49 protein-coding genes and 1 tRNA gene (1 of these 50 only partly in view) are annotated in these 57,010 nt (G+C 63.4%); 21 read left to right on the top strand and 29 right to left on the bottom strand.

What is annotated here, in order from left to right; translation table 11 throughout:
- Positions 1-285 precede the first annotated feature (285 nt).
- From NKG60_RS13200 to hisS, 6 genes are all read right to left on the bottom strand, one after another.
- Positions 286-1,389 (bottom strand): calcium:cation antiporter, encoded by a 1,104-nt coding sequence (locus NKG60_RS13200; protein ID WP_352671644.1) that lies wholly within the window; start codon positions 1,387-1,389, stop codon positions 286-288.
- Between the two features lie 214 nt (positions 1,390-1,603).
- On the bottom strand, positions 1,604-1,786 hold the full coding sequence (locus NKG60_RS13195) for a cysteine rich repeat-containing protein (RefSeq protein ID WP_352671646.1): 183 nt from the start codon (positions 1,784-1,786) through the stop codon (positions 1,604-1,606).
- Positions 1,787-1,891: 105 nt separating this feature from the next.
- Entirely contained in the window at positions 1,892-3,658 is a 1,767-nt protein-coding gene (locus NKG60_RS13190) for an AMP-binding protein (protein ID WP_352671648.1), read from the bottom strand.
- A gap of 497 nt (positions 3,659-4,155) precedes the next feature.
- Complete coding sequence (hisG, locus tag NKG60_RS13185) at positions 4,156-4,857, bottom strand: ATP phosphoribosyltransferase (RefSeq protein ID WP_352671650.1); 702 nt, start codon at positions 4,855-4,857, stop codon at positions 4,156-4,158.
- Entirely contained in the window at positions 4,854-5,975 is a 1,122-nt protein-coding gene (locus NKG60_RS13180) for an ATP phosphoribosyltransferase regulatory subunit (protein ID WP_352671652.1), read from the bottom strand. The genes hisG and NKG60_RS13180 overlap by 4 nt, the downstream gene beginning before the upstream one ends.
- A 178-nt stretch (positions 5,976-6,153) precedes the next feature.
- Entirely contained in the window at positions 6,154-7,716 is a 1,563-nt protein-coding gene (hisS, locus tag NKG60_RS13175) for a histidine--tRNA ligase (protein WP_352868536.1), read from the bottom strand.
- A gap of 209 nt (positions 7,717-7,925) precedes the next feature.
- Between hisS and NKG60_RS13170 the strand changes: the two genes are divergently transcribed.
- On the top strand, positions 7,926-8,180 hold the full coding sequence (locus tag NKG60_RS13170; protein ID WP_352663965.1) for a hypothetical protein: 255 nt from the start codon (positions 7,926-7,928) through the stop codon (positions 8,178-8,180).
- Between the two features lie 4 nt (positions 8,181-8,184).
- Here the strand turns inward: NKG60_RS13170 and NKG60_RS13165 are convergent, their stop codons facing one another.
- The gene (locus NKG60_RS13165) at positions 8,185-8,820 is read right to left on the bottom strand and encodes a DNA-3-methyladenine glycosylase I (protein WP_352663967.1); all 636 of its coding nucleotides are present in this window, start codon (positions 8,818-8,820) and stop codon (positions 8,185-8,187) included.
- Between the two features lie 222 nt (positions 8,821-9,042).
- Here NKG60_RS13165 and NKG60_RS13160 point away from each other — a divergent pair, with 222 nt between their 5' ends.
- Complete coding sequence (locus NKG60_RS13160) at positions 9,043-9,777, top strand: L,D-transpeptidase (RefSeq protein WP_352663969.1); 735 nt, start codon at positions 9,043-9,045, stop codon at positions 9,775-9,777.
- A gap of 281 nt (positions 9,778-10,058) precedes the next feature.
- The gene (locus tag NKG60_RS13155) at positions 10,059-10,979 is read left to right on the top strand and encodes a bifunctional 5,10-methylenetetrahydrofolate dehydrogenase/5,10-methenyltetrahydrofolate cyclohydrolase (protein ID WP_292664484.1); all 921 of its coding nucleotides are present in this window, start codon (positions 10,059-10,061) and stop codon (positions 10,977-10,979) included.
- Between the two features lie 11 nt (positions 10,980-10,990).
- Here NKG60_RS13155 and glcF read toward each other — a convergent pair whose 3' ends face one another.
- The 5 genes from glcF to NKG60_RS13130 form a co-directional block, all read right to left on the bottom strand.
- Positions 10,991-12,322 (bottom strand): glycolate oxidase subunit GlcF, encoded by a 1,332-nt coding sequence (glcF, locus tag NKG60_RS13150; RefSeq protein WP_352663971.1) that lies wholly within the window; start codon positions 12,320-12,322, stop codon positions 10,991-10,993.
- A 68-nt stretch (positions 12,323-12,390) separates the two neighbouring features.
- Entirely contained in the window at positions 12,391-12,774 is a 384-nt protein-coding gene (locus NKG60_RS13145; protein WP_352663973.1) for a DUF4870 family protein, read from the bottom strand.
- The gene (locus NKG60_RS13140) at positions 12,771-14,027 is read right to left on the bottom strand and encodes an FAD-binding protein (protein WP_352663975.1); all 1,257 of its coding nucleotides are present in this window, start codon (positions 14,025-14,027) and stop codon (positions 12,771-12,773) included. The genes NKG60_RS13145 and NKG60_RS13140 overlap by 4 nt, the downstream gene beginning before the upstream one ends.
- Before the next feature lie 218 nt (positions 14,028-14,245).
- Positions 14,246-15,742, bottom strand: coding sequence for an FAD-linked oxidase C-terminal domain-containing protein (locus tag NKG60_RS13135; RefSeq protein WP_352663977.1), 1,497 nt, complete (start codon positions 15,740-15,742; stop codon positions 14,246-14,248).
- Positions 15,743-15,880: 138 nt separating this feature from the next.
- On the bottom strand, positions 15,881-17,215 hold the full coding sequence (locus tag NKG60_RS13130) for a DUF3422 family protein (protein ID WP_352663979.1): 1,335 nt from the start codon (positions 17,213-17,215) through the stop codon (positions 15,881-15,883).
- A gap of 310 nt (positions 17,216-17,525) precedes the next feature.
- Here NKG60_RS13130 and NKG60_RS13125 point away from each other — a divergent pair, with 310 nt between their 5' ends.
- From NKG60_RS13125 to NKG60_RS13115, 3 genes are read left to right on the top strand one after another with little or no spacing between them, the layout of a single operon-like run.
- A complete protein-coding gene (locus NKG60_RS13125; protein WP_352663981.1) occupies positions 17,526-18,329 on the top strand; it encodes a FadR/GntR family transcriptional regulator in 804 nt (267 codons plus the stop codon).
- Positions 18,330-18,383: 54 nt separating this feature from the next.
- Positions 18,384-19,520, top strand: a complete 1,137-nt coding sequence (locus NKG60_RS13120) for an alpha-hydroxy acid oxidase (protein WP_352663983.1) — start codon at positions 18,384-18,386, stop codon at positions 19,518-19,520.
- A gap of 38 nt (positions 19,521-19,558) precedes the next feature.
- On the top strand, positions 19,559-20,329 hold the full coding sequence (locus NKG60_RS13115; RefSeq protein WP_352664347.1) for a metallophosphoesterase family protein: 771 nt from the start codon (positions 19,559-19,561) through the stop codon (positions 20,327-20,329).
- 24 nt (positions 20,330-20,353) lie between these two features.
- On the opposite strand, the gene NKG60_RS13110 is transcribed toward NKG60_RS13115, so the two are convergent.
- A complete protein-coding gene (locus NKG60_RS13110) occupies positions 20,354-21,361 on the bottom strand; it encodes a LacI family DNA-binding transcriptional regulator (protein WP_352663985.1) in 1,008 nt (335 codons plus the stop codon).
- Positions 21,362-21,562: 201 nt separating this feature from the next.
- On the opposite strand from NKG60_RS13110, the gene NKG60_RS13105 reads away from it, so the two are divergent.
- The 5 genes from NKG60_RS13105 to NKG60_RS13085 all read left to right on the top strand — a co-directional run bounded on the left by NKG60_RS13105 (position 21,563) and on the right by NKG60_RS13085 (position 28,443).
- Positions 21,563-22,828, top strand: coding sequence for an ABC transporter substrate-binding protein (locus tag NKG60_RS13105; RefSeq protein ID WP_352663987.1), 1,266 nt, complete (start codon positions 21,563-21,565; stop codon positions 22,826-22,828).
- Positions 22,829-22,945: 117 nt separating this feature from the next.
- On the top strand, positions 22,946-23,845 hold the full coding sequence (locus NKG60_RS13100; protein ID WP_352663989.1) for a carbohydrate ABC transporter permease: 900 nt from the start codon (positions 22,946-22,948) through the stop codon (positions 23,843-23,845).
- Positions 23,842-24,699, top strand: a complete 858-nt coding sequence (locus NKG60_RS13095) for a carbohydrate ABC transporter permease (protein WP_352663991.1) — start codon at positions 23,842-23,844, stop codon at positions 24,697-24,699. Before NKG60_RS13100 ends, NKG60_RS13095 begins: the two co-directional genes overlap by 4 nt.
- Before the next feature lie 28 nt (positions 24,700-24,727).
- A complete protein-coding gene (locus NKG60_RS13090) occupies positions 24,728-27,340 on the top strand; it encodes a GH116 family glycosyl-hydrolase (RefSeq protein ID WP_352663993.1) in 2,613 nt (870 codons plus the stop codon).
- Positions 27,340-28,443: an ABC transporter ATP-binding protein gene (locus tag NKG60_RS13085; RefSeq protein WP_502903373.1), complete on the top strand. Its 1,104-nt coding sequence runs from the start codon at positions 27,340-27,342 to the stop codon at positions 28,441-28,443. Before NKG60_RS13090 ends, NKG60_RS13085 begins: the two co-directional genes overlap by 1 nt.
- 143 nt (positions 28,444-28,586) lie before the next feature.
- Here the strand turns inward: NKG60_RS13085 and NKG60_RS13080 are convergent, their stop codons facing one another.
- Both NKG60_RS13080 and NKG60_RS13075 read right to left on the bottom strand, forming a co-directional pair.
- Positions 28,587-28,727, bottom strand: coding sequence for a hypothetical protein (locus tag NKG60_RS13080; protein WP_292664785.1), 141 nt, complete (start codon positions 28,725-28,727; stop codon positions 28,587-28,589).
- 287 nt (positions 28,728-29,014) lie between these two features.
- Positions 29,015-29,713 (bottom strand): type 1 glutamine amidotransferase, encoded by a 699-nt coding sequence (locus tag NKG60_RS13075; RefSeq protein ID WP_352663997.1) that lies wholly within the window; start codon positions 29,711-29,713, stop codon positions 29,015-29,017.
- 74 nt (positions 29,714-29,787) lie between these two features.
- Here NKG60_RS13075 and NKG60_RS13070 point away from each other — a divergent pair, with 74 nt between their 5' ends.
- The 4 genes from NKG60_RS13070 to NKG60_RS13055 all read left to right on the top strand — a co-directional run bounded on the left by NKG60_RS13070 (position 29,788) and on the right by NKG60_RS13055 (position 33,934).
- On the top strand, positions 29,788-30,450 hold the full coding sequence (locus tag NKG60_RS13070) for a hypothetical protein (protein WP_352663999.1): 663 nt from the start codon (positions 29,788-29,790) through the stop codon (positions 30,448-30,450).
- 32 nt (positions 30,451-30,482) lie between these two features.
- Positions 30,483-31,217: a 16S rRNA (uracil(1498)-N(3))-methyltransferase gene (locus NKG60_RS13065; RefSeq protein ID WP_352664349.1), complete on the top strand. Its 735-nt coding sequence runs from the start codon at positions 30,483-30,485 to the stop codon at positions 31,215-31,217.
- 185 nt (positions 31,218-31,402) lie between these two features.
- Positions 31,403-32,776, top strand: coding sequence for a glutamate--cysteine ligase (locus NKG60_RS13060; RefSeq protein WP_352664001.1), 1,374 nt, complete (start codon positions 31,403-31,405; stop codon positions 32,774-32,776).
- A 102-nt stretch (positions 32,777-32,878) separates the two neighbouring features.
- Complete coding sequence (locus NKG60_RS13055) at positions 32,879-33,934, top strand: DUF937 domain-containing protein (protein ID WP_352664003.1); 1,056 nt, start codon at positions 32,879-32,881, stop codon at positions 33,932-33,934.
- Positions 33,935-34,125: 191 nt separating this feature from the next.
- Here NKG60_RS13055 and NKG60_RS13050 read toward each other — a convergent pair whose 3' ends face one another.
- Positions 34,126-34,416: a DUF1127 domain-containing protein gene (locus NKG60_RS13050; RefSeq protein WP_254819306.1), complete on the bottom strand. Its 291-nt coding sequence runs from the start codon at positions 34,414-34,416 to the stop codon at positions 34,126-34,128.
- 178 nt (positions 34,417-34,594) lie between these two features.
- On the opposite strand from NKG60_RS13050, the gene NKG60_RS13045 reads away from it, so the two are divergent.
- The 3 genes from NKG60_RS13045 to NKG60_RS13035 all read left to right on the top strand — a co-directional run bounded on the left by NKG60_RS13045 (position 34,595) and on the right by NKG60_RS13035 (position 38,324).
- A complete protein-coding gene (locus NKG60_RS13045; RefSeq protein WP_023716458.1) occupies positions 34,595-35,551 on the top strand; it encodes a LysR substrate-binding domain-containing protein in 957 nt (318 codons plus the stop codon).
- Between the two features lie 72 nt (positions 35,552-35,623).
- A complete protein-coding gene (gene xseA / locus NKG60_RS13040; RefSeq protein WP_352664005.1) occupies positions 35,624-37,189 on the top strand; it encodes an exodeoxyribonuclease VII large subunit in 1,566 nt (521 codons plus the stop codon).
- A 7-nt stretch (positions 37,190-37,196) separates the two neighbouring features.
- A complete protein-coding gene (locus NKG60_RS13035; protein ID WP_352974982.1) occupies positions 37,197-38,324 on the top strand; it encodes a DmpA family aminopeptidase in 1,128 nt (375 codons plus the stop codon).
- 50 nt (positions 38,325-38,374) lie between these two features.
- Here the strand turns inward: NKG60_RS13035 and NKG60_RS13030 are convergent, their stop codons facing one another.
- The 4 genes from NKG60_RS13030 to NKG60_RS13015 form a co-directional block, all read right to left on the bottom strand.
- Positions 38,375-38,629, bottom strand: coding sequence for a hypothetical protein (locus NKG60_RS13030; protein ID WP_352465001.1), 255 nt, complete (start codon positions 38,627-38,629; stop codon positions 38,375-38,377).
- A 508-nt stretch (positions 38,630-39,137) separates the two neighbouring features.
- Positions 39,138-39,482 (bottom strand): Atu4866 domain-containing protein, encoded by a 345-nt coding sequence (locus NKG60_RS13025; protein ID WP_352664009.1) that lies wholly within the window; start codon positions 39,480-39,482, stop codon positions 39,138-39,140.
- Positions 39,482-40,204 carry an SDR family oxidoreductase gene (locus tag NKG60_RS13020; RefSeq protein WP_352664011.1) on the bottom strand — a complete coding sequence of 241 codons (723 nt, stop codon included), beginning with the start codon at positions 40,202-40,204 and terminating at the stop codon, positions 39,482-39,484. The genes NKG60_RS13025 and NKG60_RS13020 overlap by 1 nt, the downstream gene beginning before the upstream one ends.
- A gap of 96 nt (positions 40,205-40,300) precedes the next feature.
- A complete protein-coding gene (locus NKG60_RS13015) occupies positions 40,301-41,053 on the bottom strand; it encodes an SDR family NAD(P)-dependent oxidoreductase (protein WP_352664013.1) in 753 nt (250 codons plus the stop codon).
- 137 nt (positions 41,054-41,190) lie between these two features.
- Here NKG60_RS13015 and NKG60_RS13010 point away from each other — a divergent pair, with 137 nt between their 5' ends.
- A complete protein-coding gene (locus NKG60_RS13010) occupies positions 41,191-42,114 on the top strand; it encodes a LysR family transcriptional regulator (protein ID WP_352664015.1) in 924 nt (307 codons plus the stop codon).
- A gap of 45 nt (positions 42,115-42,159) precedes the next feature.
- Here the strand turns inward: NKG60_RS13010 and NKG60_RS13005 are convergent.
- Positions 42,160-42,236 (bottom strand) — tRNA-His (locus tag NKG60_RS13005).
- A 345-nt stretch (positions 42,237-42,581) separates the two neighbouring features.
- Entirely contained in the window at positions 42,582-43,037 is a 456-nt protein-coding gene (locus tag NKG60_RS13000) for a phasin (protein WP_352664017.1), read from the bottom strand.
- 252 nt (positions 43,038-43,289) lie between these two features.
- Here NKG60_RS13000 and NKG60_RS12995 point away from each other — a divergent pair, with 252 nt between their 5' ends.
- Positions 43,290-47,033 carry a PAS domain S-box protein gene (locus NKG60_RS12995; RefSeq protein ID WP_352868514.1) on the top strand — a complete coding sequence of 1,248 codons (3,744 nt, stop codon included), beginning with the start codon at positions 43,290-43,292 and terminating at the stop codon, positions 47,031-47,033.
- A gap of 282 nt (positions 47,034-47,315) precedes the next feature.
- On the opposite strand, the gene NKG60_RS12990 is transcribed toward NKG60_RS12995, so the two are convergent.
- The gene (locus tag NKG60_RS12990; RefSeq protein ID WP_352664021.1) at positions 47,316-49,274 is read right to left on the bottom strand and encodes an acetoacetate--CoA ligase; all 1,959 of its coding nucleotides are present in this window, start codon (positions 49,272-49,274) and stop codon (positions 47,316-47,318) included.
- A gap of 182 nt (positions 49,275-49,456) precedes the next feature.
- On the opposite strand from NKG60_RS12990, the gene NKG60_RS12985 reads away from it, so the two are divergent.
- A complete protein-coding gene (locus NKG60_RS12985; RefSeq protein WP_352664023.1) occupies positions 49,457-51,307 on the top strand; it encodes an AsmA family protein in 1,851 nt (616 codons plus the stop codon).
- A gap of 7 nt (positions 51,308-51,314) precedes the next feature.
- Here the strand turns inward: NKG60_RS12985 and NKG60_RS12980 are convergent, their stop codons facing one another.
- The 6 genes from NKG60_RS12980 to NKG60_RS12955 all read right to left on the bottom strand — a co-directional run.
- The gene (locus NKG60_RS12980; RefSeq protein WP_352464986.1) at positions 51,315-52,133 is read right to left on the bottom strand and encodes an ABC transporter permease; all 819 of its coding nucleotides are present in this window, start codon (positions 52,131-52,133) and stop codon (positions 51,315-51,317) included.
- Positions 52,130-53,098, bottom strand: a complete 969-nt coding sequence (locus NKG60_RS12975; RefSeq protein ID WP_352664025.1) for an ABC transporter permease subunit — start codon at positions 53,096-53,098, stop codon at positions 52,130-52,132. Before NKG60_RS12975 ends, NKG60_RS12980 begins: the two co-directional genes overlap by 4 nt.
- Before the next feature lie 9 nt (positions 53,099-53,107).
- On the bottom strand, positions 53,108-54,247 hold the full coding sequence (locus tag NKG60_RS12970) for an ABC transporter ATP-binding protein (protein WP_352664027.1): 1,140 nt from the start codon (positions 54,245-54,247) through the stop codon (positions 53,108-53,110).
- Between the two features lie 73 nt (positions 54,248-54,320).
- On the bottom strand, positions 54,321-55,418 hold the full coding sequence (locus NKG60_RS12965; protein WP_352664029.1) for a polyamine ABC transporter substrate-binding protein: 1,098 nt from the start codon (positions 55,416-55,418) through the stop codon (positions 54,321-54,323).
- Between the two features lie 352 nt (positions 55,419-55,770).
- A complete protein-coding gene (locus tag NKG60_RS12960) occupies positions 55,771-56,718 on the bottom strand; it encodes a DMT family transporter (RefSeq protein WP_352664031.1) in 948 nt (315 codons plus the stop codon).
- A gap of 165 nt (positions 56,719-56,883) precedes the next feature.
- On the bottom strand, positions 56,884-57,010 hold the end of the coding sequence (locus NKG60_RS12955; RefSeq protein ID WP_352664033.1) for a DUF2167 domain-containing protein. It continues 776 nt past the right edge of the window; only the last 127 of its 903 coding nucleotides appear in the window; its start codon lies off the right edge, out of view — the gene reads right to left on this strand; it ends in the stop codon at positions 56,884-56,886.

Below are 57,010 nucleotides of genomic sequence, written 5' to 3'. Positions count from 1 at the left end.
CCCCAAGATTTGAGGAGAACCTGTCGAAGAGTGGTCTGCTACGTGCAGGGAGGTCAGAGTATTCCGGCCTTGATCGACATCAGGGGCTGGCTGCGTGTTGCAAATCATGAACGCGGCCGGTGTCAAGCGTCCGCTCATGGCGCAAACGCCCGGCGCAACACAAACTCCCGCGACCTGCCGTTTTCAGCAACTTGATGCGCAAGCGGATGGCTGCTCGTTCGAGATCCCGACCGATAGCGGCTTTGCTGACCAGTCTGCATCCGATCGCCGGCTTCCCCACCTCCCTCACGGCACAAATATCAAAAACACATACGTGCAAAACACCACCAGATGCACCAGCCCGGTCAGGAACGTCGTTCTTTCCGTGCTGAAGCTCACATTGCAGATGAAGAGCGCCAGGACCAAAAGCACCGTGTCGGTCGCCGGCAGCCCCAGTGTCAGTCCTCTTCCGGTCAGCAGGCTGGCGGCGGCTATGCCTGGTATTGTCAGGCCGATCGTGGCGCAGGCCGAACCCATGGCGACGTTCAGGCCGCGCTGCAGTTCGTTGTTGAGCGCGGCACGAACCGCCGAGATCGCCTCCGGCATCAAGACCAAGCCCGCGATCATTGCGCCGACAATGGCGTCCGCCTGGGCCACCTGGTAGGCGACGAGAGCGTCTTCGACACTTGCCGCGACCTGCTCGGCCAGCATGACGATGCCGATCAGCCCGATCAGCAGGAGCAGAGCGCCGGCGGCGAGGCTTTCGTGGGCGTCGGCTCGCACCGCGGCGCCGTGTGCTTGTGCGTCGATGAAATCGTCGCGGTGGCGGACAGTCTGCGCGAACAGAAAACCCGCATAAAGCAGCACCGAAAGCACGCTGACGAAGCCGAGTTGCGCCGCCGAGAACGTGCCGGGATCGGTGGTTCGCGTGTAGGTCGGCAGAATGAGCGTCATGACGCTGAGCGCGACCAGAACCGCCAGGTAGGCGCTGGTCCCTTGGCGGACGATCGCCTGCTTGCGATGGCGCCAGCCGCCAAACGTCAGACACATGCCGACGACGCCGGTGGAGGTGATCATCACCGTCGAGAACACGGATTCGCGCGCAAGCGTCGGGTTGTTGGCGCCGTGCAGCATGATCGAAACGATGATCGACACTTCGATTGCCGTCACGGCGATGGTCAGCACCAACGTGCCGTACGGCTCGCCTACCCGCCTGGCCACCGCCTCGGCGTGGTCGAGCACGACGAAAATGGTGATGAACATGATCGCGCTCGACAGCGCGCCGATGAATATCCTGGTGCCCAGCGACCCTTCGTCCACCGATACCCCGCTGGCCCTGACCGCGACCGCCATCGCCAGGGCGGCCAGCGGCATGCCGTAGGAAACCGCCGATCTTGCCAAACCACTCATTGTCATTCTTCTGCGTTCCCGCGGTTGCAGCCGTTGTTGCGCACTGCAACCATTCCCGCCCAGAGCAATCGCATATCATGGGTCATGACGTGCCCCCGTCGCTGCGTACCCTACCCCCTAACCCTCCCCACGCCCCTTGTGGGGAGGTGGGGTCCGCTTCGACAAGAATCCTCCTGCCCAGGGACACCTCCTGTCCCGGCACAAAGCTCACGCGTTAGCCGGGCGTGTTGGCCTTGACGACCTTCTTGCATTCGGGCGTCAGCTCGCTCATGTGATCGGCCAGGCATTTGACGACGCGGCCACCGCCCGGCAACACGCCCTTGCACAACTTCTGGTAATCTGCCTGGCAGGCCTCACGCTCGGCCGCCGTCTGCGCCAGCGCCGTGGTGGCTGCCATCTGAGTTGCCAGGAAAAGCACGCTTAACCCAATCCGCATGGAACACCCCCCTCAAACATGTTGCCCAAACAACGCCTCCGTCACGCTATACGAACGGAAGCCTTTTCACGCCGTCTTCTGCGTCACTAATCCCAGTTCATCGATCATCGCCTGGCGCATCAGGTATTTCTGCGGCTTGCCGGTCACCGTCATCGGCAATTCGGTGCGGAAGCGGATGTAGCGCGGGATCTTGAAATGGGCGATCTGGCCGGCGCAGAAGGCCTTGATCTCCTGCTCCGTGGTGATCTGGCCGGGCTTCAGCACGATCCAGGCGCACAGTTCTTCGCCATATTTCGGGTCGGGAATGCCGAACACCTGCACCTCCTTGACCTTGGGGTGGCGATAGAGGAACTCCTCGACCTCGCGCGGATAGACGTTCTCGCCGCCGCGGATGACCATGTCCTTGACCCGGCCGACGATGTTGCAATAGCCCTCGGCATCGATGGTGGCGAGGTCGCCAGTGTGCATCCAGCCGTCGGCGTCGATCGCCTCGCGGGTCTTTGCCTCGTCGTCCCAATAGCCCTTCATCACGGAATAGCCGCGCGTGCAGAGCTCGCCCGGCGCACCGACCGCGACGGTGGCGCCTTCGGCGTCGATCGCCTTGACCTCGACATGAGGATGGACGCGGCCGACGGTCGAGACGCGCTTTTCCAGGGGATCGTCGACGCTGCTCTGGAACGACACCGGGCTGGTCTCGGTCATGCCATAGGCGATGGTCACCTCGGCCATATGCATCACCGACACTACCTTTTTCATCACCTCGATCGGGCATGGCGAGCCGGCCATGATGCCGGTGCGCAGGCTGGTGAGATCGAAGGAGGCGAACTCCGGATGGTCGAGCAGGCCGACGAACATTGTCGGCACGCCGTAGAGCGCGGTGCAGCGTTCCGTTGCCACCGCCTTCAGCGTGGCGCCGGCATCGAACCCCTCGCTCGGGAAAACCATGGTCGCGCCCTTGGTGACGCAGCCCATCGTGCCCATCGACATGCCGAAGCAATGGTAGAGCGGCACCGGGATGCACAGCAGGTCGTCGACGGTGAGCCGGATTGCCGCGGTGACGAAATTGCCGTTGTTGACGATGTTGTTGTGGGTCAGCGTCGCGCCCTTCGGCGCGCCGGTCGTGCCTGAGGTAAACTGGATGTTGATGGCATCGTCCGGTTTCAACCCGTCGGAGATGCGGTCGAGCCTGTCATGCTCGTCGCGCCCAGCCATCGCCAGCACGTCGGCGAAGTTGAACATGCCCGGCGAACTCTCCTCGTCCATGCGAATGACGATCTTCAGCGACGGCAGTCTGTTGGCATCGAGCTTGCCCGGGGTGGCCTTGGCGATCTCCGGCGCCAGCGTCTCGATCATGCCGAGATAGTCGGAACTCCTGAATTTGGCGGCGGTGACCAGCGCCTTGCAGCCGACCCTGTTCAAGGCATATTCCAGCTCGACCAACCGGTAGGCCGGGTTAATGTTGACCAGGATCAGGCCGATGCGGGCGGTGGCGAATTGCGTCACCAGCCATTCCCAGCGGTTCGGCGACCAGATGCCGACGCGGTCGCCTTTCTCGAGGCCGAGCACCAGGAAGCCGGCGGCCAGCGCATCGACGGTGTCCGACAGTTCCTCCCAGGTGAAGCGCTTGTCCTGCTCGACGAAGACGGCGGCATCGAGCGTGCCGTATTTGCCGACCGTATCGGCAAACAGCGCCGGGATGGTCAGGTTGAGCAAAGGCACGCTGCGGTCGCCCGAGACATGCGCCGTGCCGTCGACAGGCGCAATGAACGAACCGCCCTCGCGATTGCCGCGCAGGCTGGTGGCATTCTTCAACTCGTCGAGATTGATCGGCATCGCCGTGTCCTCCGCAGACGGGCCGAGCCTATCAGCCCGGCGGGGTGGTGGAAATCCCGTCGATGGTAGGGCTGGGTGGGAACTCGCCCTGCCGGGCCGAAAACAAAAAACCCGCCTCGGCGGGCGGGTCTTCGGGGCCAATTGGCACCATAGCGAGATTAGTAGCACAGCTGCCGGCACAAAGCAAGAACAAAATTGCTGTGTCTTCGGGAAATCGCTTCAGGTCGGTGCCGCGGCTTGACCGCTGGATCCAGCGTTGGTGGTTGGCGAAAGCCGAGGCGATATCCGATCTCCCCCCTTGCGGGGGAGATGCCCGGCAGGGCAGAGGGGGGTGCGAAGGATCGCCAAGTTCGACTTCAGCCACCCCCAACCGAGAACGGATGAGGCTCCGATTGGCTGACAGGTCGGCGGGACAGCACCCCCCTCTGGCCTGCCGGCCATCTCCCCCACAAGGGGGGAGATTGGCAGCTTCGCCGACGGCGCCTGCTCCGCAATCGTCAGCCTGCGTTCACCAGCGCCATCCTGGCCGCAATATCGCGCAACACCGCCTCGTCGGCCGCCGCCCGCATCTTCCGCGACGCCACGAGGCAGGCCTGCGAGCGCAGGATCAGGCCATCGGCCAGCACCTTGAGATGGTTGGCGCGCAGCGTCGCGCCTGACGTGGTGATGTCGACGACGATGTCGGCCAATCCGGCTGCCGGCGCGCCTTCGGTGGCGCCGAGGCTTTCGACGATGCGGTAGACCTGGATGCCGTGCTTTTGCGAAAAGAACTGCTGGGTCAGGCGCCAGTATTTGGTGGCGATCCTGAGCCGCCGGCCATGGCGCTGACGGAAATCGGCAGCGACGTCGTCGAGGTCGGCCATCGTATCGACATCGAGCCAGATGTCGGGCACGGCGACGACGACATCGGCATTGCCGAAACCGAGGCGGGCGATGATTTCGGCGCGCGTTTCGCAATCGGCAAGGTTTTCGCGCAGCAGATCCTCACCGGTGATGCCGAGATCGACCGAACCCTGGCCGATTTCGCCGGCGATTTCGGAGGCCGACAGGAAGGCTATCTCGACGCTCTCCATGCCATCGATACGGGCGCGGTATTTGCGCTCGTCGCCGGGCAGGCTGACGGCAAGCCCGGCCTTGGCCAGCACCTCCAGCGCCTGCTCCTTGAGCCGGCCTTTCGACGGGATCGCCAGCGTGATCATGGTGCCGTCTCCCGCAGCGCCTCGATGCGGTCGAGCCAGACGGAAAAGCCGACGCCGGGGATCGGCGTTTTGGCGCCGAGCAGCGTCAGCAGCCGGTCGTAGCGGCCACCACCGGCGAGCGGCCGGTCGCCGCCTTGCGCCGCGATCTCGAAGACGAGGCCGGTATAATAATCGAGCGGGCGGCCGAAGGCGGCATCGTAGCTGATTTCAGACATCGGCAGGCCGAGGCTTTCGATGGCCGCCGCGCGGGCCGAAAAATTCTCCAGCGCAGCCCCCAGCGAAAGCCCGGCATCGGCGGCGAAAGTTTCGAGCGCCCCGGCGGCGCTGTCGAGCGGCACGTCGATCGCCAGAAAACTCTTCAACGCCGCGAATGCCTCGCTCGACAAGCGTACGCTGCGCAATTCGGCCTTCTCGATCAGCCGCCGCGCGATTTCGGACGGCGAACGCCCGGCCGTTGCCGACAGGCCGGCCTCTTCCATGCCGACGGCGATATGCGCCGAAAGAGCTTCCAGATCGCCGTCGAGGACAAGGCCGGCGACCGCGCCGGCGAGCTGGCTGTTGCGCGGCGGATTGGCGAGGTCGGCAAGGGCTGCCTCAAGCATCGGCGCCGAGCCGAAGGCGCGGGCCAGCCGCATGCGCCAGCCGCGCGGCAGGCCAAGCGCTGCCAGCACCGCCTCGAAGATGGTCTGGTCGCCAAGCGTCACCGCCAGCTCCCGGCCGGGCAGCACCAGCGAAAGCAGCGCATACGCATCGGCCAGCGAGCGCGCGTCGGCGGCGGCCGTGTCGCGGTCGCCGAGGTCCTCGATGCCGGCCTGGAAGAACTCGTTGCCGCCCTCGCGGCGCTGGCGAAACACCTCGCCGAGATAGGAATAGCGGCGCGGCGTGCCGGCCTGGCTGGCAATATGGTCGAGGCAGACCGGAATGGTGAATTCCGGCCGCAGACAAAGCGTCTGCCCGGTCTCGCTTTCGGTGAGAAAAATCCGCCGGCGCAAATCCTCGCCGGCCATGTCGAGGAACGGATCGGCCGGCTGCAGAACCGCGACCTCGACCGCATGGGTGTTGCGCGCGGCGAAGAGCGTCGCGATGTCTGATGCGATGGCGGGATAGCGGGAGGTCATGGGGATGTGGGGCGCGAGGCACCCCCCTCTGGCCTGCCGGCCATCTCCCCCGCAAGGGGGGAGATTAGTCTCGTCGCCGCCGTCGCCAAATTATCAAAATAGCAAAGGAGGCGCCGACGGCGAAGCTGCCAATCTCCCCCCTTGCGGGGGAGATGGCCGGCAGGCCAGAGGGGGGTGCTCACGCGCCACCTTTCGCCCGGTCGGCCGCCTGCGCCGCCAGTATCTTCTTCACCTCGGCGACCAGCTCACTCTCCGCCACCGTCATCTGCGCCGGCCGTGCGGCGCGCCATTCGGCGTTGTCGGCGATCTCGGCCGACATTTTCGCGCCCTCGATCAGATCCTTGATCTGCACCTCGCCCTTGGCGCGCTCGTCGCCGCCCTGGATGACGGCGATCGGGCTGCCGCGGCGGTCGGCATATTTCAGCTGCGCCTTCATGCCGGCGCCGCCGAGATACATTTCCGAGCGGATGCCGGCGGCGCGCAGCTCGGCCACCATCTTCTGGTAGCGGCCGAGGCTTTCCGTATCCTTGTCCATGGTCAGCACGACGACCGGCGCGATCACGTCCGAAGTATCGAGCTTGCCGAGGTTCTTCAGCGCCGTCATCAGCCGCGAGACGCCGATGGAAAAGCCGGTCGCCGGCACCGGCTCGCCACGGAAGCGCGAGACCAGACCGTCGTAGCGACCGCCGCCGCCAACCGAGCCGAAGCGCACGATCTGGCCGTCCTCGTTGGGGATCTCGGCCAGCAGCTCGGCCTCGTAGACCGGGCCGGTGTAATATTCGAGGCCGCGGACGACGGAGGGGTCGATGCGGATGCGATCCTCACCGTAGCCGCTTTGCGCGACCATGGTTCTTATCTGCTCCAACTCTGCAAGGCCCTCAACAAACGAGGCGTTCGTGATGCCCAGATGTTCGAGTTTCCTTTCCTCGATAAGATTGCTGAGACCGGGGTTGATGGATCCCAGTGTCTGGACAATTTCTTCGGGATCGTGCTGCGCCATGACTGTGAAATAGCTGATCACGACGTCGATCTGCGTATTGTCCAGCCCAGCACCCTTGGTGAAATCACCGCTCTCGTCCTTGCGCCCCGCGCCCAAAAGCAGGCGCACGCCCGCGACGCCAAGCTTGTCCAGCTTGTCGATCGCCCGCAGCACGGTCAGCCGGCGGCCGATATTCTCGTCGCCGCCAAGGCCGATCGCCTCCAGCACGCCATCGAGTACTTTGCGGTTGTTGACGCGGACGACGTAATCGCCGCGCTTGATGCCGAGCGCCTCCATCACGTCGGCCATCATCATCGCCATCTCGGCATCGGCTGCGACACCCGGCGTGCCGACCGTGTCGGCGTCGAACTGCATGAACTGGCGGAAGCGGCCAGGACCGGGCTTCTCGTTGCGGAACACCCAGCCGGAGCGATAGCTGCGATAGGGCTTCGGCAGGCGCTCGAAATTCTCGGCGACAAAGCGCGCCATCGGCGCGGTCAAATCGTAGCGCAGCGACAGCCACTGGTCGTCATCGTCCTGGAACGAGAACACGCCCTCGTTCGGCCGGTCCTGGTCGGGCAAAAATTTGCCGAGCGCATCGGTGTATTCGATCAACGGCTGGTCGACCGGCTCGAAGCCGTAAAGCTCGAAGACCGAGCGGATCGTGGCCATCATCTTCTCGACGGCGCGCAGATCGTCGGCGCCGCGGTCGACAAAGCCGCGCGGCAGCCGCGCTTTCATCTTTTCGGATTTGTCGGCCATGGGATGGGTACTTTGCCAAGCAATTGGTGACTTATTTCGGGTCGGCGTGTCCTACCGATGCAGGCCGGAGAAGGCAAGGGTTTGCGCTTCTCCCTGCTCCCCCTGCGCGAGAAGGCAAGAAAAAGAAGCTGAAACAATTGCGCCATGCGCGCGGCATCGTGCCGACACAATCCGGGCCGATAAGCGCGCCGAAACAAGGGGTCGGGGCCATGGCCACGCTAGAAAAGTTCGACATCATCGATAGCGGCGCACGCGACGCCTCGGTCCGGCTGCGGCCGGCCGATGGTTATGCGCCAAAAACGACGAAGCAAATCGCCGGACCGTTCGAGATCGCGGCGCAACAGCGCAGCGGGCCGACCATGCGCGACGTGCTGATGACCGGCCTGCTGGTGATCTATCCGGTGTTCGCCGCGCTGGCGGCCATCCTCGCCGGGTTTTTCCTGGCCGGCGCCGGCGGTGCCTGAGCCGCTATTTCGGCCGCTTGAACGCCTTCCGCTCCGCCTCGACCGGCTCGCGGCAGACGCAGCCCTCGAGATGGTCGTTGACCAGCCCCATCGCCTGCATGAAAGCGTAGACGGTGGTCGGGCCGACAAAGCTCCAGCCGCGCTTCTTCAGCTCCTTCGAAATGCGGACCGAGACGGCCGTCGTCGGATTGGCGCGCAGATGGGCGAGATCGACGATCTCGGGCCGCTCGTCGGGGCCGGGCTCGAATTTCCAGAACCATGCGGCCAGCGAGCCGGCCTCGTCGATGAGTTCGCGGGCGCGTTTGGCGTTGTTGATGGTCGAGACGATCTTGCCGCGGTGGCGGATGATCCCGGCATTGCCAAGCAGGCGCTCGACATCCTGGTCGGTGAAGGCGGCGATCTTGTCGACATCGAAGCCGGCAAACGCCTCGCGGAAATTGTCGCGCTTGCGCAATATGGTCAGCCAGGACAGGCCCGACTGAAAACCTTCGAGGCAGATCTTTTCGAACAGCCGGCGATCGTCGGCGACCGGCCGGCCCCATTCGTGGTCGTGGTAGTGCAGATAATCCGGCAGATTGCCGTGCCAGAAGCAGCGGGCGATGCCGTCGGGACCGGCAAGCAGACCTGTCTTTTCATCCATGGCGGAATTCCGTTCGTGTCTTGGCGTTAACGCGTTTTGACGCTGCCTTTACCGCGGCTTTACCAGATTCCTGAACCGGGCGGTAACCACACCAAAAGCTTTACTGACAGATCGGCATTTTACGCATTCCGATTCATGTTTCGGTTGCCGCTTCGCGCCCAATGTCGGCGAAATCGGGGAGGCTTTGCACCCCGGCATGTTCGACGATCAAGGTGCGTTGCGATGAAGACATTCTTGTTCCCACTGTTCGGCGCCGCGGCCATGCTTGCGGCCGGCGCCGCCAATGCCAACGACCGCTATGCCGAAAGGCCGCCGGTGGTGGTCAGCCCCGACCTTTCGGCGCCCTGGGTGCTGCAGCTCGGCCATGCGCCGGGCATCGTGCGGCAGAGCCGGCAGGAGACGCAGCCGCAACGGCGCTACCGGCGGCTGGCCGAACCGGATCAGCTGCGCACCGCAGCGGTGCAGGCGCCGGCCAAGCGCATGGTGATGCGGCCGCAGATCGACCCGATCTATCTGCCGCAGGAAGTCGCCTATGACGGCCCGCAGAAGCCGGGCACCATCGTCATCGATACGCGAGAGAATTTCCTCTATCTGGTCGGGAAGAACGGCAAGGCGCGGCGCTACGGCGTCGGCACCGGCAAGCCGGGCTTCGAATGGTCCGGCACCCACAAGATCACCAACAAGCGCGTCTGGCCGGACTGGCGGCCGCCGGCGGTAATGATCGCCCGCGAAGCCGCCAAGGGCCGCTATCTGCCGACCTATCTCGCCGGCGGTATGGAAAACCCGCTCGGCGCACGCGCGCTCTATCTCGGCTCGACCGAATACCGCATCCACGGCACCAACCAGCCCTGGACGATCGGCGGCGCGGTGTCGTCGGGCTGCATCCGCATGCGCAACGAGGACGTAGTCGATCTTTACGAACGCGTGAATATCGGAACAACGGTGGTGGTGATATAGTTGCCGCAGCGAATCATCTGGTCTAGAAAGACATTAGCTTTGGCTTTCTGAGGCCAGATGAATGAATAACGGGGGACGGGCCGTGTGGGGATGCGGCCAGTCACGAAAGGGCAGCGCGGCAAGCCGTGCTGCCCTTTTTGTTTCCGCCAACGCCAGCAAGAATTGACGGGAAGATTTTGCCGGCACGTCGCGCCACCGGCATGGCGGTTCGTTTTTCGCACTGCCTTTTCGCCGTTGCTTTGCTATGTGGCGGCTAAAATCCAGATAAAGGCCCCATCCCGATGTCCCTTTCCGACGACAGCCGCTATCTCAGAGGCGGCCCGGTTGCCCAACGCATCATCGCCGGCGTGCGCGAGGACGCGGCGATCGCCACCGCCGAAGGCTTTCCGCCCAAGCTGGTGTCGATCACCGTCGGCGATACCGCGGCGGTCGACGTCTATGTCCGCAACCAGCGCGCCAAGGCGGGGCTTGCCGGTATCGGCTTCGAGGAAAGGCGTTTTCGCGCCGACATCACCGCTGGTGAACTCGAAGCGGCAATCCACGGCCTGAATGCCGATCCGCGCGTCACCGGCATCATCATCCAGCGGCCGGTGCCGGTGCACATTCCGATCAAGACACTGCAGGCGGCGGTGCATCCGCTCAAGGACGTCGAGGGCATGCATCCGGCCTCGATCGGCAACATCGTCTATAACCAGCTCGACCTGGCGCCCTGCACCGCCGCCGCCTCGGTCGAACTGCTCAGGGAAACCGGGCTCGACCTCAAGGGGCTCGAAGTGGTGGTCGTCGGCCATTCCGAGATCGTCGGCAAGCCGATCGCGTTCCTGCTTATGAGCGAAGGCGCGACGGTGACCGTCTGTCACCACATGACGCGCTCGGTGGCGGCACACGCACGCCGCGCCGACGCGCTGTTCGTCGCGGTCGGCAAGCCGCGGCTGATCAAGGCCGACATGGTCAAGCCGGGCGCCGCCGTCATCGATATCGGCATCAATTCGGAAATCGGGCCGGACGGCGAGAGCCGCATCGTCGGCGACGTCGATGCCGAGAGCGTCAGGCATGTCGCGTCGTGGATCACGCCGGTGCCGGGCGGCGTCGGCCCGATCACCGTGGCGATACTGCTGCGCAACACGATGGTGGCGCTCAGCCGCCAGCGCGCCCGCTACCAGGCAACCTACGGCACGGCGGACAGGCTGGCGGCGGAGTAGGCGCCGTCGCATCACTCGGCCGCGATGACCGCCCGGTCGTCGCGAACGCCTTCGGGCTTCGGCCCACCGTAGGCCCAGTCGAGCAGCTTTATCGTATGCACCACCGGCAGCTTGGCGGCAGACGCGATCTGGGTGATGCAGCCGATATTGCCGGTGGCGACGATTTCGGCACCGGTCGCTTCGATATTCCTGACCTTGCGGTCGCGCAACTGAGCCGAAATCCCGGGCTGCAGGATGTTGTAGGTGCCGGCCGAACCGCAGCAGAGATGCCCTTCGCGCGGCTCGCGCACGACGAAGCCGGCACGGGCGAGGAGTTCCTTCGGCTGGCGGGTGATCTTCTGGCCGTGCTGCATCGAGCAGGCCGAGTGATAGGCGACGATGGTGCCCGGTCTACGCACCGGTTCCGGCAGGTCGAGGCTTGCCAGATATTCGGTGATGTCCCTGGCCAGCGCCGAGACGCGCGCCGCTTTGTCGGCATAGGCCGGATCGAGGCGCAGCATGAAGCCATAGTCCTTGATGGTGGTGCCGCAACCCGACGCGGTGATGACGATGGCATCTAGCCCACCCTGGTCGATGGCGCGCGTCCAGGCGTCGACGTTCCGACGGGCGGAGGCCAGGGCAGCGTCCTCGCGTCCCATGTGATGCACCAGCGCCCCGCAGCAGCCCTCGCCCTCGGGCACCACGACCTCGACACCAAGCCGGGTCAGCAGCGAGATCGTCGTGTCGTTGATGCTGGGATCGAGCACCGATTGCGCGCAGCCGGTGAGGATGGCGACGCGGCCATTTTTCTTCGTCCCCTGCCCCGCATGGACGCCCGGCAAGGCCATCGGCGAGCCTGCCGGGACCGACGCCGGTGCGAGCCTCAGCATGGCGCCCAGAGGCCTCAAGGCCTGGATTTTCTCAAACAGGCCGGCGAATGGCTGGCCGAGTTTCGCCAGCTTGAGCGCGGCGCGGAAGCGCGAGGGATAGGGCAGCACGAAGGCCAGCATGGCGCGCGTCAGGCGATCGGCCAGCGGACGCTTGTAGGTCTCCTCGATATGGGCGCGGGCATGGTCGACCAGATGCATGTAGTTGACGCCCGACGGGCAGGTGGTCATGCAGGCGAGGCAGGACAGGCAGCGGTCGATATGGGTGACGATCTGCTTGTCTGCCGGACGGCCGTTTTCCAGCATGTCCTTGATCAGGTAAATCCGCCCGCGCGGTGAATCCAGTTCGTTGCCTAATGTCACATAGGTCGGGCAGGTGGCGGTGCAGAAGCCGCAATGCACACATTTGCGCAGGATCTTCTCCGATTCCGCGACATGCGGATCGGCGAGCTGGGCAGCTGAGAAATTGGTCTGCACGTAAACGAATCCTTACCGTTTGAGCATGATCTTTTCCCAAAACCGGTATCCACTTTTGGGGATCATGCTCATAATCCCAGAAACCAGCTTTCCGGGTTTTTGACCGGCTCGCCGCGCTGTAGCGCCTGCAGGCCGAGAATACAGCGGGCGATGAACCAGACGGCGACGGCAACCATCAGCACGACACCGACGACCACGACCATCAGCAGCGCCGAGATCAGTGCATAGAGCAGGCCGATCCAGAAGGTGCGGATCAGGAATGTGTAATGGCTCTCGACGAAGCCGCCGGCCTTGCCGCGATTGATATAGGCCAGGACGATGCCGACAATGCCGCTGACGCCGATGGCTAGGCCGGCGAGATAGAGGATGTAGATGACCAGCGCATTGGTCGGACCGGGCTCCAGCCAGCGGTCGGTCTGGCGTGACGTACCGTTTTGACCTGGATCGCTCATTGGGCTCCTCCCTCGGTTGCCGGCGAAAGAGTAGCAGAGCCTGCGCCCGGCGCCATCCGGCCGGGATTGAGGATATTCTTCGGGTCGAATTCGGCCTTCAGCCGCGCCGACAGTGCTGCCAGTTGCGGCGCTTGCGGTTCGAACACCGGAACGGCGGCGCGGTGCGAAAGGGTTGCGCGCACCAGCGTCGCATGGCCGCCGCCGTGCCTTCTGATCAGGCCGCGCAACAGGCCGGCCTCGGGATCGTCCTGCTGCATGCGCAGCCAGATCAGCCCGCCCTGCCAATCGTAGAAGGCATCGACCGCGGCCTGCATGCGCAGCGCCAGCACCATAAGGTGGCCCTGCGACGGCGCCATCGAGACGCGCCATACCGGCCTTTCGCTGCCATCGGCGAACGGCGCGCAATCGCGGATATCGCGCCAGACCGAATACGAGACCGAACCCGAAATCTCATGCAGCGGCCCGGCGTTTTTCAGCAGGTCTTTCAGCGCGGCGATGCGGTAGGCGACCGACGGGCCGAAGCCCTCGATGCGCAGCAGCGTCGCAGCATCGCTGCCGAGACTTCCGCCGGCGACCCGCGCGGCGACCCGTTCGGGAAGATGGGCAGCGCTTGACACTTCGGCGCTCGAGCCGAGCGCCAGCGCCATGGCGGCGACGGCATGATCGTCGAGCAGGCCGCGGATCGCGAGCGTGACTTCGGTCTCGGCTGAAGGCAGCACCTTGAAGGTGACATCTGTGAACATCGCCAGTGTGCCCCAGCTGTTGGCCATCAGCTTGGACAGATCATAGCCGGTGACGTTCTTGACCACGCGGCCGCCGGACTTGAAGGCCTCGCCGCGCCCGGAAACGGCCGCTATGCCGAGAATGTGGTCGCGTGCAGCACCGGCCTTCAGCCGGCGCGGCCCGGAAAGGTTCGCGGCGAGTGCGCCGCCGATCGTGCCTCGCCCTGGCTCACCGCCGAGCAGCGGGCCGTAATCCATCGGTTCGAAGGCCAGTTGCTGGCCGTTTTCGGCAAGCAGGCTTTCGATCTCGGCCAGCGGCGTGCCGGCTTTTGCCGACAGCACCAGTTCGGCCGGCTCGTAAAGCATGACGCCGGAGAGTTTGGAAAGGTCGAGCGTATGCTCACTCTGCTGCGGCCGGCCGATGCCGCGCTTGGAGCCGTGGCCGACGATTTCGAGCGGCGAGTCTTCCGCCGCTGCCCAAGCGATGGTGGAGAGGGTTTCCGCGGCGGTTGATGGGGTGAAGGTGGTCATGCGGCGGGTGCGCCAATCGTAAATGAAGAGAAGCCGCGATCCTTCCCACCCCCCTCTGTCCTGCCGGACATCTCCCCCGCAAGGGGGGAGATCGGATGTCGCTTCGGCTTTCGCCAACCACCAACACTTGAAGGCGAGCAGGACGTTGAAGCAGCCAATCTCCCCCCTTGCGGGGGAGATGTCCGGCAGGACAGAGGGGGGTGTTCAAGCGCCAACCCTCAAAACCTCGGAATGTCCGGAAACGCGGTCTGCCCGCGATGCACGTGCATCCGCCCGAGTTCGGCGCATCGTCTTAGCTGCGGAAATACCTTGCCCGGGTTGAGCAGATGGTTGGGGTCGAAGGCGCATTTGACGCGCATCTGCTGGTCGAGGTCGATCTGGTTGAACATTTCGGGCATCAGGTCGCGCTTCTCGACGCCGACCCCGTGCTCGCCGGTCAGGACGCCGCCGACCTTGACGCAGAGCCGCAATATGTCGGCGCCGAAGCTTTCCGCCTTGTCGAGTTCGCCCGGCACGTTGGCGTCATAGAGGATCAGCGGATGCAGATTGCCGTCGCCGGCGTGGAAGACATTGGCGACGCCGAGCCCGTATTTCTCCGACAGTTCGCGCATGCCGGCGAGGACGCGCGGCAGTTCCTTACGCGGGATGGTGCCGTCCATGCAGTAATAGTCGGGCGAGATGCGGCCGACCGCAGGGAAGGCCGCCTTGCGGCCGGCCCAGAAACTCAGCCGCTCCTGCTCCGACTGCGAAATGCGGCATGTGGTCGAGCCGTTCCTGTAGGCAATGGCTTCGACCAGGCCGATCAGGTGATCGACCTCGACACCCGGCCCGTCCAGCTCGACGATCAGCAGCGCCTCGACATCCAAGGGATAGCCGGCCTGGACGAAATCCTCGGCGGCGTGGATGGCCGGGCGATCCATCATCTCCATGCCGCCCGGAATGATGCCGGCGCCGATGATGTCGGCGACGCATTGGCCGGCCTGCTCGCTGGTCGGGAAGCCGATCAGCAGGGCACGCGCCGTCTCCGGCTTCTTCAGGATGCGCACGGTGACCTCGGTGACGACGCCGAGCAGTCCTTCGGAGCCGGTCATCACGCCGAGCAGGTCGTAGCCCTCCGCGTCGAGATGGCTGCCGCCGAGGCGCACCACCTCGCCATTCATCAGCACCATCTCGATGCCGAGCACATTATTGGCGGTGAGACCGTATTTCAGGCAGTGCACGCCGCCGGAATTTTCCGCGACATTGCCGCCGATCGAGCAGGCGATCTGGGAGGATGGATCGGGGGCGTAATAGAAGCCCTCCTGCTCGACGGCGGTGGTGATGCCGAGATTGGTGACGCCGGGCTGGGCGACGACGATGCGGTTCTGAAAATCGATCTCGAGGATGCGGTTGAAGCGGCTCATCACCAGCAGCACCGCGTCCTCCAGTGGCAGCGCGCCGCCGGACAGCGACGTGCCGGAGCCGCGCGGCACGACGCGGATGTTGCGGTCGCTGCAATATTTCAGCACCCGCGAGACCTGCGCCACGGTTTGCGGCAGCACCACGACCAGCGGCAATTGCCGGTAGGCGGTGAGCCCGTCGCTCTCGAAGGCGCGCATTGCATTGGCGGCGTCGACGACGCCCTCGCCCGGCACGATGATGCGCATATCGGCGACGATCTCGTCGCGCCGGCGCATCGTGGCGTCGTCTGGTTTCGGCATGGCAAGGCCGGACATCGACAGCCTCCTTCGATCGACTGGTAAAAATCTTTTACCAGCGACGGCTGTCGGTTGCAAATGCCGCTTTGGCCGGGATAGGAGGCCTGTGGCCGGGACAGCCTTCCGCAGCGGCAATCTGCCGCTGCGCGCCCCGCACTACTCGCCCGGCTGCTTGCCGGGTTCGGAGTGCATGCGGCGGACGCGGCGCACGCCCCACCAGACGAGCAGGACGGCGAGCGGCACCGAGGCGGCGGTGACCATTTCCGGCGCAAAGGCATGGCCGAAGATCGAGGCGCCCTTAGCGACGTAGCCGATGAGGCCGACGACATAGTAGGACACCGCGGCGACCGAGAGCCCCTCCACCGTCTGCTGCAGCCGCAATTGCAGGCGGGCGCGATTGTTCATCGATGCCAAGAGATCGCGGTTCTGCTTCTCGACCTCGACGTCGACCCAGGTGCGCAGCAGCGTGGTAGCACGGGTGAGCTTCGTCGACAGGTTGGCCTGACGCTCCTCGACCGAACGGCAGGTACGCATCGCCGGCGCGACGCGCCGCTGCAGGAACCCGCCCCAGGTGTCGTAGCCGGGCACCGCCTCTTCCTCGAGCGCCTCCAGCCGTTCGCGGACGATGCCGTCATAGGCGCGGCTGGCGCCGAAGCGGTAGAGGCTGGAGGCGGCATCGGCCTCCAGTTCGGCGGCCAGTTCGGTCAAGTCGGCAAGTAGCGTCTGGCTGTCGCGGGTCTCGGCGACCTTCATTTCCAGCGTGGTCTGGGCCAGCCTGTCCTCGATGCGGCGGGCACGCCCCGAAAGCGTCAGCGCTAGCGGCAGGCCGAGCATGGCCAGCGTGCGGTAAGTTTCGATATCGATCAGCCGCTGCGACAGTGCCCCGGTGCGCGCCGGCGTCAGGCCGCGGTCGAGCACCAGCATGCGGGTCAAGCCGTCGCCATCCTGACGGAAATCGGTGACGATGGCCGCGTTGCCGCGCTCGACCAGCGAATAGCACAGGCTGGTCGGGTCGAAACCGGCGATCAGTTTTTCGTTCGCCGGCGTCCATTTGCGGATTTCCAGCCTGATGCCGGAAATCACCATGCCCGGCGGCGAAAACCCGTTGCCGAAGGGTGTGTCTTCTTGCCCCCTGCCGTTTTCGGCGAGCGGGCCTTCCCAGAGATAGGTCGAGAACTCCGTGTGGCGTTCCCAGCGCAACGAGCCCTTGCCCCATTTCATCGCGTGGTGGCGGGCGTGAGGGTCGGGCGCGGCGATGCCGAGGCGTCGCGACAATTCGGAAAGCACGGCCTGATCGACACCGGATCCAGCTTCGGTCATGAAGGATAGTTGCACCAGCACGCGCGGCTTTTCGACCAGCGGCTGCGGCCGCGCGTGGACCTCGCCAAGCGCGCCGGGGCGACCTTCATGCGCCGGAAAACCCATGACGCTGCCGCCCACGGCTTTGGCGCGCAGCTGGAATTCGAGGTTGGAAGGGTCGGCGTCTGGCACGGCTGGTCCCCAGAGCTTTCTGAGCCCTTTGGCAATGATTCCCTCTAGAGCGGTGCATCGTTTCACGGAAACGCCGAACCGCTCTATCTCTTTGATTCGGTGCAATTCCGGACGGAAAACCGTTTCACACTTTTCCTGGAATTGCTCTAGAGGCAATCTCGAGAGGACGCAAACACCAGTTTAGCTCAAGCTGATATGAAGCCGCGGCTGTGAAACCGACCTGGCGCGGGCAAATTGGATAAATAATTTGACCAGTTGGCGACGCTGGCTTTATCTTGCGCGACATCGGTTCAACCCCCAGGCATCCCGTTTGAGCGACATTTTCTCCCGGATCGAGCATTCGCGCACCGCCGACGAGGTGGTGCAGCAGATCGAGAGCCTGATCCTCGAAGGCGTCCTGCGCACCGGCGACCGGCTGCCGGGCGAGCGCGAGCTGGCGCGCCAGTTCGAGGTGTCGCGGCCGATCCTGCGCGATGCCTTGAAGGCGTTGGAAGGGCGCGGGCTGTTGACGACACGGCCAGGCGGCGGCACCCATGTCGCAGATGTCATCGGCCAGCTGTTCACCAAGCCGGTGACCGACTTGATCTCGATGCATCGCAAGGCGGTGACCGACTATCTGGAGTACCGCCGCGAGATCGAGGCGGTGGCGGCGGAATATGCGGCGCGGCGCGCCACATCGGACGATCTGGCGCTGCTCGACCGCATCATGGCACGTATGGACGAGGCGCACCGGACCGGCAATTTCGACGACGAGGCGGAAATCGACGTCGAGTTCCATCACGCGATCTGCGAATGCGCGCACAACATCATCCTGCTGCACACGCTGCGCTCCTGTTATCGGCTGCTGTCGGAAGGCGTGTTCCAGAACCGGCGGCTGGTGTTCAGCGTGCCGGGCGCGCGCGAGGCGCTGCTTTCGCAGCACCGGGCAATCTACGCCGCAGTCAAGGCCGGCGATCCGGCCGCGGCACGGCAGGCGGCGATGGACCACATCTCCTACGTCGAACGGTCGATGGCAGAGGCCGAGCGCAGCGGCGACTGGCAGCGCGTGTCGCGGCTGAGGCTCAGGCAGCGCTCCGAGCCCGGTGACGGTGACCCGGCAAGAAAACAGCCGTAGGCACCGCCCAGAAAATTCAACGACGAACCAGCGACGAACCAGCGGAAAAGATCCATGAGCAGCATTCTCACCATCGCCGACCTCAAGGACCTGGCGCGCCGCCGCGTGCCGAAGATGTTCTTCGACTACGCCGATTCCGGCGCCTGGACCGAAAGCACCTACCGCGCCAACGAAGAGGATTTCCAGAAGATCAAGTTCCGCCAGCGCGTGCTTGTCGACATGGACAACCGCTCTCTGGAATCGACCATGATCGGCGAGAAGGTGACGATGCCGGTGGCGCTGGCGCCGACCGGCATGACCGGCATGCAGCATCCGGACGGCGAGATGCTGGCGGCGCAGGCTGCGGAAGAATTCGGCGTGCCGTTCACGCTGTCGACGATGAGCATCTGCTCGATCGAGGACGTCGCATCGGTGACCAGGAAGCCGTTCTGGTTCCAGCTCTATGTGCTGCGCGACAAGGATTTCGTCTTCGATTTGATCGACCGCGCAAAAGCGGCGAAATGTTCGGCGCTGGTGCTGACGCTTGACCTGCAGATCCTCGGCCAGCGCCACAAGGATATCCGCAACGGGCTTTCGGCGCCGCCGCGAATGACGCCGAAGCACCTCTGGCAGATGGCGACAAGGCCGCGCTGGTGCGTCGGCATGGCCGGGACAAAGCGCCGAAGCTTCCGCAACATCGTCGGCCATGCCAAGGGCGTCGGCGACCTCGCCTCGCTATCGTCGTGGACGAAGGAGCAGTTCGATCCGCATCTGTCGTGGAAGGACGTCGCCTGGATCAAGGAGCGCTGGGGCGGCAAGCTGATCCTGAAAGGCATACTCGACAAGGAAGATGCGCTGATGGCCGCCAGAACGGGCGCCGACGCCATCATCGTTTCCAACCATGGCGGCCGCCAGCTCGACGGCGCCTCGTCATCGATCATGGTACTCGAAGAGATCGCCGATGCCGTCGGCGACACGATCGAGGTGCATATGGACGGCGGCATCCGTTCCGGCCAGGACGTGCTCAAGGCACTGTGCCTCGGCGCCAAGGGCACCTATATCGGCCGGCCTTTCCTGTACGGACTCGGCGCACTCGGCAAGGAAGGGGTTACCAAGACGTTGGAAATCATCCGCAAGGAGATGGACATAACGCTGGCACTGTGTGGAAAGCGTCTGGTCACCGACATGGGCAAGGATCAGCTTCGGCGCTAAAGTCCCGTGACGGCATGACCACGGAGGCGACGCAGGCATTGACGGAGCCCGGCATCAGTTTCTACGAGGCGCGCGGACCGCAAGGCATGCGCCTTTACGCGATCGGCGATGTGCACGGCCGGCTCGACCTGCTGACCTCCATGCACCGGCGGATCGAGGCGGAGCTCACTCAAAGGCCGTCGACCGATTGGCGCGTGATCCATCTCGGCGACTATGTCGACCGGGGCCCGGACTCCAGGGGCGTCATCGATTTCCTGATCGACGCGCAAAGACGCGATCCGCGTCACCTGATGCTGGCCGGAAATCATGATCTCGGCTTCCTCGATTTTCTCGATGTCCCCGACCCGGACGGCCTGTTCATGCGCTATGGCGGCATCCAGACGGCGCTGTCCTATGGCGTGTCGCTCAGTGGGAGCAGCGCCTGGTTTGGCCGCGCCGATGCGGCATTGCGGCAAGGGCACGCCGCACTGGTCGAGGCGGTGCCGCAGAACCATGTCGAGTTCCTGGGCTCGCTGCCCTTTTCAGTGACGTTCGGCGATTTCTTCTTCTGCCATGCCGGCATCCGGCCTGGCATTGCGCTGGAAAGCCAGAGCCCGCAGGACCTGATCTGGATCCGCGAGGTCTTCCACGATCACACCGGTCTTCATCCCAAGATCGTGGTGCACGGCCATACGCCGGTGCCCAAGCCCGAGATCACAGGCAACCGCGTCAATGTCGACACCCTCGCCTGGCAGTCGGGAAACCTCACCGCGCTCGTCGTGGACGGCACGGACAAGCGGATCATGACGGTGGCCGGCGAGAGGGCCTAGGCCGTGCTGCCATGCGGCCAAGGCTCAGCCTATCGCCCGGGTAGACTCGCGGACGACCAGGTGAGGCTGATGGATGTCCCATGCACCTGTGGCAACTTCCTTCTGGGTGATCTGCCTTAACAACATTTCGACGGCGCGGCGCGCCATGGACAGGATCGGCGTAACCACCACGGTTGGCGCCGGGTCCAGGACAGCAGCGAATTCCAGATCGTCGATGCCGACGATCGAAAGGTCGGCCGGCACTTTGATCTTCAGTTCGCGCACCGCGAACAGGATCCCAAGCGTCATCAGGTTCGAGATCGCTATCAGCGCCGTCGGCCGGTCACGGCGCTGGAGAAGCTCGATCGCCCGGTCATGCGCCTGGGTTTGATCGAAATTACCGGCGAGCTGAAGGCCCGGTTCAACCGGCACTCCATGCTCGGCGTGCGCCTGGAGGTAGCCGCCAAGACGATCGTCGTTGGTCGCCAGTCCGGCGATGCCGGTGATGATGCCGATTCTGCGATGCCCAATGCCAAGGAGATGGTCGGTGGCGAGCCGCCCTGCCTCGATGTTGTCGGTCTTGATCACGTTGTAGGGCAATCCCTCGACAAACATGTCGAGCAACACAGCCGGCACCTGGATCTGGTCGACGAGGCGGCTGCCGTGTTCGGCATCGGAGCGCGTGGGAATGATGACAAGCCCGGCCACGCGCTGGACGCGCAGCATCTTGAGCACCTGGCTCTCGCGCTCCGAATCCTGTCCGGTCGAGTAGACCACCGTCATGTAACCCGCGATAAGGCAGATATTCTCGATTTCCCGGGCAACCGCCGCGAAATGCGGGTTGGCGATGTTCGGCACGACGAGGCCGATGAGCTGCGAATTCCCGCTCCTGAGCGAGCGGGCAGCGCCGTGCGGCACGTAACCGACCGCGGCAATCGCCTTGTTGACCTTCTCGATGACCTGCTCGCTGACCGGAGCCGAGCGGTTGAGAACCGCCGACACGGTGGAGATCGCGACGCCGGCGCCACGCGCTACGTCCTTGATCGTCGCCATGCAACTGCCCCGCCCATCTGATTGCCCCTTCATCTCATTGCACTTGCCAACCACTCTCGCCTGCGTAATACTCGAAACGTTTCGTGCTTACAATCAAGCTGCCGACGACCGGTCAGGGAGGATTTGGAGCGGTTCGTATTCGAAACGTTTCGACAGCAGATTGATGTATAGCGCGTCGGGAGAACGCAAGGGAGGATTTCAATGATCAAATTGTCACGGCGTACGCTTTTGCTGTCGTCGGCCGTACTTGCCGCCGGAGCGGGAATGAGGGGCGCATTCGCACAGTCCGACCAGACCGCGACCCTGAAGCTTCAGGGCTTCGGCAGCGATGCGGAGCTTTCAGCCGTCACCAACGCGGTTGCTCGTTTCAACAAGAAATATCCCAACGTCACGGTCGACATCTCGATGGACCCGATCTCGAACGGCTGGGGAGATTACGTGACGCGGGTGATAAGCGAATTCAACGCGGGCAGCGCGGCCGATGTTTACGGCACCGCCATCGAGACCTTCCAGGCTTTTTCGTCGCGCGGCCTGTGGCTCGGCCTCAACGATTTCGTATCCGCCAATTCCGGCTTCTCTGACTTTGCGCCCAGCCTGTTCGCACAAGCCTCGTACAAGGGGGAAATCCATTACATCCCCATCGGCTGGAACAACATCATGATCAATTACAATCGCGATCTCTTCGACAAGGCCGGGATTGCCTACCCCAAGCAGGGCTGGACCTGGGAGGAATTTCGCGAGGTCGCCAAGGCGCTCACCGTCAAGGACAGCGCCGGCAATGTCAGCGAGTTCGGCTACGAGGTGCCGAACCAGAACTTCTTTATCCAGCCCTGGTTCTTCAGCAACGGCACCGGCGTGCTCAACGACGACTGGACGGCCTCGAACATGCTCGATCGCAAGGTTGCCGAAAGCCTGCAGTTTCTCCACGACCTGATCCATGTCGACCGTGTTTCGCCCATCCCGGGCAAGGAGACCATGGACAATCAGTTCATGGCCGGACAAGTGGCGATGATCAGCCGTGGTCACTGGATCGTGCAGAACGCCAAGACCAACAAGGTCAACATGGACATCGCCATTCCACCGAGCAAGGAAAGCGACACGACGGTCATCGGTTTCGGCGCTTACGCCATCTCGAAGGCAACGGAGCAGCCGGATCTGGCCAAGGCGCTGGTGCTCGAACTGACCAGCGAGGAAACGCAGAAGGAAGAGGGCGAGAAGGGCGGCGGCGTGCCGGGACGCAAATCCGCGGCGGAGACGGCTGCGTTCCTGTCATTCCCGCCCAGTGCGGCGCTGTACTACCAGACACTGCCCCACACCAAGGCGGTGCCGTCTCCAGCCAACTTCCAGGAAGTCGAGAAGATCTTCATCCGCAATTACACCGCAATGATGGCAGGCGAGGTATCGATCGCGGATGGCTGCAAGCAGGCCGATGCCGAACTCAACGAGTCTTTTGCCCGCCTCAAATAGAGGTTGGCCTGAGAACCCCATGCCCTCCCCGGCGCTCTGCTTCACCGACGCGGACGGCGTCGGGCGTAGCGCGCCGATCTCCTCAACACCTGAATGCCAGAGGACTTTGTGGCAAAAATGATTGCGAAGCGGCAGGGTTTCGATCTGGCCCGCGCCCAGGCACTGACCGGGTATCTGTTCGTGCTGCCCACTTCGGTGCTCTATCTCACTTTCGTCCTGATGCCGGTTATCATCACTTTCATCTTGAGCTTCAGCTATTACGACCCGATGCTCGGTTCGCGCTGGGTCGGCTTCGATAACTTCACCCGCTTCTTCACCAATCCGCGTTCGCTGCGGATCTTCTGGAACACCCTGCGCTTCGCCTTCTTCGCGGTCACCTTCAATGTATCCATCGGCCTGCTTTTGGCCGTGGCCCTCAATCGTGCGATGCCAGGCTGGCTGCTCTATTTCTTCCGGCTCGCCTTTTTCATGCCGGTTATCATCGCCGTCGCCTTCGTCTCGATCGTATGGAGCTATTTCTTCGCCGACGACCTCGGCGTCATCAACTATTTCCTGCGTCTCTCCGGCATCCGGCCGGTGCATTGGCTGACCGACAGCAACAACGCCATGATGTCCATCATCATCATGGACGTCTGGAAGAATACCGGGTTCTTCATGGTCATCTTCATCGCCGCGCTGCAGGGTGTGCCGAAGAGCATCACCGATGCGGCACTGATGGATGGGACGCCTGCCTGGCGAACGTTCTTCCGCATCATCCTGCCGTATATTTCGCCGGTCGTGTTCTTTGCCATCGTCTACGCCTCAATCGGCGCCCTGCAAGTCTATGAATCGATCGTCATCCTTACGCAGGGCGGGCCGGGGGACAGCACGCGATCGCTTTCGATCCTCATCGTCGAAGAAGGTTTCGGCAGTTTCCAGATCGGTTACGCCGCAGCCATTTCGGTGGTGATGACAGTGATCATCCTCATCATAACGGCGATCCAGCAACTGCTGTCGCGCAAATGGGTGCAGCAATGAGCGCCGCCTCGGCCCTGCAGACGCGCGCGGCCAAGCGCTGGATCGATGCGGCGATCATCGCGGTGATGGCGGCTCTCGCCGTCGGCATGCTGCTGCCGTTCTTCTGGTTGTTCTCGATGTCGTTTCGCCCGGTGGCCGAAGCCTACAAGCTGCCGCCGAGCTTCCTGCCGCCCAGCCTCGATTTCGCCAACTACGCGCGTGTGCTGGCATCGCGCGTGCCGTTCCTGCAGATCTATGCCAATTCGCTGCTGGTGGCGGTCGTGGTGACAATCGGCCAGCTCGTCACCTGCACGCTTGCCGCCTTCGCCTTTGCCCGCCTCAGCTTCCGGGGTCGCGACGCGCTGTTCTTCATCCTGCTCGTCGGCCTGATGTTTCCGGCCCAGGTGACGATCCTGCCGATCTATCTCGGCTACGCTCGGACAGGGCTGATAAACCGGCCGATCGGTCTTGCGCTCATGTACCTCACCTCGAGCTTCGGCGTGTTCTTGATGCGTCAGTTCATGCTGAGCCAACCCAAGGCGCTCGAAGAGGCCGCGCTGATGGACGGCGCCGGCTATTTCAAGATTTTCTGGCGCATCTCGCTGCCGCAGTTGCGGCCGGCGTTGTCGGCGCTCGGCATCATCACCTTCACGCAGACCTGGAATTATTATTTCCAGGCCCGTGTGCTGCTCGGCAAGGAGCAGTCGATGACGCTGCCGGTCGCCATGGATGTTCTGCGCGGCTACCTGGCGGCGGGCAATCTCTCGCTGGTCATGGCCGCCATGAGCATGTCGATCCTGCCGGTCGTCCTGCTGTTTCTCATCGCCCAGAGATTTGTGATCGAAGGGATCACGATGAGCGGGATCAAAAACTAGAACTGTCATGCCAGTCGAGGAAATACTCATGTGGGACGACCTTGTATCCATCGATCCGCGCTTTGCCTACAAGGGCGAGCGCACCCGTTACATTGCGTTTCCATTGGGTGGAATCGGCTCCGGCGGCTTCTCGATCTCGGGAAGCGGGCGACTGATCGACTGGTCGATCCGCAACCGCCCGGCGCTGCAGGGCTACAACGGCTATTCGCATTTCGCCATCAAGGCGGAAAGAGGCGGCGAACTGGTCGACGCGCGCGTTCTCAACGGTCCTTATGATCTCAATCCGTCCGGCGCACCCGGCCTGCGCAAGATGTTTGACGGTTTTGGCCATGGTGCCAACCGGCAGACGCTGGTCGGTGTGCCGCATTTCAAGGAGGTCGATTTCTACGGCCGCTTTCCCACCGCCGATCTGGTGTTCAATGACGAGCGCTTCCCCGGCGCCGTCCGCCTGACGGCGCTGTCGCCGTTCATCCCTCACAACGATCACGACAGTTCGATGCCGGTTGCCATGTTCGAGTTCGAACTCGTCAACGACACCAAGGACGAACTGACCTACACGCTGGCCGGGACGCTGGGGAACTATGGCTCCAACAGCGGCATCCATACATTCGAGCGGCAGGACGGCCTGAGCACGCTGCGCCTCACATCGTCCGACCAGACGCTGAAGCCGGCGGATCGCGGCGACCTGACCATCGCCACCGACGCGGCCGATGTCGACCACACCGATTATCATTATCGCGGCCAATGGTTCGACAATTTGGCCGTATTCTGGAAAGAATTCGCGCGTCCCGGGCGGCTGCCCGAGCGGCGCTACGACCAGCCTCGAACGTCCAGGCATATGAGCCTGCAGCCCGAACACGGCACCTTGGCGGCGCGCGTCACGGTTCCGGCCGGCGGGCGAAAGAAGGTGCGCTTTGTCATATCCTGGAATTTTCCGATCGGCGACATCTATTGGGCATTCCGCACCTCGCCCGATGCGCCGATCCCGGATCGCGAAACGCCGACCTGGCGCAACTACTATGCCAACCACTGGGCAGGCTCAGAAGCGAGCGCACGCGATGCGCTGCGTCGCTGGGATGCGCTCGCCGGTGAGACCATGGCCTTCCGGGACAGTATCTTCGGCTCGACATTGCCGGCCGAGATCAAGGATGCCGCAACCGCGACGCTTGCGCTCCTGCGCACCGCGACGGTGATCCGGCTGGAGGGCGGTGAGATCTGGGCGTGGGAAGGCCAGCACACCCAGGACGGCTCCTGCGAGGGAACCTGCACGCATGTCTGGAACTACCAGCAGGCGCTGGCGCATCTGTTCCCAAAGCTGGAGCGCACGCTGCGCGAGACCGAATTCACCTACAACCAGCTGCCCACCGGCGGCCTTACTTTTCGCCAGAAGCTACCGCTCGGCGCCGGTTTTGACATCATCGGCCCCTGCGCCGACGGGCATTTCGGCGCGGTGATCAAGACCTATCGCGACTGGAAGCTGTCGGGCGATACGGAATGGTTGAGACGCTACTGGCCGAATATCCGGCGTGCGGTCGAATATGCGTGGAGCGAGGATAATCCGGACCGCTGGGATCCGGATGAATCAGGCGTTCTTTCCGGCCGTCAGCACCAGACCCTCGACATGGAACTTTTCAATCCGAACTCCTGGCTTGGCTCGATGTATGTGGCGGCGCTGCTTGCGGCATCTGAAATGGCGACGGCGCTGGGCGAGGCGGATTTCGCCGATAGATGCGGCAATCTCGGTCGGAACGGCGCAAGCTACATCGACGAGAAGCTGTTCAACAGCCGTTGGTTCGTCCAGGACATCGATCTTTCCGACAAAAGCGTGCTGGCGCCGTTCGACGTCGGCCGCAAGGCCGGCGTACTCGCCGACGGTTTCATGGAGACCTATTGGTCGGACGAGTATTCCGAGCTGAAATACCAGATGGGCGAAGGCTGCGTCACCGACCAGATCCTCGGGCAATGGCACGCCGAGGTGGCGGGGCTGGGCGGCTTCCTCGATGACCGCAAGGTCGAGGCGGCGCTCAAGGCGGTGCACGCCAACAATTTTCGCCCGAGCCTCGAGAACCACTTCAACCCAGGCCGAAACTATGCGTATGAGGACGAGGGTGGATTGCTGGTGGCGACCTATCCCGAAGGTGTGCGCCAGCCGATGGTTGCAGCACCTTATGCCGAGGAGGTATGGACCGGCATTGAATATATGGCGGCCTCCCACATGATCATGCGCGGGCTGATTGACGAGGGCCTGAGCATCGTTCGCGCCGCTCGCGACCGGCACGACGGCTCGCGCCGCAATCCCTGGAACGACATCGAATGCGGTTCCTATTATGCCCGCTCCATGTCCGCATGGCAGTTGGTCAACGCCTGGGCGGGCCTCAGCGCCGACCTCGTCGCAGGGCGCATCAGCTTTGCGCCCAAGGACCGGGGCGACTACACGGCGTTCTGGTCGGCCGGCAACGCCTTCGGCGAACTGAGCCGCAAGGCTGGAGAGCTGACGCTCGCGGTGCTTGGCGGCAGCCTCGACATCTCTGAAATTGCCGTTGCCGGTCTTGGCGTGCATCGGCTTCCGGAGCGCCGGGCAATCGGCACGGGAGCGCGCCTGGTCCTGCAATTTGGGTCCGGAACCCCGGCGGTGGCATGATGGCTGCGATTGAACTCAGGGATGTCAGGAAAAGCTTCCAGGCGCTCGAGGTGATTCACGGCATCAACCTGGCGGTCGACGAAGGCGCGTTCACGGTGTTCGTTGGCCCCTCGGGCTGCGGCAAGTCCACTCTGCTCAGGATGATCGCCGGCCTTGAAGAGATAAGTTCAGGAGAGATCCGCATCGACGGCAAGCGCTGCGACCACCTGCTGCCGTCGGCGCGCGGCATGGCCATGGTTTTCCAGTCGTATGCGCTTTACCCCCACATGAACGTCGCGCAAAACCTGCGTTTCGGCCTGGAGAACCTCAAGCTGCCGAAACCGGAGATCGACGCGCGGGTGGCCAAGGCGGCGGGTATCCTGGAGATTGCGCATCTGATGAAGCGGCGGCCAAGCCAGCTGTCCGGCGGGCAGAGCCAGCGCGTCGCCATTGGTCGTGCGATTGTCAAGGAACCGAAGGCGTTTCTGTTCGACGAGCCGCTGTCCAACCTCGATGCCGAGCTGAGGGTAAAGATGCGTGGTGAGCTTGTGTCATTGCACCGCCGGCTCGGCTCGACGATGATCTATGTCACGCATGACCAGGTCGAAGCCATGACCATGGCCGACCAGATAGTGGTCCTGCGAGACGGGGCGGTCGAGCAAGTGGGATCGCCCATCGACCTTTATGCCCGCCCCGCCAATCAGTTCGTCGCCGGCTTCCTCGGCGCACCGCAAATGAACTTTGTCCAAGGCAAGATTGGCAGGCTGAACGGCTCCTTGGGCCTGACACTTGGCGAGGGCGTGACCGTTGCGCTGCCCGGCCGCAGTGTCGAGTTGCCGGACGGCACACCTATAACGATCGGCGTCCGCCCCGAACATGTCGAGATAGGCAGCGGGCCGCTCAAGGCCCGGATCGAGACGACAGAAATCCTCGGTTCGGAAACCGTAATCCATGCACGACTTGACTCGGGGCTGGGCTTCACCGTGACGCGACGGGGAATATCCGGCGCCAAAGCCGGCGAGGATTTGTCGCTTGCGCTGCCCGCCGCCTTTGTTCACCTGTTCGACGACAAGGGCATGGCGGTCGGCGCAACGTCGGACTGGCGCAGCGACTATGTGAGGTGACGTCGATCAGAGCTCGAAGTCATTCGTCGACTGACGTCCAAAGTGGGTGACGTCCGGAGCGGGATCCATCCAAATTGAATCGGGATCCTACGCAGTTGCCGCATTTCTGGGACGCCAAGTGAGTCCGCTTGGCTGCAAAAGCTCTAGCGAAGCGCGGCGGTGACGCCGTAGCCGTCGACGGCATTGTGGTCGTTGGCCGCGTCGGCGGAATAAATACCGAGGCCGCACAACACGATAGCCGACAACATGACAAAGGACAAAAAGGCTGCTTTCACGGACGTCATCTCTTGTTGAGCTTCCTGCATCTATGCACGAGCGGGTTACCAATGCGTTGAAACGCAAAACACGTCGCAAATGTCTGACGGTTTCGCGCTTCTAGGTATGTTCTGTATCGGCGGTGTGTCGCGCGGGTCACAGGAAAGGTTCATCGCGGTTGCACGCAAGATGCAGAGCGGGCGCCTTTTAGGCTGGCCGACAGACACAGGCCAAGGATGAAACGCGTTATCCCCGGAGGATTTGCCCCCGCGTGCCAAATATGCAACGTCGCCAACTACGCTGACTGTATGAGCCGTCAGATCGTCGCCACCCAGGCGCGGGCGATGGCCAGGCCGGCGGCATCGGCTTGCGGTCCGTTGCGGGCCATTTCATCGTCGAGCCGGACGGCCCATTCCGGATTGCGTTCGGCGATCAGCGGTGCGAAGGACGTGCTCCAGTCGCGAACCATCGGCCGGTCGGCCTCGAAATGGAACTGGAAGCCGTAGACGGCGCGGCCGATGCGGAACGCCTGGTTCTCGGCGACGGCGTTGCCAGCCAGTCGCACGGCCCTCTCGGGCAAGACAAAGGTGTCGTCGTGCCATTGGAAGATCGGGAATTTTTCGGGCAAGGCGGCGAGCACCGGATCGGCCTGCGCCGCCGCGGTAAGCGCGACCTCCTGCCAGCCGAATTCCGAGGCACCGCCTATCTGGTTCTCGCCGCCAAAGGCGCGCGCTACCAACTGGCTGCCAAGGCAGATGCCGAGCACCGCGCGATCCCTCTCGCCAAAGTCGCGCGTCAGATCGAGCAGACCCGCGAAATAAGGACAGAGCTCGTCGTCCAGCGCATTCTGGGCGCCGCCGAGCACCACCATAGCGTCATGCTCGCCGCTAGCTTGCGGCAGCGCGTCGCCGCGATAGGGCCGGCGCAGGTCGATATCGGCGCCCGCCTCGACCAGCGCCGCGCCGATCTGGCCAAGGCCCTCATTGTCGAAGTTCTGGACCACCAAGACCCGCATCGAAACCTGCTGACATTAAATTGATGCAACGAGCGATATCATGGCGCCAGCATTGCAGCCAACAGGGAACGCCTATGCCACTGCAAAACCGGGTCGATCCATTCGGCGCCATCCATGCCGTACCGGAGCGCGGCCTGTTCATGGGCAATCGCGGCATTATTCACGACCCCGAGACGAGAACGCTGTTGAAGAAGCGCTGGGCGCTGCAAGCCTGGATCATCTGCGCCTGCGAATACGGCGACGTGCGGCGCGAGCCGATGGGGCGCAACCGGCAAAGCGACGACCAATTGGGCGGCAAGGCCGGCTGGACCGAGCTGTTTTTCCTCGACGAGGTGACGGCACTTGCCGCCGGGCACCGCCCCTGCTTCTTCTGCCGGCGCGAGCGAGCCAGGGATTTTGTCCGGCGTTTCGGCGACGCCTTCGGCATTGCCGAGCCACGCGCGCCGCAGCTCGACAAGCGCCTGCACAAGGAGCGGCTGGCATCGGGCGGACAGGCGCCGAGACTGAAACCGGAGGCGCTTGCGGACTTGCCTGACGGCACGATGATCTCGTCGGGAAACAGGACGTACGCCCTGTTTGACGGCGCCGCGCTGCCCTGGAGTTTCGGCGGCTATGGCGAACCGGTGGGGTTCGGCGGTTTTACCGACAGTCCAATCCGCGTGCTCACGCCGGCGACAACTGTTTCGGTGCTAAGGCAGGGCTACGAGCCTGTCTGGCATCCTTCCGCCGAGGCTTGACGACGAGGGTGACGTTGCCGCATTCCTCGGCGATGCGCGCCAATTACAAGATGCAGCGGCTGTTCGTGCCGGACGAGCTTGGACCGGACATCGAGTTCGACGTCGGCCCGCAGCAGAGCCATTATCTCTCGCATGTGCTGCGGCTCGGCGAAGGCGCCGAAATTCTGGTCTTCAATGGCCGCGACGGCGAATGGTCGGCGGCAATCGCCGCGAAATCGAAGAAGGCGGTGCGCCTGAAGATGATGGAACTGCAGCGGCCGCAGCCGCCGCTGCCCGATCTCGTCTATTGCTTCGCGCCGCTGAAGCAGGGGCGGCTCGACTACCTCGTGCAAAAGGCGGTGGAGATGGGCGCCGGCATCCTGCAGCCGGTCATCACCCAGCATACGCAAGTGGCAAAACCAGGCATCGAGCGCCTGCGCGCCAATGTCGTCGAGGCGGCCGAACAATGCGGCATATTGGCGGTGCCGGAGCTGCGCGAAGCGGAAAAATTCGAGCGCCTGCTCAGCAACTGGGACCGAGAGCGGCGGCTGATCTTCTGCGACGAGGACGCATCGACCAACAATCCCCTGCCCGCATTGCAGGCGGTGCGGGAGGGAAAGCTCGGTCTGCTGGTCGGACCGGAGGGCGGCTTTTCCGACGATGAACGCAGGATGCTGAGAGCGCTGCCCTTCGTTACCGCCATTCCGCTCGGGCCGCGCATCCTGCGAGCGGATACGGCGGCGGTGGCAGCTTTGGCGCTGATCCAGGCGACAATCGGGGATTGGTGATCAATTCCCGTTACCCTCTGGCTCAGGATTTTTCGCTTGATCGGCTACTGACATTTCGTCCATCTAGCGCCGGCAGTGGCCGCGTGTCCTTTCGGGCGCGCAAAGGACGCTGTAGCATTTGATTGGGCACCTGATCCCTTCCGAAAATCGAAGCCGATTTTCGGGGTCATGTGCGGAGGGCTATTATGGCGCGCGATACTACCGATTTCCGGCCGATCGAAGGCGTCGACGAACTCGTCGAGCACCTGGCCGAAGGCAACAAGCCGCGCGACAAATGGCGCATCGGCACCGAGCACGAGAAATTCCCGTTCTATGTCGACGGCAATGCGCCGGTGCCCTATGGCGGCGAGCGCGGCATTCGCGCCATCCTCGAAGGCATGCAGGACAAACTCGGCTGGGACCCGATCATGGATGCCGGCCGCATCATCGGCCTGGTCGAGCCGACCGGCCAGGGCGCGATTTCGCTGGAACCCGGCGGCCAGTTCGAACTTTCCGGCGCGCCGCTGGAGACGATCCACCAGACCTGCCGCGAAGGCAATGCGCATCTGGCGCAGGTGCGCGAGATCGCCGAACCGATGGGCATCCGCTTCCTCGGCCTTGGCGGCAGCCCGAAATGGTCACTGGCCGAGACGCCGAAGATGCCGAAGTCGCGCTACGAGATCATGACCCGCTATATGCCCAAGGTCGGCACCAAAGGTCTCGACATGATGTACCGGACCTGCACGATCCAGGTGAACCTCGACTTCGAGAGCGAAGCCGACATGCGCCGCAAGATGCAGGTGTCGCTGAAGCTGCAGCCGCTGTCGACGGCGCTGTTTGCCAACTCGCCCTTCACCGAAAGCCGGCCGAACGGCTTGCAGAGCTGGCGCGGCGAGATCTGGCGCGACACCGACAATCAGCGCTCCGGCCTGCTCGAATTCTGCTTCTCGCCCGATTTCGGCTTTGCCGACTATGTCGAATGGGCGCTCGACGTGCCTATGTATTTCGTCATCCGCGACGGCCAATACCATGACATGACGCACATCACCTTCCGCCAGTTCATGACGGGCGCCGCCCGCAACGAATTGCCGGACGGGCTGCCGACGATGGGCGATTGGGCGAACCATCTGTCGACGCTGTTCCCGGACGTGCGGCTGAAGCGCTTTCTCGAAATGCGCGGCGCCGATGGCGGGCCGTGGCGGCGCATCTGCGCGCTGCCGGCCTTCTGGGTCGGGCTGCTCTACGATGCGGCGGCGCTCGACGCCGCCAAGGCACTGACCTCGAGCTGGAGCTACGACGAAGTGCTGGCAATGCGCAACGCGGTGCCGGAACAGGGCATTTCGGCGCCCTTCCGCAACACGACGTTGCGCGAGATCGCCCGCGACGTGCTCGTCATCTCGCGCATGGGACTGAAGAACCGCGGCCGCAAGAACCGCGACGGCTATGACGAGACCTCGTTCCTCAACACGCTGGACGAGGTCGTCGCGCGCGGCACGACCAGCGCCGAAGAGATGCTCTCGGCCTACCACACACGCTGGGGCGGCTCGATCGAGCCGGTGTTCATGGAATACGCGTATTAACGCTTCGCTATCGGCTTGGCCGATGGTCCGGCAAATTCGCTTCAATCAGTGATGGAAACGAACTAGGCTTCTCCAACGAGGATTTTCCCGGAGGAGAAAACAATGCCTTCCTTGTTCGATATTCTGGCACAGGCCCAGAACGGCAACGGCATGCAGGCGCTGGCCCAGCAGTTCGGGCTGTCGCAGCAGCAGACGCAGGCGGCGGTCGCGGCGCTGCTGCCGGCCTTTTCGCAGGGCCTGAAGCGCAATACGTCCGATCCTTATGGACTCGGCTCCTTCATGACGGCGATGGCCAGCGGCCAGCACGCCAAATATTTCGAGGATGCAAGCCGGGCCTTCTCGCCGCAGGGCCTCGATGAAGGCAACGGCATTCTCGGCCATTTGTTCGGCTCGAAGGACCTGTCGCGGGCCGTCGCCAGCCAGGCCGCCCAGGCGAGCGGCGTCAGCCAGCAGGTCCTGCAGCAGATGCTGCCGGCAATCGCCTCGATGATGATGGGCGGGCTGTTCAAGCAGACCACCAACCAGCTGGGCGGACAGATGCATGCGGCAGGCAGTGGCGGCAATCCGCTTGGCGAGCTCATCGAGCAGATGATGCGGCAGGCGGGCGGCGCCCAGGCGCCGGCCCCTCAGCCTGCAGGCCCCACGGATAACCCGCTCGGCAAGATGCTGCAGGACATGTTCGGCGGGCAGCAGCCGCAACAGACGCAGAGCCCTTACGGCGACAACCCGCTCGGCAAAGTGCTGCAGGACATGTTCGGCGGCGGGCAGCAGCCGCAAAGCCAGCCGCAGCAGACACAGAGCCCTTATGGTGACAATCCGCTCGGCAAAGTACTGCAGGATATGTTCGGCGGCGGCGTACCACAGCCGCAGCAGCCGCAGAACCAGCCCCAGCAAACACAGAACCCTTATGGTGACAATCCGCTCGGCAAAGTACTGCAGGACATGTTCGGCGGTGGCGCACCGCAGTCTCAGCCGCGTCAGGCGCCGCAGCAGCCCCAGGCGCCGCAGCCGCAGGCCAATCCGAGCGGCAGGCCGAGAAATCCGTTCGACGACCTGTTCGGCAAGATGTTCGAGACGGGCGCCCAGCAGCGCGACGACTACCAGAAAGGCATGGAGTCGATCTTCGACCAGTTCAAGCAGGGCATGGGCCGGCGGTAGAACCTGTTCCATCCCGATAAAAATCGCGATGGGGCTCTGTCAGTGCCGCCCAAAAAGAAAGCCCGGTCCTGGGAGGACCGGGCAGCGCGCAGGCTGGCCGGGGGGATCCGGCAGGGAGTGGGGAGCCTGCGTAACTTGGTGGCGTCGTGCCTCAAAAAGGTTCAACGCGCCCGAACGACGAAATCACGCGATCACACCACCTTGCGGGCAAGATCCTCGATCGTTTCGGCGCGCTCGACCGCGATGACGCGAAGCCGTTCGGTAGGATCGCGGCCAAAGGGCACACCGACAGCGACGTGCAGGTCGGCGCGGGTCAGGCCGATGTCGGCGAGCTCGGCATCCGACATCTCGCCGAGGCGATAAAAGGCGCGGCGGTTTTTCCAGGCGCGGTAAACATTGGCAGCGGCATTGGCCACGCGCGTCGCAACGGCCGGACGCGAAGTGATGCGCGAGGTCTCGGTAGCGAAATCAAACGTAGCCATGTCGGTCTCCTTCACATTCGAACGGGCGAAACCGGTCGATCGGGCGCTGGCGACAGCGGCCGTTCCGGCTTCGATTCACATGCCTTCATGTGGACAATCGGAATTTGCCATGGCGCGATTGATTAATCCAACGAATGTTTCTAATCTTTAGCATCAGCATCAATGATGGATTAGGCCAATGAAAGCGCCGCTCGATCTCGATCAGTTGCAGACCTTCATCTCGATTGTCGACACCGGCAGCTTTACCCGCGCGGCGGAAGCGGTGCATCGGACCCAGTCTGCGGTGTCGATGCAGATGCGGCGGCTGGAGGAACGGATCGGCAAGCCGCTGTTCGAAAAAGACGGCCGCACCAACAGGCTGACCGAGGAGGGCGACCGGCTGCTCTCCTACGCAAGGCGGCTGCTTTATCTCAACAAGGAAACACTGGCCGCATTCGACGACCGCCGGCTCGAAGGCACCATCCGCATCGGCACGCCGGATGACTATGCCGATCGCTTCCTGCCCGAGATCATGGCGCGGTTTGCCCGTTCCAACCCGCATGTCGAACTGACCGTTATCTGCGAGCCGACGCCGGGACTGGTCGAACACATCAAGCGCGGCAATCTCGACCTGGCACTGGTGACGCACAACGACGCGCGCGGCCAGTCGGAAGTGGTGCGGCGCGAACCGCTGTTGTGGGTCACCTCGGCCAACCACGCGACGCATGAGCAGCCGATCCTGCCGATGGCCTTCGGCCGGCCGAACTGCATCTGGCGGCGCGCCGCCGCCGACGTGCTCGACCAGCAGAACCGCGACTACCGCATCCTGTTCACCAGCTTCTCGGCTACAGTCATCGCCGCGGCGGTGCTTTCCGGCCTGGCGATCTCGGTGCTGCCGGAATGCGCGCTCAGGCCCGGCATGCGGGTGCTGGGCGAGGCCGACGGTTTCGGCGCCCTGCCCGATTGCCGCATCGGCATCATGCGCGGCCAGACCTCGCGGCCGGAGATCGTCGATGCGCTCGCGCGCCACATTTCGGAAAGCCTGGACAACATTTCCGTGCCGCTTGGCGAAGAGACCGGGACGTTCGATTTCGCCGCGCTAGCCTTCGCCAAGATGAAGCGGACCAAGCCGAACCAGATCCTGCCGGGCTGGTGAGGGATTGCAATTGGGGCAGACATCGAACACGGCCGCCTTGACGGCGGCCAACAACCGTCCCCCAATCTGCCGATGAGCGACGCAGCATCCGAATCACGCACCAACGCCACCGAATACACGGTGAGCGAGATTTCCGGCGCGCTGAAGCGCACGGTCGAGGACGTCTTCGGCAATGTGCGGGTGCGCGGCGAGATTTCCGGCTATCGCGGACCGCATTCCTCCGGCCATGCCTATTTCTGCCTGAAGGACGATCGCGCGCGGCTCGACGCCGTGGTGTGGAAGACCGCGATGAGCCGGCTGAAATTCCGTCCCGAGGAAGGCATGGAGGTGATCGCCACCGGCCGGCTGACCACCTATCCCGGAAAGTCCACCTACCAGATCGTCATCGACAATCTCGAGCCGGCCGGTGCCGGTGCGCTGATGGCGCTGCTTGACGAGCGCAAGCGCCGGCTGCAGGCCGAAGGCCTGTTCGACGCGGCGCGCAAGCGGCGTCTGCCATTCATGCCGCGCGTCATCGGCGTCGTCACCTCGCCGACAGGCGCCGTCATCCGCGACATCATCCACCGCATCAAGGACCGGTTTCCGCTGCACGTGCTGGTCTGGCCGGTGCGGGTGCAGGGCGAGACGGCTGGTGCGGAAGTGACCGCTGCCGTCAACGGCTTCAACGCACTGCCATGGGACGGCGCCATCGCACGGCCCGACCTGTTGATCGTGGCGCGCGGCGGCGGCAGCCTGGAGGATCTGTGGGGCTTCAACGACGAAGCGCTCGCCCGGGCCGTCGCCGCATCGGGCATTCCGGTGATTTCCGCCGTCGGCCACGAGACCGACTGGACGCTGGTCGATCTGGCGGCGGATGTGCGGGCGCCGACGCCGACAGGCGCCGCCGAGATCGCCGTGCCGGTCAAGGTCGACCTCGAAGCGACGCTTGCCGGCCTTGGCGCGCGGTTGAAGACCGCACTGTCGCGCAATTTCGAACGAAAGCGGCAGGCGGCGCGCGCAGCCGCCCGGGCGCTGCCCTCGCCCGACCAGTTGCTGGCGCTGCCGCGGCGGCGCTTCGACGAGGCGACGAGCCGGCTCGGCCGGGCGCTGTCGGTCAGCGTCGAGCGCAAGCGGGGCAGGCTTCTGGGGCAGCGGCTGACGCCGGCGACTTTGTCGCGACGCATGAACGAAGCGCGCACGCTGACCCGCCGCGACCTTGCCCGTGCGCAAGCGGCGTTCTTCGCCATCGTGCGCGAGCGTCGGGCGCGGTTTTCACGCACGGCGACGAGACTGTCACCGGCGCCGATCGCCAGACGGCAGAAACTGCAAGGCGATGCCCTGCTGGCACTGACACGGCGGCAGGACCAGGCGATTTCGCGGCGGCTGGACCGGCTGCGTGGAAAGCTGACGCAGGCCGACCGGCTGCTGGCGACGCTCTCGCACAAGGCCGTGCTGGCGCGAGGCTTCGCGCTGGTCAAGGATGCGGACGGCGCGGTGATCAAGCATGCGGCGGAAGTCGCGTCGGGAATGGCGCTTTCGCTGGAGTTCGCCGACGGCACCGCCGATGCAGTCGCCATCAGTGGCACGGCGCGGCCGAAGACGGTTGCCAAGCCCGCGGCCAAGCTCAAGGCGCCGGGCGGCCAAGGTTCGCTTTTCTGAGGAAGAAATGACCGACCCGCATCTTGCGACGCCCTCGGGCAAACTGCGCGCCCGTGCCTTCGCCATCCCATTCGAGGGCACGCCAGGCCGCTTCAATGCCATCACCGATGTGCCTGGCGTGACGGTCGGCTATACCACGCTGATCTCGGGGGATGGGCCGCTCGTCGTCGGCAAGGGTCCGGTACGCACCGGCGTGACCGCGATCCTGCCACGGCCCAGAGACGAGTTGGCCGTCCCTGCGTTTGCGGGCGTGTTCAGCGCCAATGGCAATGGCGAACTGACCGGCTCGCATCTGATAGAGGAGCTCGGAGGGTTCAATCTTCCCATCACCATCACCAACACGCATTCCTGCGGCGTCAGCCGCGACGCAACGCTGCGCTGGATGCAGACGGTGCTGCCGCGAGCGCTCGACAGCGCCTGGGCGCTGCCGGTGGCGGGCGAGACCTATGATGGCTTCCTCAACGATATCAACGGCTATCATGTGAGCTTCGAGCACGTGTTTTCCGCGCTCGAAACGGCTGAAACCGGGCCGCTCGAAGAGGGTAGCGTCGGCGGCGGCACCGGCATGATTACCTTCGGCTTCAAGGCGGGATCGGGCACATCCTCGCGCAGCGTCGACTGGAACGGAGAGCGTTTTACGATCGGCTGCTTCGTCCAGTCGAATTTCGGTGCGCGGCGAAACCTCGTGATCCGTGGCATCAGGGCTGGAGCGGAACTCGCCGAACCGGCGATCCGGGACAACACGCCGCGAGCGGAAAAGAGCTCGATCATCGCGATCGTCGCCACCGACGCGCCATTCATGCCGCATCAGTTGAAACGGCTGGCGAAACGCGTGCCGCTCGGCGTCGCGCTGACCGGCGGCTATGGATATAATTCATCCGGCGATATTTTTCTGGCCTTCAGCACGGCCAATGCCGATGCGGCGCGCGGCGCGGCCGGCAAATTGGCCAGCGCCGGTTACATACCGGATGCCGACATCAATCCGTTCTTCGACGCCGTCGTTCAGAGCGTGGAGGAAGCAATCCTCAACGCGCTGGTCGCCAATGAAGACATGACCGGGCGCGACGGCAATTTCGTGCCGGCGTTGCCTAAAACATGGCTCCAAGAGAGATTTGTCAAAGCTGCGCGGCGATAAGACCGCGCAACTGCATCAGACAGGCAATGTTCGCCCGGCAGGTTTTGCCGTCAGCCGGCGGGCTTATTCGAATGCCGCTCGTCCTGCTCGGCCTCGGCCGCTTCTTCGAGCCTTGAAGCAATGAGCTCCTGAATGTCGCCGACCTCTTCCTGGATATCCTCCAGGGGTATGCCGGCTTCGGCGGCCTTGGCCGCACATTCCCTGGCGAGGGTCTCGGCCTGCTTCTCGATTCTGGCTGGCGAGGGCTGGCAGTGGACTTTTTCGCCAATCCACCCGCGCAAGAACTCGATCGCGTGTTCACTCATACTGCTGTTTCCCTAGCGGCTATGCCGGTTGGTAATCATAAACGTCGGCATCTTCGAAAAGATGCGTGCTGCCATTCGAGCCGAGTCGGCTTCGCCCGGCAAGCCGAACTTGTCCGAGGTCCACAGAGCCGAAGGGAATGGAGGGTTCAAGGAGCACGTTCTAGTTCTTGAGGACTGATTCTCTCGAGGAAACTTTCGACCCGCGCTATTGTTTCTATTTGCTTTTTTTCGGTTTTCAAGCCGTTTTAGATCACAATAGATGTCACAATAGCTAGCACATTTACCGCGCTCTCGCTGGCACGACATAAAAGGCGAGCCGTCAAAGCCGCCGCTATATAGTGACAAGCATTTGCAATGTCGACTCTGCTCGCGGTCCTGCTTCTTTCCGCCGCGCTTGCTGGGAGATATGTGGTGTGACGGGCCTTGCAGTGCAAGCTGCCGAGCGCCTCATGCAAGGCATGCAACAGCGTCTTGTGGAACCCTGAAGTGCTTGTCTCAGGGCGGCTCTCTACCGCTGGCGATAAAGGATCATGCCGGCATGATAGAGGACGCCTTCGACGAACTCACCATCCGCGGTGAAGCCCGTATCGTCCCAGTATTCTATGTGATTGCCCTGCACTTCATAGCGTCCCCGATAGGCGCTCTCGCGGTCACCGCGCGCTTCGTCATGACGGCCGTTCGGCAGGAGTTCGTGCCTGATATGGCGATCCTCGGTGACCCACATTCCGACATAGGGGTGATCTTGGTGCGTCATTGGTTGCTCCGCAAGAATTGGAGTTGAAGGAAGGGTCAGGCCGGTTGGAGCTACTGCGACGGCAATACCCGTAAGCACTGCGGCCAAAGTGGATCGCATCAATGCGCCGCCTTCGTCGGGCGCACGACGATCTCGTTGACGTCGACATCGTCGGGCTGTTCGATTGCGTAGCGCACTGCCCTGGCGATGGCATCGGGTTGCAGCGCAATAGCACGCCAGGTTTTCATGGCGGCGGCAGCGGCTTCGTCGGAGATCGTCTTCGCCAGCTCGCTTTCCACCACGCCAGGATGAATGCAGGTTACGCGGATATCGTCACTCTCCTGGCGGAGCCCATCGGAAATCGCGCGGACAGCGTATTTCGTTGCGCAATAAACGGCAGCCGTGGGCGAGACGGCCAGCGCGCCGATGGAACCGATATTGATGATATGCCCGGAACCACGTGCCGTCATCTCGGGCAGGACCGCCGCGATGCCGTACAGAACACCCTTGATGTTGACGTCCACCATCAGCTCCCACTCGTCGACCTTCATGGCTGCCATGGCCGACAGCGGCATGACGCTCGCATTGTTGACGATGACATCGACCTGGCCCCATTCGGCCCGGGCGGCATCGGCGAATGCTGCGACATCCTCCCTTCTGGTGACGTCCAGCGCTCGCACGCGAACTGTTCCACCAGCTGCCTCGATTTCGGCCGCAAGCGCTTCAAGGCGGTCGGTGCGGCGTGCGCCGAGCATCAGCTTCGCACCTGCCACGCCAAGTTCGCGGGCAATGCCAGCGCCGATGCCGCTGGAGGCACCGGTGATCAGAACAACTTTGTTCATGGTCCTCGAGATGATCCTTTTGGTTCTGTGATTATTTTCACGACGTGAAGGGTGGCGCATGGGTGAGCTCCCGCAGTGCGCCGACCCTATTGGGACTCACTGGGCGGTGTAGCCGCCATCGACCAGAAGCAAGGCCCCGGTGATGAAGCTGGACGCCGGCGAGGCAAGAAAGGCGATGGCCTCGGCAACTTCTTGCGGCTGGCCGATCCGGCCGATCGGATGCGCATCGCCGAAGCTGCGCAGCATCTCCCGGCCATTTTCCACCACGCCTTCCATGATGTCGGTTTCGATCACGCCAGGGGCAACGGCGTTGCAGCGAATGCGCATGCGCCCATATTCGATCGCGATCACCTTGGTCAGCTGTGCGACAGCCGCCTTGGAGGAGGCATAGGCCGCCTGCGTCTCGAAGGCCGCGACGGCCGAGATCGACGAGACATTGACGATCGAGCCGCCACCGCCGGCGACCATCAATTCCACTGCGGCCCGGGCGGTGACAAAGCTGCCGCGCGCATTGATCTGCAGAATGCGGTCATAGTCGTCGACCGAGGTCTCCGTCAGACGTTTGTTGAGCGTGCGACCGGCATTGTTCACGACGATGTCCAGTCGTCCGAAGCGCTTCGCCGCGAGTTCGACCGAGCGTCTGGCCAGATCCTCGTCGGCGACATCGCCGACCAGGGTTGCCACGTCCTCGGCTTCCAATTCGCGTACGCTGTCGCTGAGATCGCTTGCCACGATCCGGGCGCCCCGCGCCCGCAGCAGTTCCGCCGCGCAGCGGCCGATGCCGCGTGCCGCGCCCGTCACGAGGGCGACTTTTCCATCCAGGTCCCAAGAAGAAGGGAGTGATGTCATGGGATATCTCCTTTGTCGACCGGCTTCGGCTTGGATCGGGAGGATCAAGCCTTCTTGCCGTTGCGACAGAGATAGAGCCATGGCATTGTCGCGATAACCCGCCCGCCGTTAACCTCGATGGTAAGTTTTACTAACCAATGGACATCGATCTCAATGCAATTGCCGTCTTCGTCGCGGTGGCCGAGGAACGCAATTTTCGCGCTGCGGCAGACCGGCTGGGCGTGACGCGCTCAGCGGTCAGCCAGAGCATCCTCAGGCTTGAACAGCGCCTTGGCATCGCATTACTGCAGCGCACGACACGCAGCGTTAACCTGACCGAAGCGGGCGAGCGCCTGCTGGCGAGCGTCGCACCGGCGATAGCCGATGTGAACGCGGCAGTCGAAGCCATCACGGAGTTTCTGGACCGCCCGCGCGGCCGCCTGCGGATCGCGGTTTCGTCGATCGCCGAGGCCTTTCTGTCAGGACCGTTGCTGGCGTCCTTTGCAGAAAAGTTTCCCGAGGTGCATCTGGATATTGTGGTCACCGACGAGGAATTCGACATCGTTGCCGAAGGCTATGATGCGGGAGTAAGGCTCGGCGAAGTGATCGAGCAGGATATGATTGCCGTGCCGGTGTCGGGCGATCAGCGACAGATGGCCGTCTGCGCCCCGCGCTATCTCGAAAAGTTCGGAGCACCCGCCCATCCGCGCGAGCTTGTGGCTCATCGCTGTATCGGCTGGCGGCCGGCGCCGGGAGTTTCGCCCTATCGGTGGGAGTTTGGCGAGGACGGGCGCGAGTTCGACGTGGCGGTTGCGCCCGAGATCACCACCAACGACATGTGGCTGATGATCCGGCTGGCCGTTGCTGGCGCCGGGATCACGTTTGGCATGGCGGACACATTCCGCCCCTGGATCGACCGCGGCGAGCTCGTGCCAATCCTCGACGGCTATTTTCCGCCGTTTGCCGGCTTCTATCTTTATTTTCCCAGCCGACGGAATATCGCGCCGAAGCTGAGAGCCCTCGTGGATCACCTGCGCGGTGCGCGTCAGGCGGGATCGCAGGTGACCGCGCCAGGATCGTAAAGATCGCTTGGCGCTATTGGTCAGAAACCCTGGCTGAAAGCTGAATGGTACCGTTGGCTGGGATCGAACCAGCGACCTCCGGATCCACAATCCGGCGCTCTAACCATCTGAGCTACAACGGCACGCTTGCCCGAGCGAGATCCAGACGGAACGTTCATTCTCCGGGACCCGCTCTGTCGTTCGGCGATGCGTCCATACGGGCTATCGGAGTTTAATTCAAGGCTTTTGGCAAAGCAAAGGATCGCTCCGGCATCGCGTCATTTTTCGCCGGACAAAGAAAAGGCCGGCGGGAGGAGGTGCCGGCCTTTTCCTGTTACGAGCCAGCGGGAGGAGGTGCTGGCTGGTTATCCCGGTGAGCAGAGGGAGGAGGTTCCACCCGCCGGGTATTCGCTTAAACCACTATATCGCACACCTATTTGTCTGACGAAATGCGACCTTTTGATGCATCGTCAAACTGTGTGCAAATATTAGGCGATCTTAATTTCTTTCACGGCCTTCTCGAAGGCGGTCTTGATCGGCTTGGATACGTCCTCGGCCGCCTTGGCAGCAACCGCCTGGAAGTCCTTGGCCTGCTCGACGGTCATTTCGACGCGCTTGCGCAGGAAAGCAGTCTGCAACTCAACGACTTCCGACAGCGACTTGGCGCCGATCAGCGCTTCGAAATGCGAGAAGCCAGCTTCGGCATTGGCGCGCAGGGCGGCAATGGTCTTGAGCGACAGGTCGCTGGACACGGTCTTGGCGGTCTCGTAGGTCGATTCCAGAGCCTTCTGGGTCTCCTCGGCGCCGGTCTTCAGCTTGGCATAGGCCTCTTTCGACTGCTCGACGCCCTTTTCGGCGAAGGCGCGCATCTGGTCGGTGGCCTTGGAAGCGTCGAAGCTCGGGAATTCAACGTTTTCGATCGTGTCAGTCTTGGTCCTTGACATTTTCCATCCTTTTCAGCGCAGCGGCTTTGACAGAAAGCCGTCTCGTTCATCTATCATGGCAACATAAAGGCAAATTTTGTGCATTGCAACATGTTTGTTGCATCGCACCATAAATTATTTGTCTCGCGGCGTTAACCACGCGCCTAGAGATTCCATTGGTTGCACGCTATGACTTGTGGACCTTCGCGCCGTCGGCTTTTATTAACAAAGCGTTAACCGCAAATTGCCCGCTCTGTGAGGGTCCCCAAGCGCATGCCGGCTGAAAACTACTCCTTCCTCGATGTCGCCGTGCTCGACGCGGTCCGCCTGCGCTTCGCCGCCGGCGACGCGATCGCCATTTTGTCGGCAGATCTCGAGCAGGTGATCTGGGCCAACGGCCCCGGCGCGGCGGTATTCGGCTATCCCGACATCGGCGCGATCATCGGCGCCTCGGCAGGTTTGCCGCTGATCGCCAGGCGCCAGATCATGGCGACCAGCGGTTTTCCGCAGATCGGCCTCGACCGTGCCATCACGGTCCGGCTGGCGACCGGCCTGACCAGCCGCGCGGTCGGCTTCCTGGCCAGCGCGGTGACCATGCCCGATGGCGAGGAAGCCATCGTGCTGGCGCTACCGGCGGCGCAGACCGGCTCGCGCAGCGCGGCCGAGATCGCCGATCGCGCCATCGGTGGCTTTACCGAAGACGGCCACTACATCGCCTTTGTCGACGCCAAGGGCAATATCGACGCCGCCTCGGACGGCTTTTCGGCGCTCGGTATCCGGCCCGAGACGCTGGCCGCGCTTGTCGCCGACGTGGCGAACGAGAGCGACCGCATCGTCAAGCGCCTGGTTCCGGGGGGATCCCGTTCCTATCCGGCGGGCCTTGCCCGGCTGACGGACGAGCGGCACCTGCTGGTGGTGATCGACGAGGACCGGCTTGACGGCGAGGCCCCTGCTGGCGAGCGTGCCGGCGCGGAAACCGAGCCAGCAGCGGCACCGAGCGGTGGCGATCTTCCCCAGCCAACGGATCAGGACAACGAGCAGCCAATCGGCAGCACCGGCGCGGCGGAAATCGACCCTGCAGCGATCGAAGGCACCTCCGCATCGGCGGAGCACGAACCTGTCGACGCGGCCGACAATCACCGCACGGTTGGCGAAGCGCCGACGCTGCATGACCATTGGTACTTCAATGCCGGCGACGACGCGCAGGGCCTGCCCGGGACAGCTGCGTCCGGCAAAGTCGAGACCAGCCCGGACGCTTCGCAGGCCGGCGCGGATAGTTCGCCGGAAAGCGCCGCAAAAGCCACCAAAGCCGCCTCCCCGGCCGAACACCGCGGTTCGGCGATCGATCGCACGGCGGCACCCATGCGTTTCGTCTGGCGTACCGACGCGGAGGGCCGGTTCAGCGCCCTGTCGCCGGAATTTGCCGAGCTCGTCGGCAAGCCGGCCGCCGACGTCATCGGCCGCCGCTTCGAGGATGTTTCGGCCGCCTATGGCCTCGATGCTTCTGGCGAGATTGCCGGCCTGCTCGAACGGCGCGACACCTGGTCCGGCCGCTCCGTGCTGTGGCCGGTCGCCGGCACCGATCGGAAGATACCCGTCGATCTGGCGGCCCTCCCGGTTTACAGCCGCAGCCGCGTTTTCGAAGGTTTTCGCGGTTTCGGCGTTGCCCGCAGCGGCGATGCGGTGGTCGATCCGGACGCGGCCGGCATGGCCCTTGTCGCCGAGGAGATACCTGCCGAGACCATCGGGCCGGAAGCCGTCGAACCTCTCCCCGAGACACCGAAACCCGCCGATCCGTTCAGGGGCGAAGTGCCGGCATTGACCATCGTGCCAAAGCCCGAGCGGCGCTTTGCCGACAAGGTGATCCGGCTGGCCGAGCACCGGCAGCCGGCCAACGACAAGGGCCTGTCGACGCTGGAACGCAGCGCGTTTCGAGAGATTGGCGAGCGTCTCAAGAAGGACAGCACCCCGGCCGAAGAACAGCCCAGCGCCGGAAGGCCGAAGCCGGTTGCGACCAAAGTCGAGGCAGCCGGCAAGGCCGACGAGCCAAAGCTGAAAGAAGCCGGCCCGACGGACAAGGGTGAGATGCCGGCGCAAGGTCCGGAAAGCGGGGCGGCTGCCGCCGAACCGCCCGAGGCCGATGCCGAAGACCAGAAGGATCTTGCCCGGCTCGACGGCGAGCAGCCTGATGAGGCGGTAGCCGAGGCGCAAGCCAGCGAACCCGTCACACGCCCTGTTTCCGGATCGCTGCTCGACTATGCCGACCGCGAACCAAGCGATGAAGCGCAGGAAGGCGTTGAGCCCAGCACGAACCGTCGAACGATCGTCGCCGAAGCGCCGCAGGATGGCAACGACGACAGCATGACAGCCGAAGATTTCCGTGACGCCGAGGACAGCGAGGATTGGTCCGAAGACAGCGCAGCCGACGTTGCCGGCCAGGTGCCGCCCAGCGAGCGGCCGCAGGCACCACCGCTCAAACTCGACGGCTTCGTGCCGTCGGCGTTTGCCGGAGAGGACAACAAGGGGCCGGATACCTCGATCCTCGGCAAGCTGCCAGTGCCGGTGCTTATCCATTCCGGCGACCAGCTGCATTACGCGAACGACGAATTCCTCGGCTTGACCGGCTATGCGACGCTCAATGCCCTGGACGAGGCCGGCGGGCTCGGCGCGCTGTTTGCCGACCCTTATGCCGACGACGGCAGTTCGGACGGCGGCGACCGCTCATTACGGCTGAAGACGCGCGACGGTCAGGAGTTTCCGATCGACGCGATTTTACGCTCCGTCCCCTGGGGAAACGGCAAGGCACTGATGCTGGTCGTACGCCGTTCCGGCGACGACGAGGCAGCAGCCATTCCACGTGGCGCCGCCGACGACCAAACGCAGCCGGATGTTTCCGAGCTCAAGGCACGCATTGCCGAGATGCGCACCATCATCGACACCGCCACCGACGGCGTCGTGCTGATCGGCCGTAACGGAACGATCCGTTCAATTAGCCGTCCGGCGGAGGCGCTGTTCGGCTTCGACAGCGACGAGGTGACCGGCAAACAGTTCGTCTCGCTGTTTGCGATCGAAAGCCAGCGCGCGGCGCGTGACTATCTCGAGGGGTTGTCGGAGCCCGGCGTTGCGAGTGTGATGAACGATGGCCGCGAGGTGATCGGACGCGAGGCGCAGGGGCGCTTCATTCCGCTGTTCATGACCATCGGCAGGCTGCCCAACGACAGCGGCTTCTGCGCGGTGGTGCGGGACATCACCCAGTGGAAGCGGGCCGAAGAGGACCTGACCCAGGCGCGCGCGGTCGCCGAGCGCGCCTCGTCGCAGAAGACCGATTTTCTGGCCCGCATCAGCCACGAGATCCGCACGCCGCTCAACGCCATCATCGGCTTTTCCGAGCTGATGGTCGACGAGAAATTCGGGCCGGTGGCCAATGACCGCTATCGCGATTATCTGCGCGACATCAACCGTTCGGGCAACCACGTGCTCGATCTGGTCAACGACCTGCTCGACATTTCGAAAATCGAGGCCGGCCAGCAGGAGATGGCCTATGAGGCGGTGTCGCTCAACGACACACTGGCCGAGACCGTGGCGATGATGCAGCCGCAAGCCAACCGGGAGCGCGTCATCATCCGCTCCAGCTTCGCCTCGCGGCTGCCGGAAGTGGTGGCCGATCTGCGCAGTGTGCGGCAGATCGCGCTCAACATCCTGTCGAACGCCGTCCGCTACACGCAGGCCGGCGGCCAGGTGATCGTGTCGACGGCCTACGAGATCTCCGGCGATGTCGTCATGCGCGTGCGCGATACCGGCATAGGCATGAGCCAGTCCGAGATCGAGCAGGCACTGAAGCCGTTCAAGCAGATCAATGCGCTGAAGCGCGGCCGCGGCGATGGCACCGGTCTCGGGCTGCCGTTGACCAAGGCGATGGTCGAAGCGAACCGTGCCCGGTTCACCATCAATTCGACGCCCGGCGAGGGAACCCTGGTCGAAGTCGCCTTTCCCTCGACCCGCGTGCTCGCCGGTTAGCTATAGCGGTGCAAAGAAAAAAGGCGTCCAACAGGACGCCTTGAATGATAGAATTGCTGTCACAACGGGGCTTGAGCGAATCAGATCCTCTCGGGGCTAAGAGGAACGGGATTTCTCCCTCAAGTTACGCACGACTATCGATGCCGGGCCTTAACAAAACCTTACCGCCACGCCGGAAAGTTTACCAATGTGTACCACGCATGAAATCTAGGTAAATTCCGAAGAGATAATTTGTTAACGATACCGGAGACCTCAAAACGGCTCCGACCTTGGACCCCGGGATCAGTCGGCGAGCTGCGGCAGGTTGCGGAACAGCTCGAGCGCTTCGGGATTGGCGAGCGCTTCCTTGTTCTTGATGGCGCGGCCATGCACCATGTCGCGTACCGCGAGCTCGGTGATCTTGCCGGATTTGGTTCGCGGAATATCGCTGACGGCGATGATCTTGGCCGGCACGTGGCGCGGGCTCGCCCCGGTGCGGATTTTCGCGCGGATGCGTTTTTCCAGCTCGCCATCGAGCTCGACGCCGGCCGCCAGCCGCACGAACAGCACGACGCGAACGTCATTGTCGAAATCCTGGCCGATGCACAGCGCTTCGAGGATTTCCGGCATTTGCTCGACCTGATTGTAGATCTCCGCCGTGCCGATCCTGACACCGCCCGGATTGAGCGTGGCGTCGGAACGGCCATGGATGATCAGGCCGCCGTGGGCGGTCCATTCGGCGAAATCGCCGTGGCACCAGACATTGTCGAAACGTTCGAAATAGGCGGCTTTGTATTTCCTGCCGTCAGGGTCGTTCCAGAATCCGATCGGCATCGCCGGAAACGCCTTGGTGCAGACGAGCTCGCCCTTCTCCTGGCGGAGCGGCCGGCCGTCATCGTCCCAGACATCGACGGCAAGACCGAGCCCGGGCCCCTGGATCTCGCCGGTCCATACCGGTTCGATCGGCACGCCGAGCACGAAGCAGGAGACGATATCGGTGCCGCCGGAAATCGAAGCCAGATGCACGTCCTTCTTGATGCCTTCATAGACGAAGCGGAAATCTTCCGGCGATAGCGGCGAGCCGGTCGAGGAGATGGTGCGCACGCTGGAAAGATCATGCGTGCGGATCGGCTTGAGGCCGGCCTTGCGCACGGAATCGATGAATTTGGCCGAGGTGCCGAAATAGGTCATCTTTTCGGCATCGGCGAAGTCGAACAGCGCATTGCCGTCCGGGTAGAACGGCGAGCCGTCGTAGAGCAGCAAGGTGGCGCCCGATGCCAGGCCCGACACCAGCCAGTTCCACATCATCCAGCCGCAGGTGGTGAAGTAGAAGAAGCGGTCGCCGTCGAGCAGGCCGGCATGCAGCCGTTCTTCCTTGACGTGCTGGATCAGCGTTCCGCCGGCCGAATGGACAATGCATTTGGGAATGCCGGTCGTGCCCGATGAAAACAGGATGTACAGCGGATGCGAAAACGGCAGCCTCTCGTAGCTGATAGGCCTGGCGGCAAAGGGTGACAGCGCCTCTTCCAGCGCAGCCGCCTTGCCGATGGTCGCCGCGACGTCGGTCGAGGTGCCGAGATAGTCGACAATGAGGACTTTGCGGACGGTGGCGAGCTTGCCCGCCACGGCCGCGATCTTGTCGGCGACTTCGATCGCCTTGCCATTGTACCAGTAGCCGTCCGGCGCGATGAATATGACCGGCTCGATCTGGCCGAACCGGTCGAGAACCCCCTGCTCGCCGAAATCTGGAGAGCAGGACGACCAGACCGCGCCGATCGAGGCGGCCGCCAGCATCGCAGCAACAGTCTCCGGCATGTTGGGCATCATAGCTGCGATGCGGTCGCCCTTCTTCACCTTGAGCGACAGGAAAAGCTGCTGCAAGCGCGAGGTCAGCGCTTGCAGCTCGTTCCAGGACAGCCGCCGCTCGACCTTGTCCTCGCCGCGAAAGACGATTGCGTCGCCAAGGCCGGTTTTCTTGAGGAGATTCTCGGCGAAGTTCAGCTTCGCATCAGGGAAGAAGGTCGCGCCGGGCATCTTGTCGCCATCGACCAGCACGCGTTCGCCCTTGTCGCCGACGATGCCACAAAAGTCCCAGACCAGGCTCCAGAAGGTCTCGCGGTCATCGATCGACCAGCGATGCAGGTCGGTATAGGAGGAGAAAGCCTTGCCGGCCACGCTCGCCGCGGCGTTCATGAAGGCAGTCATCGGCGCCGCGTCGATCTGCTCTTGCGTCGGGATCCAGAGCGGTGCGTCGTCAGCCATCATTGTTTCTCCGCAGGCTGCATCGCTTATGCATATCGCGATGCAGCAGAGCAAGATTTTGTTGGACCGCGCCGGTCAGGGTGTGCGCAAATGCCATCGCCGGGCCATAAAGACTTGAAATGCGTCAGCCGTCGGTTACACCCGTCGGGCGATTTTGTCGGAATGGAAGCATACGGGGCGATATGCCATCACCTTTGATCCGACGCGGAATATGGGCGATCGGCGCGGCCGTCATCGTCATCGCGCTGGTCGTCGCAGCCTTGCCGTTGATCGCCTCGACCCGCATCGTACGCGACCGTATCGCGTGGGAAATGAGCGCCTGGAGCGGTTTTCGGGTAACCATCGACGGCGCGCCGCGCATCGAGGTCTGGCCGAATTTCCGGGCGATCCTGAGCGACGTGACGCTGTCGCAATGGACGGAGACGGATGCGCCGCCCGTGGTCGAGGCCGAACGAGTCGAGGTCGACCTCTCGGCCATGGCGGCGCTGCGTGGCGATGTCGTGTTTTCGACGGCGCGGCTGGTGCGACCGACGATCCGGGTTCAGCGTACCGCGAGCGGGTTTTTCCTGCCTGCGATTCCCAGCGGCGGGCGCATTACGCGTTCGATCGATGCTGCCCGCGCGGTGATCAACACAAATCCCGCCAAGCCGGATCTCGGCAAGCTGCCGACAGATCCGTTCGGCACAGTCGAGTTCAGGGACGGCCGCGTGGTGACTGCCATCGGCGGCAAGGACCAGGAGATATTGAGCAGCCTGAGCGGCCAGGCGAACTGGGCCGCGATGAACAGCAATGCGACGCTGTCGGCGACCGGGATATGGCGCGGCGAAAGCGTTGCCATCGACGCCGCATCGCCGAACCCGCTCGTGCTGTTTGGCGGCGGCACGGCACCGGCCACATTTTCCTTCAAGGCGGCACCGGCCAGTTTTTCGTTCGACGGCCGCGCCAGCATGTCGGAGAACGGCTATTTCGACGGCCAGGCAAAATTCGCCGCACCTTCGCTCCGACGCGTGCTCGAATGGTCGCAGGCCGGCATCGCGCCCGGTGCCGCAATCGGCTCGATCTCGGTTTCAAGCAAGATCACGGCGACAGCCGGGCGGGTCAAATTCGAAAACACGGCCCTGACCCTCGACAACAACCCGGGAATGGGTGCGCTGGACTTCACCTATGGTGAGGCACTGCCGGTGATCTCCGGCACACTTGCCTTCGATACGCTCGACCTCAGATCGTTTCTCTCCGCCTTTACGCCGGTGCCATCCGCCGGCGGCACCGGTCCGGGCGAGATCGACACAAGCTTCGCCGACCGGATCAATCTCGATCTCAGGCTGTCGGCGGCGCATGCCACGGCCGGCGCCATCCAGCTTGCCGACGTCGCTGCCACCGCCCAGGTCAAAAATGGCCTTGCCGTCTTCGACATCTCGGATGCATCCGCCTTTGGCGGCAACGTCCAGAGCAGCGTCCGTTTCGACCGCAAGCCCGCCGGCACGGAAGTCGAGATCCGGCTGCTTGCTTCCGATATCGACGGCGGCGCTTTCGGCACCGCGGCCGGAATGACGCGGCTGGTACCGATCGGCACTGGAACCGTTTCGGTCATCCTCAAGGGGCCTGGCAGAACCTGGGATTCGATTTTCGAAAACGCCAATGGCTCGCTGTCCGCGACGTTCGGCGCGGGTGCGCTGAGCCGGCTTAACCTGCCGGCGTTCCTCAAGCACACCGAACAGGGCGGATTCTTCGCGCTGGACGACGTCTCGGACGGAACGCTGCCGATCGACGGGGCCGAGCTCAAGGCGAGCATTTCGAACGGCGTGGCGCGCATCGACAAGGCCGAGGTGAATTCCGCGCAATACAAGATCTGGCTTTCCGGCATCGCATCCTATGCCGGACGCGGGCTGGCACTGTCCGGCGGCATTGCCCAGCCGAGCCAGGCTGCCACGCAGACGAACGGCCAGGCGCCCAAGCAGTCGTCGTTCTTCGTCGGCGGCACGTGGAGCACGCCGTTCATCTCGCCGATAAGCCGCGGCGTCTCGGGAGAGTAGCGAGCCTTCAACCTCGCTGCGCGGCCCGCTCGTCGCGCTGGCGCTGCACCTCGCGGCGTTTGTTTGCGAGTGAAGCGATGATCACGCCAACTGCGACGACCGCGATCAAGATGGTGCAGGCCGCATTGATTTCCGGCGTCACGCCAAGGCGAACCTGGCTGTAGATCTTCATCGGCAGCGTCGTGGCGCCAGGCCCCGAGGTGAAGCTGGCAATAACCAAATCGTCGAGCGACAGCGTGAAAGCCAGCATCCAGCCGGAGACGATAGCCGGCATGATTACCGGCAGCGTGATCTGGAAGAAGGTCTTCACCGGTGGCGCGCCGAGGTCCATTGCGGCCTCTTCCAGCGAACGGTCGAAAGTGATCAGGCGCGACTGAACCACCACCGCGACGAAGCACATGGTTAGCGTGGTGTGGGCAAGCGTCACCGTGAGAAAGCCGCGGTCGAGGCCGACGGCGACGAAGAGCAGCAGCAGCGACAGGCCGGTGATGACTTCCGGCATGACCAGCGGCGCAAACACCATGCCGGAAAACAGCAGCCGGCCGCGAAAGCGCGTGTAGCGTGTCAAGGTGAGCGCCGCCAGCGTGCCGAGCACAGTTGCCACCGTCGCCGAGATGACGCCGACGCGGGCCGTCACCCAGGTCGCGTCCATCAGACCCCGGTTGTGGAACAGCGACACGTACCATTTCGTCGAGAAGCCGCCCCAGACGGTGACCAGCTTCGACTCGTTGAAAGAGAACACGACGAGCAGGACGATCGGCAGGTAAAGAAAGGCAAAGCCGAGCACGATCGATGTGATGTTGAAGCGGCTCCAGGTCGCGTTCATTGGTCCTGCTCCTGGGCACGCGCCTGGGCTCGCTGGAAGAGCATGATCGGCACGATCAGCAGCAGCAGCAAGATGACGGCGACGGCGGACGACACCGGCCAGTCGCGGTTGGCGAAGAACTCGTTCCACAGCGTCCTGCCGATCATCAGCGTCTGCGAGCCGCCGAGCAGGTCGGGAATGACGAACTCGCCAACGGCGGGAATGAACACCAGAAGGCAGCCGGCGACGACGCCGGGCAGCGACAGCGGAAAGGTGATCTTCCAGAAGGCGCTGGTCGGCGGGCAGCCGAGATCCTTGGCCGCTTCGATCAGTGAATAGTCCATCTTCTCCAAGGACGAATAGAGCGGCAGCACCATGAACGGCAGATAGGAGTAAACGATGCCGATGAAGATCGCCGTATAGGTGTTGAGGATGATCAGCGGCTGGCTGATGATGCCGGTTGCGAGCAGCAGCTGGTTGAGCAGGCCCTCGGGCTTGAGGATGCCAATCCAGGCGTAGACACGGATCAGGAACGAGGTCCAGAACGGCAGGATCACCAGCATCAGCAAGGTCGGGCGGATCGTCGCCGGAGCGCGTGCCATGCCATAGGCGATGGGATAGCCGATCAGCAATGTCAGGACGGTCGAGATGGCGGCGACGATGACGCTCGTCACATAGGCATTGAAATACAGCGCGTCCTGCGTCAGCCAGGTATAGTTGTCGAAATTGAGTGCGCCGAATTCCGAAATAAACCCGGAAATGCCGCTGCGGAAATCAAGCACCGGCGTGTAGGGCGGCATGGCGATCGCCGTCTGCGACAGCGAAATCTTGAAGACGATGATGAAAGGGACGAGAAAGAAGAACAGCAGCCAGAGATAGGGGACGATGATGACGAGCCGGCTAACGAAGGCTGCTCCCAGCCTGACCAAGGCGGATTTGCCGGCAGCGCTTGCCGGAAAGCTTGTTGCGGCGGTGACAGCGGACATGATCAGTCCCTACCGTGTCAGGACGACGCCGGCGTCGGGGCGGAAAGAAACCCAGGCGCGGTCGTTCCAGGTCAGCGGGTCCTCGGTGAGGCGTGCCGCATTCATGGTGCTCGCCCGCACGACCTGACCGTCATCCAGCCTGACGTGATAGACGGTCATGTCGCCGAGATAGGCTATGTCGTAGACCTCGCCCTCGATGGCGTTGACGGCACCGGCCGGTTTCGTGGAGGACACCTTGATCTTCTCCGGCCTGATGGCGAAGGTGACGGATGTTCCGGCGGCCGCACTGCCGGCATTTTCGGTGCGGATGGTGATGCCGTTGCCGGCATCGATGCTCGCACTGCCGGCCTCGCCAGCCGCGATCTTGCCGTCGAACATATTCACATTGCCGACGAAGCCGGCGACGAAGCGGGAACCCGGCGCCTCGTAGACCTCGGCCGGCGTCGCCACCTGCATCACCTCGCCCTTGTCGATGATAGCGATGCGGTCAGCCATCGTCATCGCCTCTTCCTGATCATGAGTGACGACGACGAAGGTGAGGCCGAGGTTCTGCTGCAGGTCCATCAGCTCGAACTGGGTTTCCTCGCGCAACTTCTTGTCCAGCGCACCAAGCGGCTCGTCGAGCAGCAGGACTTTCGGCCGCTTGGCGGCGGAGCGGGCGAGCGCGACGCGCTGGCGCTGGCCACCCGACAATTGGTGCGGTTTGCGCTTGGCGAACTGCTCGAGCTTGACCAGCTTCAGCATCTCGGCGACGCGCTTGTCGATGTCGGCCTTGGCCATGCCTTCCTGCTTGAGGCCGAAGGCGATGTTGTTCTCGACCGTCATATGCGGAAACAAGGCGTAGGACTGGAACATCATGTTGACCGGCCGCCGGTAAGGCGGAATGCCGCGCAGATCCTGGCCATCGAGCAAGATGCGGCCGGCGGTCGGCTCCTCGAAGCCGGCGAGCATCCTGAGCAGCGTCGATTTCCCGCAGCCTGAGGCCCCGAGCAAGGCAAAGAATTCGCGTTCGAAAATGGTCAGCGACAGATTGTTGACCGCTGTGAACTCACCGAATTTCTTGGTGACGTTGTCGAACTGGATGTATGGCTTGGCGTTCGGATCGTTCCATGGCGCGAAATCCCTGCGGATGCTGCCAAGCGATTTCATGTCCCACTCCGTCCTGCTGCTTGCCCCATGAGAAAGCGCCCCGGCAGCCAGCTGCCGGGGCATGGTCAGATTGTTATTGGCCGGTGACGATCTTGGTCCAGGTGCGGGTGATGATGCGCTGGGTCTTGGGATCGTAGGGCGAGACGGTGTAGAGTTTCTGCAAGGTGGCGGCGTCCGGATAGATCGCCGGATCTTCCAGGATCGCCTTGTCGATGAACTGCTGCGAAGCCTTGTTGCCGTTCGCGTAAAGCACATAGTTCGACGATTTGGCGATCACTTCGGGCTTCATCATGTAGTTCAGGAACTCATGCGCTTCGGCGACATGCGGCGCATCGGCCGGGATCGCCATCTGGTCAAACCACATCTGGGCACCTTCCTTCGGCACGGAATAGCCGATCTCGACGCCCTGCTTGGCTTCGTCGGCGCGGTTGCGGGCCTGGAAGACGTCACCCGACCAGCCGACAGCCAGGCAGATGTCGCCATTGGCCAGGGCGTTGATGTATTCGGAAGAGTGGAACTTGCGGATATAGGGCCGGACCTTCAGCAAGGTTTCTTCGGCCTTGGCAATCTCATCGGGCGACGTGCTGTTTGGATCGAGGCCTAGATATTTCAGTGCCGCCGGTATGATGTCGGCCGGCGAATCCAGCACATAGACGCCGCAGTCTTTCAATTTGGCCAGGCTTTCGGGATTGAAGAACACGTCCCAGCTGTCGATCTTGTCGGTGCCGAGTGCTGCCTGCACCTTCTTGATGTTGTAGCCGATGCCAACCGTACCCCACATGTAGTTGATCGAATATTCGTTGCCGGGATCATATTTGGCGGTCCGTTCCATGACCGTGTCCCACATATTTGAAATGTTCGGCAGTTTCGACTTGTCGAGCTTCTGGAACACGCCCGCCTGGATCTGGCGTGCAAGGAAATTGCCGCTGGGCACGACGACATCGTAGCCGCTGCCGCCGGCGAGCAGTTTCGTTTCCAGGATCTCGTTGGAATCGAAAGTGTCGTAGACGACCTTGATGCCGGTTTCCTTGGTGAAGTCGTCGATGATCGAACTGTCGATATAATCCGACCAGTTGAAGACGTTGACGACGCGATCCTCGGCATGTGCGCCCAAGGTAAAAGCTGCCAAAAACGCCGAAGTCGCCGAAAGCCAGAGCGCTTTGCGGATCATGCTATTCTCCTTTGATGAGTGTTCCGTCGCCAGCTCGTCGCGGCGTTCGCGCGGCTGGGCATTTGCTTCAGGGTATTGGGCTTGCAGGCAGGCGACAAGCGGGAATTGCCGGCGCCATTATAGTCCGTCGACGAGCCGACAGTGAAAACTTGGCGTGGCGTTGGTGGTGTTCCGGCGCCGTCGGAAGCTTTCGCTACGGCGCGGGCAGGAAGACGACGATGTTGTCCGGCCTCGATGCGGCCGGCATGGAGACTTGGCAAGATAAGCCTGTCTTGTTGTTGCCGTGATCGCAGCCTGCCCGCGCGGCTGCGACATTGTCAATGGTTCATCTCGCTTTGACGCGTGCGCTGCATCAATTAGGCGACGGCACACCGGTGACGCCCGCTCGCGCGGGCCGCGTCTGACGCTTGAACTCGAGCCCGATGTGGACGAGCAGCGCGGTGACGACGACCGCACCGCCGACGATGGTGCGCGCCGACGGCACCTCGGAATGGATGAGCCAGACCCAGATCGGGCCAAGGATCGGTTCGAACGTGCCGAGTAGCGCCGCGACGGCGGCCGGCACAAGCCGGGCTCCGGTGGCGAAGAAGGCGAGGCCGAGTCCCAGATTGATCACGCCAAAGGCAAAGAGGAAGCCCATATCGTGGCTGGAAACGCCCAGCGTCGACGCCTGCGATGCCGCAAAGGCGGCCGCCAGCATCGTGCCGAGGCAGGTCGCCGGGGTCATGCGCACATGGGCAAAGCGGCGCGTGATGACGGTGGCGATCGAGAACATGACAGCGATAAGGAGTGCCAGCCCGTCGCCGATCGGCGACACCGCGCCATCGAGCGATTCCGACACCATGATGGCGACGCCGGCAATGACGGCAGCAATCGCCACCCAGGTCGCCACGGCCACCCGTTCGCGAAACAGCGCCCAGGCAAACAGCGCTGCCAGAAGCGGCACGCCGGCCTGCATCAGGAGGATGTTGGCGACGGTGGTATAAGCAAGCGCCACGACGAAAGAGGTCGAGGCCGTGGCGAAGCAGAACGCCACCGCAAGACCGGCCAGGCCCATGCCGCGAAACAGCTTCAGCGTGCCACGCCAGCCGTCGCGCCAGACCATGAAGCAGAGCAGGAAGGCGGCGGCCCAGACCGAGCGCCAGAACACCACCGTCCAGCTGTCGCCGGCATCGATGAAACGGGCGATGGTACCGCCGAGGCTCCACATCAGCGCCGACAGGAACACCAGCAGGAAACCGATACGCTCCTCATTTCGCGGAGGCGAAACGGCGATCTGCGGTGATGATATGTCGGTCATGACTACGACTGTCGGCGATTTCGGGGCAGCACGATGCACAGCGGACGACAGAAACGTGCCTTAATCGCGTAACGCAAAGGCGGGGATCGGGGGTGATCCAGCATCGTGTTCCGTTTGGGGCACCCAGCAATCAGCAGGCCTGAGAGTTGAGCCGATGAAATCGATCTAGGAGGTTGTCTTGTTGCCGCGAATGAAGCGCCAGAGACCTGCCAAGGGAATCAGCAGGATAAGACCGAATTTTTTCAGCGCGATGAGCGCTACCACCAGAAATCCTGCCTTTGCCGCCAGTTTG

The organism is Mesorhizobium sp. M1428, from assembly GCF_040317515.1.
Taxonomy (GTDB): domain Bacteria; phylum Pseudomonadota; class Alphaproteobacteria; order Rhizobiales; family Rhizobiaceae; genus Mesorhizobium.
Note: the sequence above shows the minus strand (reverse complement) of the source record. Positions and strands in the feature narration are given on the sequence as shown.

What these genes read in the sequence shown, in the direction of transcription:
- NKG60_RS13200 (WP_352671644.1), bottom strand. Translation starts at nt 1,389, where the DNA reads ATGAGTGGTTTGGCAAGATCGGCGGTTTCCTACGGCATGCCGCTGGCC.
- NKG60_RS13195 (WP_352671646.1), bottom strand. Translation starts at nt 1,786, where the DNA reads ATGGCAGCCACCACGGCGCTGGCGCAGACGGCGGCCGAGCGTGAGGCC.
- NKG60_RS13190 (WP_352671648.1), bottom strand. Translation starts at nt 3,658, where the DNA reads ATGCCGATCAATCTCGACGAGTTGAAGAATGCCACCAGCCTGCGCGGC.
- hisG (WP_352671650.1), bottom strand. Translation starts at nt 4,857, where the DNA reads ATGATCACGCTGGCGATCCCGTCGAAAGGCCGGCTCAAGGAGCAGGCG.
- NKG60_RS13180 (WP_352671652.1), bottom strand. Translation starts at nt 5,975, where the DNA reads ATGACCTCCCGCTATCCCGCCATCGCATCAGACATCGCGACGCTCTTC.
- hisS (WP_352868536.1), bottom strand. Translation starts at nt 7,716, where the DNA reads ATGGCCGACAAATCCGAAAAGATGAAAGCGCGGCTGCCGCGCGGCTTT.
- NKG60_RS13170 (WP_352663965.1), top strand. Translation starts at nt 7,926, where the DNA reads ATGGCCACGCTAGAAAAGTTCGACATCATCGATAGCGGCGCACGCGAC.
- NKG60_RS13165 (WP_352663967.1), bottom strand. Translation starts at nt 8,820, where the DNA reads ATGGATGAAAAGACAGGTCTGCTTGCCGGTCCCGACGGCATCGCCCGC.
- NKG60_RS13160 (WP_352663969.1), top strand. Translation starts at nt 9,043, where the DNA reads ATGAAGACATTCTTGTTCCCACTGTTCGGCGCCGCGGCCATGCTTGCG.
- NKG60_RS13155 (WP_292664484.1), top strand. Translation starts at nt 10,059, where the DNA reads ATGTCCCTTTCCGACGACAGCCGCTATCTCAGAGGCGGCCCGGTTGCC.
- NKG60_RS13145 (WP_352663973.1), bottom strand. Translation starts at nt 12,774, where the DNA reads ATGAGCGATCCAGGTCAAAACGGTACGTCACGCCAGACCGACCGCTGG.
- NKG60_RS13140 (WP_352663975.1), bottom strand. Translation starts at nt 14,027, where the DNA reads ATGACCACCTTCACCCCATCAACCGCCGCGGAAACCCTCTCCACCATC.
- NKG60_RS13135 (WP_352663977.1), bottom strand. Translation starts at nt 15,742, where the DNA reads ATGTCCGGCCTTGCCATGCCGAAACCAGACGACGCCACGATGCGCCGG.
- NKG60_RS13120 (WP_352663983.1), top strand. Translation starts at nt 18,384, where the DNA reads ATGAGCAGCATTCTCACCATCGCCGACCTCAAGGACCTGGCGCGCCGC.
- NKG60_RS13110 (WP_352663985.1), bottom strand. Translation starts at nt 21,361, where the DNA reads ATGGCGACGATCAAGGACGTAGCGCGTGGCGCCGGCGTCGCGATCTCC.
- NKG60_RS13105 (WP_352663987.1), top strand. Translation starts at nt 21,563, where the DNA reads ATGATCAAATTGTCACGGCGTACGCTTTTGCTGTCGTCGGCCGTACTT.
- NKG60_RS13100 (WP_352663989.1), top strand. Translation starts at nt 22,946, where the DNA reads ATGATTGCGAAGCGGCAGGGTTTCGATCTGGCCCGCGCCCAGGCACTG.
- NKG60_RS13095 (WP_352663991.1), top strand. Translation starts at nt 23,842, where the DNA reads ATGAGCGCCGCCTCGGCCCTGCAGACGCGCGCGGCCAAGCGCTGGATC.
- NKG60_RS13090 (WP_352663993.1), top strand. Translation starts at nt 24,728, where the DNA reads ATGTGGGACGACCTTGTATCCATCGATCCGCGCTTTGCCTACAAGGGC.
- NKG60_RS13085 (WP_502903373.1), top strand. Translation starts at nt 27,340, where the DNA reads ATGGCTGCGATTGAACTCAGGGATGTCAGGAAAAGCTTCCAGGCGCTC.
- NKG60_RS13080 (WP_292664785.1), bottom strand. Translation starts at nt 28,727, where the DNA reads ATGACGTCCGTGAAAGCAGCCTTTTTGTCCTTTGTCATGTTGTCGGCT.
- NKG60_RS13075 (WP_352663997.1), bottom strand. Translation starts at nt 29,713, where the DNA reads ATGCGGGTCTTGGTGGTCCAGAACTTCGACAATGAGGGCCTTGGCCAG.
- NKG60_RS13070 (WP_352663999.1), top strand. Translation starts at nt 29,788, where the DNA reads ATGCCACTGCAAAACCGGGTCGATCCATTCGGCGCCATCCATGCCGTA.
- NKG60_RS13065 (WP_352664349.1), top strand. Translation starts at nt 30,483, where the DNA reads ATGCGCGCCAATTACAAGATGCAGCGGCTGTTCGTGCCGGACGAGCTT.
- NKG60_RS13060 (WP_352664001.1), top strand. Translation starts at nt 31,403, where the DNA reads ATGGCGCGCGATACTACCGATTTCCGGCCGATCGAAGGCGTCGACGAA.
- NKG60_RS13055 (WP_352664003.1), top strand. Translation starts at nt 32,879, where the DNA reads ATGCCTTCCTTGTTCGATATTCTGGCACAGGCCCAGAACGGCAACGGC.
- NKG60_RS13050 (WP_254819306.1), bottom strand. Translation starts at nt 34,416, where the DNA reads ATGGCTACGTTTGATTTCGCTACCGAGACCTCGCGCATCACTTCGCGT.
- NKG60_RS13045 (WP_023716458.1), top strand. Translation starts at nt 34,595, where the DNA reads ATGAAAGCGCCGCTCGATCTCGATCAGTTGCAGACCTTCATCTCGATT.
- xseA (WP_352664005.1), top strand. Translation starts at nt 35,624, where the DNA reads ATGAGCGACGCAGCATCCGAATCACGCACCAACGCCACCGAATACACG.
- NKG60_RS13035 (WP_352974982.1), top strand. Translation starts at nt 37,197, where the DNA reads ATGACCGACCCGCATCTTGCGACGCCCTCGGGCAAACTGCGCGCCCGT.
- NKG60_RS13030 (WP_352465001.1), bottom strand. Translation starts at nt 38,629, where the DNA reads ATGAGTGAACACGCGATCGAGTTCTTGCGCGGGTGGATTGGCGAAAAA.
- NKG60_RS13025 (WP_352664009.1), bottom strand. Translation starts at nt 39,482, where the DNA reads ATGCGATCCACTTTGGCCGCAGTGCTTACGGGTATTGCCGTCGCAGTA.
- NKG60_RS13020 (WP_352664011.1), bottom strand. Translation starts at nt 40,204, where the DNA reads ATGAACAAAGTTGTTCTGATCACCGGTGCCTCCAGCGGCATCGGCGCT.
- NKG60_RS13015 (WP_352664013.1), bottom strand. Translation starts at nt 41,053, where the DNA reads ATGACATCACTCCCTTCTTCTTGGGACCTGGATGGAAAAGTCGCCCTC.
- NKG60_RS13010 (WP_352664015.1), top strand. Translation starts at nt 41,191, where the DNA reads ATGGACATCGATCTCAATGCAATTGCCGTCTTCGTCGCGGTGGCCGAG.
- NKG60_RS13000 (WP_352664017.1), bottom strand. Translation starts at nt 43,037, where the DNA reads ATGTCAAGGACCAAGACTGACACGATCGAAAACGTTGAATTCCCGAGC.
- NKG60_RS12995 (WP_352868514.1), top strand. Translation starts at nt 43,290, where the DNA reads ATGCCGGCTGAAAACTACTCCTTCCTCGATGTCGCCGTGCTCGACGCG.
- NKG60_RS12990 (WP_352664021.1), bottom strand. Translation starts at nt 49,274, where the DNA reads ATGGCTGACGACGCACCGCTCTGGATCCCGACGCAAGAGCAGATCGAC.
- NKG60_RS12985 (WP_352664023.1), top strand. Translation starts at nt 49,457, where the DNA reads ATGCCATCACCTTTGATCCGACGCGGAATATGGGCGATCGGCGCGGCC.
- NKG60_RS12980 (WP_352464986.1), bottom strand. Translation starts at nt 52,133, where the DNA reads ATGAACGCGACCTGGAGCCGCTTCAACATCACATCGATCGTGCTCGGC.
- NKG60_RS12975 (WP_352664025.1), bottom strand. Translation starts at nt 53,098, where the DNA reads ATGTCCGCTGTCACCGCCGCAACAAGCTTTCCGGCAAGCGCTGCCGGC.
- NKG60_RS12970 (WP_352664027.1), bottom strand. Translation starts at nt 54,247, where the DNA reads ATGAAATCGCTTGGCAGCATCCGCAGGGATTTCGCGCCATGGAACGAT.
- NKG60_RS12965 (WP_352664029.1), bottom strand. Translation starts at nt 55,418, where the DNA reads ATGATCCGCAAAGCGCTCTGGCTTTCGGCGACTTCGGCGTTTTTGGCA.
- NKG60_RS12960 (WP_352664031.1), bottom strand. Translation starts at nt 56,718, where the DNA reads ATGACCGACATATCATCACCGCAGATCGCCGTTTCGCCTCCGCGAAAT.